The sequence below is a fragment of the Winogradskyella sp. 266wxhm genome, from assembly GCF_058964685.1.
In genome coordinates, this window is sequence record NZ_CM179559.1 from 541,545 (window position 1) to 599,215 (window position 57,671).

A 57,671-nucleotide genomic window follows, 5' to 3' on the forward strand; every position below is an offset into this window, starting at 1 on the left:
TCTTCACCTCCATTAGCCACAACTACTCTAGTATCATTAGAATGAAAGCCCAAACCAGACTTTAAGTACAGTTGTAAATTATCTTTAGCATTTAGGTAAAAGTTAAGCTTTGGACTTAAAATAGTCTTGGTCTCCGATTGTGTTTCGTAAGCAGTTTGTAATTGATCGTTGTACATAAACTTGAAATAATCTAATCGTAACGCTGGAGCGATTTTAAATTTTCCAAATTCAAACTCTGCTTTGGCAAAAGCATCAATATTTGTTTGATTGATATCGCCAAGTTGAATGTATTCTAAAGTTTCTGTTCTATTTAAAGTATGAGAAAGTTCTATGTCATTTACAATGTCATGTCTAAATCCTAAACCTGTAGTTAGATTGAATTCGGTATCACCTAAAAATGTTGCGTATTTCAATGTTGAATTTGCACCGAAAATATTACGATCTTCTTTCTGTTTTATCTGATCTCCATTAACAGGATCTTCTAAGAAAAATGTGAAATTAGAATACAATTCAAAGGCATAACGCGAATAAAACGCATCAGTACTTATTGAAGTATTATCATTAATATACTTATCGAACGTTACATTGAAATTGGTACGTTCGGTCTCACCTCCTTCGGTATCATCTATAGCTCCAAAACGTGAAATATTTCTATTATCAACTTCACGTTGCGGAATTTGACCTGAGGCATCCCAACGACTAGTAAAATGAGAAGCCGTTAAAGTTAGTTTGTCATTTTCAGGAGAAAACATAACGTATTTTCCAAACATGTTTAAGCGGTTGAAATTTTGAGGAGACTCAAAAGGACCGTCCGTTGCCAAATATTCAATTGCCATATATGCATTTTGATTTTTTGTATTTTCCATAAGGTCGAACAATCCAACTGTTCTAAGCGTATTGAATTGTCCTGCTGAGAATGAAATACTACTATTTTCTAGATAATCTCTGGTACTAAAATCTACATAACCTGCAGTGTTAAAATCGTCTTCCTGTGCATAATAACCACCTTTACCAAAATCGATTTTATTTACCGTTTCTGGAATTAAAAAGTGTAAATCGCTATAACCTTGTCCATGTGCATGGGACACCATATTGACTGGCATACCATCTACTGAGATAGAAACATCAGTTCCATGATCGATGTCAAATCCTCTGAGGAAAATCTGTTCAGCCTTACCTCCACCTGCATGTTGGCCAATAAATAAACCTGGTACTTTTCTTAAAACTTCCTGTGAAGAATTTACAGGTGTTACTTTAAGATCTAATCGGGAAATTGTGCTTACCGTATTCAATTCTTCTTCAATAACCATTTCATCTAACTGAAAGGCTTTTTCTTCTAAAATGATATTTTGAAACTCCGTAGTCTCTAATATAATCGTCTTTGTTTTATAGCCGAGTAAACCTATTTTTAAAGAATCACCAACTTTTGTATCCGTTATAACGAACATACCATTTTCTGAAGTGTGTGCATGAGATTCTGAGTTCAAATTATAAACATAGGCAGCTTCTAAAGGTTGATTGAGCTCATTAGCCACAAGTCCTTTTATGTTTTGAGCTGTTACAGTAAAAGCAAAGCTCAAAAACAATACTACTAAAATTAAATTTTTCATGATTACAGTTGTTTAATTTTAGCCTCCATTGTTGGCCCTAGCTCATATAAGCTTGCCAATAATTCTTCTTTAATAGGCATAACTTGTTCCTCTTTACCAGCAGCTTTATATATTTCAGCAATGTGGTATAAAACCTCTGGTTCAAAGGTTTGACCTTCTATATGTTTAACAACAATTGCATATGCCTTCTCTATATCTCCTTGCTTAAAATAACTCCAAGCCAATAAATCGTAAGATTCTGGTGTTGGTCTATTTTCTACCTCCTCTAATGCTATCGCAATAGCTTCTTCACGACGCTTTAAATCTTCAATTAAAAGCAATACATTATATTTATTATACATATCACCATAAAGCTTGTTTGCTACTGATTTTTGATAATCTTTTAAAGCATTTTCTTTTAGTTTATCATCACTTTTGAATTCTGCGATTTCAGCTTTTAACAAATTATAATCTGGCGCTTCATAATAGGATGTTACATGGTTTAGAATTCTTAAAGCTTCTTCAGGGTTTTTCTCATAAGAATAGGCTATCCAAGCAATACCACGTTTGGCATGCGCATCATTAGTGTCCAATTCTAAAGCTTTTAAATAGTATTGGTAAGATTTCTCTATCTCTCCAGCATGTCCATAAAAGTCGGCCAAATTGGTATAAGACCATTGCTTGTTACTTTTTAGATTAGAAGATTCTGCAATCTTTGCCGCAGCTTCCATATTTTCTATCGCTTTTTCTAGATTACCATTATGATCTTGCCATTTTGCTAAGCGAATGAGATAATCAAAATCTGATGTATTTTTAATCTGGAATAAATAGCTTTCTGCTTTAAGGTAATCACCAAGTTCTAAATACACATCAAAAAGCATCTTTTTGGTTCCTGTTAAGTTTTCACCATTTTCTTCTGCTTTTTTCAGCAATTCCAATGCTTCTTTAAAGCGATGTTGAGAAATATAATTAGAAGCTAATATCTTAAGATAAGACGCTTGTTTGCCTCCAGTCATTTCTATAGCTTTAACTAAATCCTCTTCTGCTTTTATTAAGTAAGAAATATTGCCTGTAGTATTAAATATTTGTGTGTACGCACTAGCGCGTTTTGCTAAATAAGGGAATTGATTTGGCCCATTTTGTAGTTTATCTGTCCAAAATTGAGCACTTTGCATTAGTTCTGTGCTATCAATTTTAGTATCTAAGTAGGTGTTATAGTCTTCTGATTTGGTGATTTTTTTATCACAACTATACATTACTACTAATACAATGAGGGGAAGGTATCTTCTTAGTATCATGATTATTTGTTTTTATGAGTTTTTTGTTTTTAAAATAATTCTGAAGCGAAACAAATGTCCCAAATGCTCCACTTCAGAATTGAGATCTAGCAACCTACCATGGCGAAGCTAGATAAGGGAAAGCGGTTGTAAATGCTTTATCGTTGGCATCTACGTTATCATTGGATAAACCTGGGTTTTCGCTAAAATCTTCACCGCCAAAGATTAAAAGCAATTCTACTGTGATGACATCATCAGCTAAAGCTCTACCAGTAAGTACATTTGTACCATCGTAAAATGTTGTTGTTCCGTCTAAAGAAACATTAAGTACATCTGTTGCTAAAAGTCCTGTGAAAGTTGCAGAGTCTAATCCTAAGGCATTTGTATCACCTGGATTTGCATACGCTGGACTCAATGCCTCAAGATTTGTTTGAAACATAGATTGAAAAGCTGCATTCTGTTGTGAAGGTACTGTTGTATTAAAAGCATCTTTCATTCCTGAGGACACAAATACTGTATTCACAGCTGGTCGTCCCATTTGATCTTCTTGTGCATAAGTCCCTGAAAAATCAGGTCCTGTTGGAGCTACATAGCCTCCTTCGTCGTCATTACTACAATTGTAAGCTGTCATTGACACTACAACTGCGATTGCAAAAAGTTTTATAGTATTAAATTTCATGTGTTCTAATTTTTAAGTTCTTATTGTTTTCTTTTAGATTCTACCCAAGTGTTTATCGTACCTGATCCACCAATCATAGATTTTGGTACTTCAACAACTACAGACATCACATTACTTCCTGCAAATGTGTCCATACCCGGATCGTTAAAACTTGTGGCATTACCACCTATAATTTGTCCATACTGTGCAAAATCCATAAAGAAAGGATCATCTCTTGGTCCTGCAAAGGCCATAATTCCACCTGAAGATTCAACAATTGCTGATTGTCCGTAAGGAGTAATATCTACCACGACTTGATTTGAAGAAGTTGAAGCAATTGTGCTATTTAATCCTGTTTGTGAAGGAGCTGTTGGTCCGAAAACATACATTTTCCCATCTCTTGGAGTGGCTTGAATCACTAAGTCTTCAACATTGTCACCATTGGTGTCAATATTAAACTCTATTAATACATTTTCATCAAAAGCTGCATTTTGGGTGTCACTACCAGGACCTAAAAGTCCTTGTACATTAGCTACAAAAGCAATGTTTGAAGTGTTTTCGCCTTGAAAAGCGTAGAAATCTGTAATGTCACTCGTTCCGTTTGTGACTGCAGGAGCATCGATATGATCTGCTGCAATGGCAACAAAAGTAGCTACCACCACGATTGCTGTTGCGAATAATAGTTTTGTTTTTTTCATAATTTTGAGATTTGTTAATTATTTGTGTCTCTGCATTACCTACGCAATTATCATCATAGCAGTTTTGTTAAAATTTTGTTAATGAAATAAATTGATGCTAAATCCACATAAAAAATTAATTTTGCATCATCAAATTGAAAATGGTTTATGAACCCGTCAACAAGCGGTTGGATAGTTAATTTTTGTTCTCAGATTTCTAAGAACCCATTGCCCTATGAAACTTATGAAGACCTCTACGAAGGTTTAAAACAGAATGGTTTTATCTATGGTGTTAATGTTGGTATAACACATGCTATTAAAAAAATTCATAAATATTCTGAAGACGAACTTGCCAAAGTAAATTTAATTACGGCTTTCTATCATGTATACAGGTATCATAACCCTTATTTTACTACTGAGGAATTTATCTCCAAGCTCTTAAAATTCTACACACAACTTGAAGTTTCGGATTTAAACCTTTGGGATAAATTAGTGATAGGAAAGAGTGAAACGTCGATGTTAGAACGACTTATTCACGACCGTATTCAGATTGATGACAACCTATTAACTAGAAATTTTAATAAGTCTATTACCAACTCACTACTCTTTGTAGATGTTCTTACTTTTGAAACACACCTGAGACGTGAGTTTGACATAAAATCTTATGCAGCTAACTTAGAGAGTATCATTATTGGTACACTATACCAATCCTTGAATTCAAAAAGTAAAATTACCGATTACGATAAGGAGATTATTGAAATTATAGAAACCTCAACCTCTTTTGTAGATGATGAAGAGCTCGATGTAGAAGATTTAATCTATGATATTGATTACAACATTAATTATCATGAGAAAAAATATCTTCTGGACTTAATGTGTCTTTCCATTTGGGATGATGAAATACTTGAAAAATCGGAATTTAGATTCCTAAAAAGCTTAGAAAAACGATTAGATTTAGAAGAGCACGAAATTTATAAATCCATTATAGACGTTAATAATTTTCATAAAGAACACCGAAAGGAAATTATGCTTTTTCAGCAATCTAATCCTATCAGTAACTTTTATGAAAACTCATCTCAGCTGGTTAACAAACTCATCCGAAGAAACAGTAAACGCTTAGTAAAAGAGTTGAGACAAAGTAAAGAGTTACTCTCTCTAATTTCGAAATCAACACATTCAGATTTAACCAAAGAAGAGCAAAAACAACTACAAGAACAATTATTGGATATTTTAAAAACCGTACCAAGTTTGGCTATTTTTATGCTACCTGGTGGAGCCATTTTATTACCAATTTTTGCGAAACTTATCCCTAATATGTTACCATCGGCTTTTGATGATAATAGAGTTGAAGATTAAATCTATTCTAACCAGTTTTTAAAATCTTTCACACGCTCGCGTGATACAATAACCTCCTGCTCACTGAAGTGATTCAGTTTTATTTGAAGTCTAGAATTGGTATAACTGATAATATCTTTGATAGCGTTGATGTTAACATAGAATTTACGACTAATCCTGAAAAATACATCTGGTTCTAATTCATCTTCAAGTTGATCTAAGGTGACATCTAGAAGATAATCTCTACCTTCAGAAGTATGTGCATATGTTCCTTTGTTTTCGCTATAAATACATTCTATATCTTCAATATTTATAAGCTTAATATGTTGACCAACTTTTACAGAGAAACGTTTTTTATATTCTCGTTCTATAGGATTGACCAAAAGTTTTTTGATATCGTTAAAATCTAAACTTACCGATTGTTTTTGAGGTGTACGACCTTTAAATTTTTCTACAGCTGTTTTAAGATCATCCTCATCAATTGGTTTTAGTAAATAATCTATACTGTTGAGTTTAAAAGCTTGTAGCGCATACTCATCATAAGCCGTTGTAAAGATTACCGCAGAATTGATTTTTATAGCTTCAAAAATTTCAAACGATAAGCCGTCACTCAACTGTATGTCTAAAAATATTAAATCGGGATGCTCATTCTCCTGAAACCAAGCTATGGATTCTTCCACAGAATGCAACATGGTTTCCGCCTCAATATCCAAAGCTTTTAGCATACGTTGCAATCGTCTTGCTGATGGTTTTTCGTCTTCTATAATGATTACGTTCATTGGTCAGTTATTCTTTTTAATGTATTTAATTTATTCCCAAAAGGTCTGTTCTTCTTGGTGCTTATCCTTTAAATATTCTTCTATCTTTTTCTCTTCCCAGTCTTTATTAAAAATTGGTTTTTTTCTAAAAACTACGATAGCATTTACAATAATGGCAATACTCCACAGCACAATTATTGACACATTTAAACCTGTTATTGGCTTTACATAAGGCCCTTCTTCCATAACGTAAAAGTTCAGTAGAATTAGTGCCATTACAATAAGATATAAGGCTAAATGCCAATAAAATATCTTAATCTGCCTTACTCTTTTCTGAGCTTTTAGAAATAACTCTTTTTCGTCTTGTTTTGGTTGCATATCACTTCTGATTTATTCCCAGCGTTTACGTTCCTTTTCCATGTATTCTTCAATCTTTTTGTTTTCCCAATTACTACCGAAGAAAAAGTTAGGACCAAAAACTCCTAAGAAGTGAAATATTAAACCAATACCCCAAAATGTCGCTGTGGCATAAGGTCCAAAACCTGAAAATCCACTTTCAGAATTTAAGGCAATTAATAAAATTAAAAAGATGTTTACCACAACATAGACTGCCAAATGCCAATAAAACCCAATAATGGCATCTACTTTTTTCTTGGCTCTTAAGTAAGCTTCCTCTTCTCTATAATCTCTGTTAGAATCACTTGATTCTTTATACGGTTCTAAACTATATTTTTCCATTGTGTAATGCTTTAATCTTTATTTAATTCTTCTTTCATATGCTTTTGTATCATACGCTCTTCCCAATCGTCACCTACCAATTTTGGTAAAATAAACACTGAAAACGCATGCAATGCCAAAGCAATGCCCCAAGCCATCCATGTTAGTAATGTAGAAAAACTAAAAATGGCTTCACTAATAGTTTGTCCTGCTTTTACTCCATACATCACTTTTACAATTGTAATAACCGTATTAATGGCAATAAAAACAGCTAAGTGCGAATAAAAGCGTTTTAGTTTTTCAACCTTACGTTGTGCTTTTTGATATTTTAAATCTTTCTCTAAACTTTTCATAACTCCAGTATTAATTCCAACGACTTCTTTCATCCTCTTTGCGCATATATTCTTCAATTTTGCGCTTTTCCCATCCAGCTCCAAAGGCACCATTATCTACAAAAACTCTGTAGGCTTGAAATACTAGACTCAATCCCCAACCAAAGGCCGGAAACCAAAACCATTGTATGGTATGGCTAGAATAGTTGTACCATATAAATACCAAAAATGGTATGACAAACACATAGGATATTAAGCTGTAATAGAAACCTTTTAATTCTTCTACGCGTTTGCGAGCTCTTACATAATCGTCGTTAAGACGTTCTCTTGATTTTTGTGCTGTTCTCATAACTGACACTTGTTTTGTGAGCATCGGAATCGCAACTGCAAAATCCTTCTCTCGTTGATTGATAATAACTTTTCTGTTGGATAATAGGCTATAACGTTGTTTAATGTTTTCTAGACCTACTCCACTACTTTTCTTTACAATTTGTTTTAGTTGAAGATTGTTCATCACTACAAGGTAATTTCCATCTTCATATATTTTAATGTGCAACGGTTTGCTTGAGGTTACCATATTATGTTTCACTGCATTTTCCAACAACAATTGAAGCGACAATGGCACGACTTTACAATCTGGATTTGAAGCTTTTTCAGGCATTTCAAAAATGATACTATCCTCAAAACGCATTTTTAAAAGCGACATATAAGTCTTAGCAAAACTCAGTTCCTCATCAACCGTTACTAATTCTTTATTCTTCTGTTCTAAAACATAACGATATACTTTAGAAAGCGACGTTGTAAACTTTTGTGCTGCATTAGGATTTTCCTCAATTAAGCTCGTTAATACATTAAGACTATTGAACAAAAAATGCGGATCTAACTGATTTTTTAAGGCATCAAACCTAGCACTTGCTGCGCCTGCAATAACTTTTTGTTCTTTTATTTTATTCTTCTGGTAACGATTGTAAAAGTAAATGACATAAAAGATAGAAACGATAGTCAAAGTAATCCAAAGACCGAATGAATAGCCGCTCCAAGTTTCATTAGCGAGGAAGACTTCAAACGCTTGTCCAAAAATGATGACTTCTACAAAAACCCGTAATAAAAATATGGTAACTAAAGTTATTACTGTGCTTCCTAAAATGCCATAAACAATACGTTTTAAAATTTCATAATCTCTAATTTTTCGCTTTTCCAAGAAATCGAAAAACAACGTATTTACATAGTTTAGAACAAAAGTATAGAGTTGATATATGGCAAAGTAAATTAAAAACTCATTGGTACTCTCGTAATGAAATCCACCAGAAAGCAGTGTTCCAATAACAAATACAATACAGCCTAAAAAAAAGGTGATAATGATATTTTTAACTTTCTTGTTCATAATCATTTTTATAATTTATTCTTTACAAGATTTTGTAACTTCTTCAGCACGTTCTCTTCCCCAGTTTGGATGAAAAGCACTCTCTGGCTTAAAGGTATCAAAAAGTTCTAATGATGCTTCTATTTCATCACAATAAGGTGTGGTATCCTTCCCGAAATATTTAGCACTTCCCATCTCCCAGTCAGCTTTACAAAATACGGCTCTTGGGTTTTCTGGCTCTAGCTCTAATGCTTTTTTGTACAGTTCATTTACTTTTCCGCTATACTTCATGCCGTAGGTCATGCCATCAAACACAATCCAGTTGGTATAGATTTGCGCTTGCATAATGATTAACTCTACATTCTCTTCAGAAGACTTTGTTTTTGCGATATCTAAATGTTCTTGCGCTTTACCTAATTGTGCTTTTATTACCGTAGCATCTTTTTCATTCCAACTTTTTAAGCTATTCATTTGTGCTACATAATAATTAGGTAACCATTGGTCTTGTTCTGCTTTGGCAATACGTTCAAACATATTTTCGGCTTCGTCCCATTTACCTTCTTCCCAAAGTTCAAAGGCTTTGGTCATTCCTTTTTCAAAATTGGTCTGCGCTTTTGCTTGATTATTGGTTAACGCTAAAACCAATATAACTGCGATTTTTACTAGTGTGTTCATGATGTCTTGATTGATATTTTATGATTACGGTACAAATATCTTTCACAACTCTAGCTTTTTAAAATAGGAATTACCGAACTGTATGTTTTTAATGACGAATTGTAATTTTTTAAAAATTACTTCTAAATAACAGTAACTTAGAACATCTTTTTACGACTGATGAGACAGTTAGTAATTATGAAACCGTCATTTCGAGTGTTAATACGTCTGTCGTTTTAATGTATGGAGAACTGCTTTTATTACTCTCCATATAATTTTTCATCTTTTCATCTTGAAAAACCACTCGAACTGACGATTTTCAACCAAAAACCAAAAAAACCAACCATAAAAACAATAAAACATAACACTCTAAAAACAAAGCTGGCAACTATAAACAATACTAAAATTATAATTATCTTACTTGTTTGAATGTAAGGTGGGTATAACCGATTTGATGTTTTATTGTTATCTCACCATTAAACTTAAAATGTAATTATGACTGATAACGAAATTTTAAACGAATTAAATAATCCTGAGTTTAGAATAAATATAACTAGACTTATTTGGCGTTCTCATCAATTTAATAGGCTAAACTCTGAGTATTTAAAAGAAATATTGAAACAACAACTTGAATTAAAAGAATTACTCAAAGGGAACAAAGAACATAAAATCGAAAATAATTTGGAATCAAAATTCTCTGAAATAGATTCAAAGATTCGGGCTTATGTCAATAAAGATTTAATTGATGACATGAATTACATTCAAGAATAATTTTAGGTTTCTTAAATATCATTTTCAGCACTAGGAATTATACCAAAACGAAACAAGAATATTTTTGAGTATAAACTACCTTTTGAAACAAAAAGACTCGTAATAAGTTTATTGAAAAATTTTAAAACAAAGTTAATGTCAAAAAAAAATAACCAATTTACTGGACCTAAAAAATACTTAGAAAAAAGTTTCTTAGAGGAGTTGAATTATAAAATATGGTCAACCAAAGCTGCTAGATTTCACGCCGACAAAAGATTAAAAATTAAAGCTAAATTGTCAAATATCAGCTTAGCATTTCTTTCAGCTTACTTGATAATTGCAAGTTTGATCTCTGTTTACAACATTAATACTGGCAATAATGAAGATATAATAAATTACATTATTACTGCATTATCAATTTTAGTTTTAGTTGTCAGCCAATTTGAGAATGCACAAGATTATAAACTAAATGCAAAAATATTTCATGATTGTGGACTTGAATTATCTGTCCTTTATAATGATTTACGTGTATTTAAAACCTTAAAGAAAAAGCCATCGGAATACGAACAATACACTTTCGGAAAGAATCTCTCTGAAAAATATCAAAATGTTTTGAGGAATTACCAAAACCATTCACCAATAGATTATGATATGTTCCAAATTAGCAATATAGATTATTTCGAGAAAATTGCACCTAAAAAAGTAACCCCTAAAAACATAAAAAAAGTTAAACGTAAATATATTTGGCAAGTTTATGGTTGGTATTCAATTATGATTATTACTCCTCCTATATTTATAGCTGGTATAATAATAATTACAAAATAAAATCATGTTTTGTAAAGTAATAATTATTTACTTTCTATTCTAGCCTTATAAAATCACTCTAGAACTTTACCTGAAAAATTAGAAAAGTTTTAGTTTTTTAAAGCAAAAAAACAGCCAAATGAACAAAACACTCAGAATCTTAAAAAAGATAATTTTATATACATTTTCCATTCTTTTATTGCTCTCAGTGGTAGGTTATATTTACCTCTATGTGCTACCAAAAGGCCCTGAAATTACTGCAACCAATAAAATTAATGTAGGTACAGACACTTTTGTTATGCATGCTTATAAAGATAGTGAGCGAAAATCAATCAAAGTGTGGACATACAAACCTAAAAGTTGGAACGACAAAGACAAAATAGTTTTTGTAATGCATGGTGGCGGACGAAATGCAGATGATTATCTAAACGCATGGATTGAATTAGCTGATAAAAATAACCTACTCATTATAGCACCTGAATTCGAGAATAAGTTTTCAAAATATACAACAAACGACTATCAAGAAGGGAATTTATTTACCTTCTTCGGAACTAAAAACCCGAAAAGCGAATGGGCTTACACAGTCATTGAAAACATTTTCGACCACATTAAATCAGTTAATAATATCACCAACGAGCAGTACGATATTTTTGGTCATTCCGCTGGCGGACAATTTGTACATAGAATGGTTATGCTAATGCCAGAGTCTAGAATCGGAACAGCTATTGCCGCAAATTCTGGATTTTACACTTTGCCAAACGAGAATCTTGAATTTCCCTATGGAGTGAAAAACACAGAGACAAATGTACAAAAAGCTTATAAAAAAAGATTGGTTATTCTATTAGGAGAATTAGATAATGATCCAAGTTTAGGAACTTTTAGAACAACAGATTTAGCAATGGAACAAGGAGCTCATAGGTTGGAACGTGGAACAACATTTTTTAATGTGAATAAAGAATTGAAGAACAAAAATAATTGGACATTTAATTGGGAAATAGACACTGTAAAAAACACAGGTCACAACTATAAAAAAATGTCTAAAAGTGCCATTGAGTGGATAAGGACTAGTCCTTATAATGAGTATGAGTAATTACTTGTTATCAGCTAGTTATGAAAGTCTTTTAGCATTTTTATCAAGAAATATAAGAAAATCATAGAAATCAAAATTATTACACATCATAACACATACAATGATACTTAACAAAACAATTTCAATTAATTGATGATTACCTTTGAAAACTATACCATAAGACCTCTAAAGATTGATGACCTTAACCCCTACTTTGATCTTGTAGAAAGAAATCGAAAAAGGTTAGAAGATTTTTTTACAGGAACAGTTTCTAAAACAAGAGATTTAGAAGCTACTAAAAACTTTTTGGTTGAAATCGATAAGAAAAGGAATAAAAAAGAATATTACCCATATTTAGTAGTTGATAATATAACAAACAATTTTGTTGCATTTATAGACCTTAAAAATATAGATTGGTCAATTCCTAAGACAGAAATCGGGTGTTATACAGATGAAAAGCATGCAGGAAAAGGAATAACTACAAAGGCACTTAACTTATTTATAGATTTTTGTTTCGATAATTTCAACTTTAAAAAAATCTATCTTAGAACACACAAATCAAATAAAGCTGCTCAAAATGTAGCTAAAAAATGTGGCTTTGACCTAGAGGGAACTATTAGAATGGATTATATAACAACTGCAGGGGATATAGTTGACTTAATGTACTTTGGTCGTTTGAATTGAAAAAAGCACTTGAGTTTATTAAACAGAAAGTAAGAAAATATCCATTTCACCATAATCATATAATCAATTGATTATATGATATTTAATTAATTTAAAAATTAGAAATTCTATTGAAGGAAGAAAAATAATACGATAAGCTTTAAATAGAAAAGAACTTGTTAAACTATCTATTCACAATAGAAATAAAGCTGCTATTAGTCTTATTGCTTTAATAGATGAATACTTATAGATGGAACTATCTCAAAAAAAAAGACCATCCTAACAGATGGTCTTTTCATATCTAAAATAAATATTTTTTTTAGAACATCTCTCTACCAGAGAAGTGGAAAGCACCTTCAATAGCAGCATTTTCATCACTATCACTTCCGTGTACTGCGTTTTCACCTATTGAAGCAGCATATAACTTACGGATAGTACCTTCAGCAGCATCTGCAGGGTTTGTAGCACCAATTAAAGTTCTAAAGTCTTCAACAGCATTATCTTTCTCTAAGATTGCAGCTACGATTGGTCCACGAGTCATATACTCTACTAACTCGCCAAAAAATGGACGTTCTTTGTGGATACCGTAAAATTCTTCAGCATCTGCAGTTGTCATCTGAGTTAATTTCATTGCTACGATTCTAAAACCTGAAGCTGTAATTTTTTCTAGTATTGCGCCAATGTGTCCTTTTTCAACAGCATCTGGCTTTAACATTGTAAATGTTCTGTTAGTTGCCATGTGTAATTTTTTAATTGGGTGCAAAAGTAATGTATTTCTTTTATTTATCAAGTTCAGGTTTATTAAATTAATGTTACTACACGCTGCCAAACTGAGTACAGGAGAAATGCAACTGAAACAAATAACTCATTAGGCTTCAACTGCACTCAGCCTGACACATAACAATAGAAAAAGAACGATTCTTAATTTCATATTAAAACCATAATTCAGAAAAAGTAAAAATTGTATATTCGTCCACTATGATTACAGCACAAATTCCTGAAATAAAAACACTCTTAAGCACACCAAAAAACTGTGTTATTGTACCTCATAAAAATCCTGATGGTGATGCTATGGGTTCTACTTTAGCGCTATATCATTATCTGAAAATTTATAATCACAACGCTGTTGTTATTGCCCCTAATGATTATCCAGATTTTTTAAAATGGTTACCAGATAATGATTCCGTTTTAATTTTCGATACTAATCAGGAAGCTTGTCAAGCCTTTATTGAAGATGCCGATTTACTTTTCACTTTAGATTTCAATGCTTTTCATAGAGCTGGTGATGGCTTAGGCAATGCTATGGAAACTTCAAAAGGCATTAAACTAATGATAGATCATCACCAACAACCCGATGATTATGCTACATATATGTATTCTGATGTAAGCATGTCATCAACTTGTGAAATGGTTTACAATTTTATAGAAATGCTTGGCGATTTAGATAAAATTGATGCTGAGATTGCAACATGTCTCTACGTTGGAATAATGACAGATACAGGATCTTTTAGATTTCCAGCTACAACGAGTAGAACTCATCAGGTCATTGGTGACCTAATTGAAAAAGGAGCAAACAATTCAGAAATTCACAATAATATATACGATACCAATAGCTATAGTCGTTTACAGTTGCTAGGCAAAGCCATGCAAAACTTAAAAGTAATTCCTGAATTAAAAACAGCTTACATCACTTTATCTCAAGATGAATTGGATGAATACCATTTTAAAAAAGGAGATACAGAAGGTTTTGTTAACTATGCACTGTCTTTAAAAGGCATTGTTTTTGCTGCTATATTTATTGAAAATAAACAAGAAGACATTATTAAAGTCTCATTGCGTAGCAAAGGTGACTTTTCAGTTAATGAATTTTCTCGTGCTCATTTTAATGGTGGTGGACATACCAATGCTGCTGGTGGACGTAGTGAAAGTGATTTAAAAACAACGATTGACAAATTTATTAGTATATTACCGCAGTATAAACAACAATTGTCCCAATAACCCTCAATTGGGTAAATAAAATAGAATAATATGAAACACCTACTCTTTATCATATTTATTGTGGCACTTTGTGTAAGCTGTAAATCTCCTGAGGCGAGAATGCCAGAGATTGTACAATCTGGTTCATTTTTAAAAGAATCTGCTGAGCGTAACAAAAAACTCAACGAGCTAGAGTACAAACAAATTGAAGCTATAATCGAAGATAATCCTGATATAGAATACCTCACTTCTGAAAGTGGCTTTTGGTATTTCTATGAAAATAGGATTGAAGAAGATACTATACAACCTCAATTCGGTGATCTTGTTGATTTTCATTATAACGTCTCCAATATCCAAGGTTCTGAAATTTATACCACGCAAAACAAAACCTATATTATGGACAAAGAAGAACTGTTCACAGGTTTACGCGAGGGTTTAAAATTAATGAAACCAACAGAGAGTGTAACTTTTATTTTTCCATCACAAAAAGCTTTTGGCTACTATGGTGATGATAATAAAATAGGAACGAACATTCCACTAATTTGCGAAGTAACTTTAAACACAATAACCCAAAACAATGATTAAAAAAACTCTTACAGCAATAGTTGTATTATTAGTCTTGGTAAACATTTCTTGCCAAGAGAATCATCCTGATTTAGAAGATGGACTTTATGCCGAAATAGTAACAACCAAAGGTACTATGGTAGCTAAACTCTTTTATGATAAAGTACCTGTAACTGTCGCTAATTTTGTAGCACTTGCTGAAGGCAACCACCCTATGGTTGAAGAAAAATATAAAGATAAACCATTCTATGATGGTCTAACTTTCCACAGAGTAATGGACAACTTTATGATCCAAGGTGGAGATCCTTTAGGAAACGGATCTGGAACACCTGGTTATAGGTTTGCTGCAGATTTTAGCCCTGAACTTAAGCATGATAAGCCAGGCATTTTATCAATGGCAAATGCTGGTGGAATAAATACTAACGGAAGCCAGTTTTTTATTACTGAAGTTCCTTACCCAAGAGGAAATTTCTACGACGAAAACGGAGCTTTAAAACCATGTGACCAACCTGGAGTTAGCTGTCACTCGGTATTTGGTGAACTAGTTAAAGGGCTTGAAATACAAGATTCTATTTCTAATGTAAAAGTGATAAACCCAAGAGCAAGAAATAATAAGCCTGTTGAGGATGTTGTTATCACTAAAGTAAATATTATCAGAAAAGGAAAAGAGGCTAAATTCTTTGATGCACCAAAAGTGTTTTCTGAAGAAATGCCAAAAGTTGAGGATAATTTTAGATCAATTAGAGAAGAAGCTAAAGAAGCTGCTAAAGCTAAAGCCAAAGAAGCTAGAGATGAATGGCTTAAAAAGAATGACTCTTTAGAAGGTCGTAAATTAGAATCTCCAACAGGAATGGCTATGATTTTCACCAAAGAAAGTAATAGTGTAAAACCTAAACCAACAGACCAAGTAAACATTGATTGTGCTGGGTATTTTGAAGATGGTACATTATTTTGGACTACTTGGAAAGAAGTTGCTGAGAAAAATGGCAAATACGATGAACGACAAGATAAAGCTGGGCAATACGCTCCCTTCTCTAAACCTTATAATGAAAGTGCTGGCTTGATAGCTGGTTTTAGAGAAGCGATGTTAAACATGAAAGTGGGTGATAAAGCCAGAGTGTTTATACCTTATTATTTAGGTTATGGAGAAAATGGCAACGGACCAATACCTCCAAAAACCAACTTGGTGTTTGATATTCAACTTACAAGTATTGCTAATTAAGCAAACCAAAATAAAAGATAAAAAGCAGCTATTCATTCTGAGTAGCTGCTTTTTTTTAATCTTATTGTCATGCTGAACTTGTTTCAGCATCTAAAACATTAATCTTTCTTCGGGATGTTTTTCAAAATCTCTAAAACAAAATCCCAATACTTTTGAGCTGAAGAAATCTGAGCACGCTCATCAGGTGAATGTGCTCCTTTAATATTTGGCCCAAAACTAATCATGTCCATTTCTGGATAATTCTGTCCTAAAATCCCACATTCTAAACCTGCATGGCAAGCCGCTACATGAGGCTTTTCGCCATTATTTAAACGCTCGTAAATTGGCACCATTACTTTTAAGATAGCAGAATCCATATTTGGCGCCCAACCAGGATAACTACCCGAAAATTCTACTTCGCAACCTGTTAATTCAAAAGTAGCACGTAATGTATTGGCTAAATCCCATTTAGAACTTTCCACAGAACTACGTGTTAGACAACCTATTTTAATAGCTCCATCTTTTACGATTACTCGTGCAATATTATTAGAGGTTTCAACCAAATCCTTAATATCAGGACTCATTCTATACACACCATTTAAAGCAGCATATAAGGCTCTTGTTAATCCTTCTTGTACTCCTAAGTCCATGATTTTTTCTGGTGTTTCAGATTTAGAAATCTTAATTTCTAAGTCAGGTTCCATAGTTTTAAACTCATGCTTTATTGTATCTGCTAAAGCCTTCATTTCAGTTTCAAAAGCCGCTTCATTAACGGCATCTATAGCGACTATAGCTTTACTTTCTCTTGGAATAGCATTTCGCAAACTACCACCATCAATTTCAGAAATACGTAAACCATAATTTTCAAAACCATCAAATAATAAACGGTTCATTAGTTTATTTGCATTTCCTAATCCTTCATGAATTTGCATACCAGAATGTCCTCCTTGCAAACCTTTAACTTCAATTGTATAACCAATTTTAAACTCAGGAGTTTCCTCTTCGTTATAAGTACGTGTAGCAGTAACATCTACTCCACCAGCGCAACCTACTCCGATTTCATCATCCTCTTCAGTATCTAAATTTAGTAGAATATCACCTTTTAGCAAACCACCTTTTAATCCCATAGCACCTGTCATACCAGTTTCTTCATCTATAGTAAAAAGTGCTTCTAATGCTGGGTGAGCAATACTATCACTTTCTAAAATAGCCATTATGGTTGCTACTCCCAATCCATTATCTGCGCCAAGTGTTGTCCCTTTTGCTTTTACCCAATCCCCTTCAATGAACATATCGATGCCTTGTGTATCAAAATCGAATTGGGTATCGTTATTTTTTTGGTGTACCATATCTAAATGCGATTGCATAACGATTGGCTTTCGGTCTTCCATACCTGCTGTTGCTGGCTTTCGAATGATAACGTTTCCTACCTCATCTACAATAGTTTCTAAACCTAGATTTTCTCCAAAGTCCTTCATAAACTTTATAACGCGCTCCTCTTTTTTTGAAGGTCGAGGTACAGCATTAAGATCTGCAAATTTGTTCCAAAGTACTTTAGGCTCTAAGGCTCTTATTTCTGTGTTCATGTTTGTTTATTTTAGTATTGCAAAATTACAAAATGACTTGCTGAATGACGTATCATTTGCTAGTTGATTCTTTTCTTAATCAAGAATTAAAATTTTCATAAATGGATTCTTACAAAATAAAGTAATGACAAGTTTTTTCTATTTTTGAGACTATGCGAAAAAACATAAAATTCGGCCATACTATTTTTTTAGTTGTTCAGATTGTAATTATTTTAATTCTGAAAAAATCACCTGAGTTTATTGAGCAATTTTATAGTAATGGCTTATATGTTTTTATCTCTAAACTAATGCATTATAGTTTTGGCTGGATTCCTTTTTCTGTCGGAGATATACTGTACACCTTAGCAGGAATATATCTTCTAAGATGGTTATTTCTTAACAGGAAACGCATCTACAAAGACACGATCAAATGGTTACTCGATGTTGGAGCTACATTATCTTTAGCTTACTTTGCATTTCACCTCCTTTGGGCTTACAATTATTATAGACAGCCGTTGTACAAATCCTTAGATATTGAAGCTGACTACACAACCGAACAACTCGTTTCGTTTACAAAACGACTTATCGCAAAATCAAATACTATTTATTTAGAATTATCTCAAAATGATAGTTTAAAAATAGATTTGCCTTACTCTAAAGCTGAAATATTCAATAAAGTAAAAGATGGCTATGATGAACTGTCAAAAGAGTATCCACATTTGAAATATAATCCAAAAAGCATAAAACAATCACTTTATAGTTTACCATTAACGTATATGGGATTTTCGGGATATCTAAATCCTTTCACTAACGAAGCTCAGGTAAATGGCCTTATTCCTATTTATAAATTTCCAACTACAGCTTGTCATGAAGCGGCTCACCAACTTGGTTATGCCGCCGAAAATGAAGCTAATTTTATTGGCAGTTTGGCTGCTATTCATAATGAAGATCTATACTTTAAATATTCTGGCTATACGTTTGCACTACGCTATTGTATAGTTGAAATTTACAGAAGAGACCCTGAGCTTTATGAAAATATGTTAACCACAATCAACAAAGGTATCCTTAAAAATTATCAGGAAGTGCAAGACTTTTGGTTATCTCACGAAAACCCAATCGAACCTTTTTTTCAAAAAACATTTGATAACTTTTTGAAAGCCAACAACCAATCCGACGGTATGAAGAGTTACAGTTATGTTGTGGCACTTTTGGTTAACTATTATGAGAACCAACCACTCTAAAAGTTAAAAAAAGAGATATTCGCTGTACCTTGAAATGATAATTCTTATATTTAGAATTCTAATTTAACTAACCACATATGATTAAACTACATCTACGGCTGCTCATGCTTATGTGCAGTTTTTCGTTGTTTGCCCAAGATTACTTCCCAAGTAATTCTGGTGTAAAATCTAAAAACACGAATTACACAGCATTTACAAATGCTAAAATTCACGTTTCACCTACAAAAGTTATAGACAATGCCACACTGCTTATCAAAGATGGTAAAGTTATAAGTGTTGGCACATCGGTTAAAATCCCAAAGAATACAACGGTCAATGATTTATCTGGTAAAAGTATCTACCCATCTTTTATTGATATGTACACCACTTTTGGAGTCAAAAAACCTGAACGTGGAGGTAATGGTCCACAGTATGGACCAAGTAGAAGTGGTTATTATTGGAATGATCATATTATGCCTGAGCAAGATGTAATGAACAGTTTTACTTATAATGACAAGGAAGCTACAGAATTACACGAACTAGGTTTTGGTGTTGTAAATACCTATATGCCTGATGGTGTTGCAAGAGGAACAAGTGCTTTAATTGCTTTAAACTCTGATGCCGACAATTCTATGAGAATTGTTGATGCCGAAAGTGCTCAGCATTTCTCATTTTCACCTAGCGTTAAATCTCGTCAAACCTATCCTTCTTCAATTATGGGAAGTATGGCGTTGTTAAGACAAATGTACAATGATGCACAATGGTATGCCGCAGGAAATATTGACACCAGAGATTTATCGCTCGAAGCTTTAAACGGCAATAAAAACCTACCACAAATTTTTGAAGCAGGCAGTAGAGCTAATCTTTTGCGAGCCGATAAAGTTGGTGATGCTTTTAATATTCAATATACTATTGTTGGTGGTGGTGATGAATATGAAAGATTAGATGAAGTTAAAGCAAGTAATGCTACAATAATTCTTCCTATAGATTTTAGAATAGCTTATGATGTTGAAGATCCGTTTTTGGCTTCAACGCTTTCACTGAGTGATATGCGCGCTTGGACACAAGAGCCTCATAATCCAAGATTATTAGCTGAAAATGGTATTGTTTTCACTTTAACAACACACGGACTAAAATCTAAAAAATCTTTTCAATCTAACTTATTAAAAGCTATTGAAAGCGGGCTTTCTAAAGAAAAAGCCTTAGAAGCTTTAACAACGATACCTGCTAAACTTTTAGGAAAGTCTAATGTTTTAGGCACCTTAGCAGAAGGCAGCTATGCGAACTTTTTAATTACTTCTGGTGATGTTTTTGATAAAGACACTAAACTTTTTGAAAACTGGGTACAAGGGTCGCAACATATCATTTCTGATATGAATGTGAAAGATATTGATGGTGATTACACTTTTGAATTGAGCGGTAATGACTATAAATTAAATATCTCGAACAGCATAACTAAACCTAAAGCAAAATTAGAATCTGACTCTATAAATTACGACACCAAACTTTCTTACGAAGATGATTGGGTAAAACTAACTTTTAAAACCACAGACTCTACAAAAAAAGAATATGTAAGAATTGTTGTAAATACTACAAATAACAATAGCTTAAATGGTAAAGCTATTTTACCAAACGGAAATGAAGTTTCTATTTTTGCACTGCAAGCAAAACAAGATGACAACGAAAAAGATAAAAAGGACAAGAAAGATGCTGATGACGAAAGTGATACGCCTTTTATGAGTCCTATTTCCTATCCAAATGTTGGTTTTGGGTTTAAAGAAAGTCCAAAATCTGAAACGTTATTATTCAAAAACGCCACTGTTTGGACTAATGAAAATGAAGGTGTCCTTGAAAATACCGATGTTTTAATCAAAGATGGAAAAATTGCCAAAATAGGCAAAAACCTATCGGATGGTAAAGCAAAAGTTATTGATGCTACAGGTAAACATATAACCGCAGGGATTATAGATGAACATTCTCATATTGCTACAGCTTCCGTTAATGAATTTGGTCAGAATTCTTCTGCTGAAGTTACTATAGAAGATGTGATTGATGATGAAGATATTGATATCTATCGCAACTTGGCTGGTGGTGTAACCTCTATTCAGATATTACATGGTTCGGCTAATCCTATTGGTGGTCGTTCAGCTATTATCAAGCTAAAATGGGGAGAAGCGGCAGAAGATTTAGTGTATAACAATTCACCTAAGTTTATAAAATTTGCTTTAGGTGAAAATGTAAAACAAACACGATTGAGCCGTAATGAGCGTTTCCCTCAATCTCGTATGGGAGTTGAGCAGGTTTTTGTAGATTACTTTTCTCGTGCAAAAGCTTATGATGAACTCAAGAAAAGCGGTAAACCCTACCGAAAAGATATTGAAATGGAAGTTTTAGCTGAGATTATTAATAAAGAACGTTTCATCACCTGTCACTCTTATGTGCAAAGTGAAATCAATATGTTAATGAAAGTTGCTGAGCAATTCGACTTCAATATTAATACTTTCACTCACATTTTAGAAGGTTATAAAGTTGCTGACAAAATGAAAGCTCATGGTGTTGGTGGTTCAACATTTAGTGATTGGTGGGCCTACAAATACGAGGTTAATGATGCTATTCCTTACAATGCGGCTATTATGCATAACGCAGGTGTTACGGTTGCTATAAATAGTGATGATGCCGAAATGTCTAGACGCTTAAATCAAGAAGCTGCTAAATCCGTAAAATATGGTGGCGTTAGCGAAGAAGACGCTTTAAAATTTGTGACTTTAAATCCTGCAAAATTATTACATCTAGAAGATAGAGTTGGTAGTCTTAAAGTTGGAAAAGATGCCGATGTTGTATTGTGGTCTGATCATCCTTTATCAATTTATGCTAAAGCTGAAAAAACCATTATCGAAGGAGTTACCTATTTTGATCTTGAACGCGACCAACAAATGCGAGATGCTATAAAAAAAGAAAAAAGCGAGTTAATTAATAAGATGCTTCAAGAGAAAAACAAAGGTTTAAAAACACAACCAATAGAGAGAAAAGAAAAGAAATTATTGCATTGCGATTCGATAGATGCTCAACAATAAAACAAAGAAATATGAAGACTTTAAATAAAATAAATATCGTATTGATTCTGTTGTGCACTATCTTAGGCTTTGCACAACAAACGCCAGCACCTAAGCAAACTAAAGATTTTGCTATTGTTGGTGCTACTGCTCATATTGGTAATGGCGAGGTTGTAGAGAACAGCATCATTGTAGTTAGCAATGGAAAAATTACCACTATAGGACCAGAAGCTACTACTCCACTTACCAGACAAGCTATGGATATCATTGACGCGAAAGGCAAACACGTCTACCCAGGATTTATTGTTTCTAACGGAACGCTTGGCTTAGTTGAAGTAGATGCTGTGAAGGCTTCCGATGATTTATCTGAACTCGGCACTTTTAATCCACATATAAGAAGTATAATTGCCTACAATGCTGAATCTAAAGTTGTAGAATCTATGCGACCAAACGGAGTGCTTTTAGGGCAAGTGGTTCCTAGAGGTGGTCGAATTTCAGGAACTTCTTCTGTAGTACAATACGATGCGTGGAATTGGGAAGATGCTGCTATAAAAACAGATAACGGCATTCACCTCAACTGGCCAAATAGCTTCAGTCGTGGTCGTTGGTGGCTTGGTGAAGATCCAGGTCTAAAACCAAACAAAAACTACAACAAACAAGTTACCGAAGTAGAAAACTACTTTAACGAAGCTAAAAGCTACAGTAAGGGCTCAAAAGATAATCGTCATTTACCTTATGAAGCAACAATTGGGTTATTTGATGGCACTAAACGTCTGTTTATAAATGCTGATGATGAAAAAGGCATTACTGATGCCGTTAATTTTGCAAAAGCTCAAGGAGTAAAACACATTACTATTGTTAGTGGTTACCAAGCTGGTAATGTTGCTGACTTTTTAAAACAAAATGATGTTTCTGTACAACTGCGACGTATACATTCTAGACCAGAATTGGAAGATGATGATTATGACCAATCCTATAAGCTAGCAAAAAAGCTTGTTGACACAGGTGTTTTAGTAGCTTTAGAGCCTAGTGGTGATATGGAACGCATGAACTCTAGAAACCTTCCTTTTTATGCAGGTACTACTGTAACATATGGCTTAACAAAAGAACAAGCGCTACAACTTATAACTCTAAATGCTGCAAAAATATTAGGGATTGATGATTCCTATGGATCGTTAGAAGTAGGAAAAAGTGCAACATTATTTATTAGTGAAGGTGATGCTTTAGACATGCGCACCAATCAACTTACTCATGCTTTTATTGATGGCAGGAATATTAGTTTAGAAACACACCAAACTGAATTATGGAAACGTTATTCTGAAAAGTACAAAAATGAACAATAAAAAAAGCGAGCTGTTTAGCTCGCTTTTTTTGTTTTACGTCTAATATTTATTGAGTTAAGGTAAATTAAATTTATTTTGATTCAAAACTATTTATTTTGAACGTTATAATTCGAACAGTAAAAAAAATTCACAGAGATGGATTCTCAAGGACATTTAGAGCTATGTATTCTCATCTTTACGATTTATATTTTGACTGGAAAAACAGTACCGATACTGTTTCTTGGATTTCTCACGAAGAATTAATTAGAGAAAATGATATTGCAAAGTATTCTGTCCACTATCAAGGGTGTAATGCATATCTTGTTAAATCAATTTTGAAGAAACTGAAATTACCTAAAAATCAAACCTTCATAGATATGGGTTGTGGAAAAGGAAAAATTCTACTACTTGCAAACAGCTATGGGTTTAAACAAGTAAAAGGCATAGAACTTTCAAAAAAACTTTGTGGTATAGCAAAAAGAAACATTTTATCTTTCGAATCCAAAACAAATTCAAAATCGAACATTTCTGTTGAAATAGAGATGCTACAACCTATGAATTTCAGCCTGAAGATAGTATCTTATTTATGTATAACCCTTTTAATGGAATAATTTTTGAAAAGGTTATTAATAACCTAAAAAAATCTTTGGATAATTCTCCTCGTAAAATGACTATTATTTATATGCATCCTACAGAAAGAAAGTTTTTGGAATCTACATTCAATTTTTCTTCAATACAGCATCATACCTGGAATGAAGATTATATTATATATACTATAAATTAAAAACATTAAGTCTATTTTATCCTAAGACTGTGTTACAACTATCTTTTTTTCTTCAGAAGAATATAACGGAGAAACATTAAAGTGTTTTGATTTTTTTGACTGGTAATATTTTCTATTTCTTAACTGTTTACGCACAAATTTTGATTTATCATACACTTCATAAACAAATAACTTATTATTTTTTCCGTCTTCGGTTTTAAGCTCTAATTCAATTTTGGAAATCATCTTTTCTATTTCTTCAACGCTTTTTAAGCCCATAGTTTTTCCAGACGAAAACTGAGAATTACTTTCATAAACTACCCAGTACATCATATCTTTATTAAACAATGTTTCTTCTGAGCTTTCTTTGGAAATGGTTATTCTTTCAATTTCATCAGAAACATCAATGATTTTATTTTCTAAAACAGCTTCTTTTTTCTCTAAGTACATAACAACCCAATGTCGGTCAATTTTAGCCTGTACAACATAATTACCTATAGGAAGATTTCCTAGCCCTACTTTACCACTTGTGTCATAAACGTCGATGGTTTCTAAATAATCATCATTAAGAATATCAATTTGACGAATTGGTTGATTCTCCGTTTCTAAAATTAGACTGTCACCAGTGGTTTTGAGTTCTTGAATAAATTTTAATTTTCGAGCTGCGTAACTTACGTTCTTTTGGAATGTGAGTTCATAACCAGAAGTGTCTCGTACTGTAATTTTATCTGTAGCATTGTTTTGTCCATAAGAGAATATGGTAATCAACATAACTACTATTACAGTACACTTTTTAATCATGGTTTTATTGAACTTTTTATAAAACAAAGATACAAGTACAAGTAAGTTTACTTAAACTCAATCCGATTAAACCTTAACTCTTATCAAAACGTATTCTTCTTATTCTTAAGACTTTTAAGGCTATATCACTCTATCAATCTGCCTTCCTCAGGTTTTAAAAACATTTGTTTATTTGATACTTCTTCAGAAATAGATACATTTACAAACTCAATAGTATTTCGCTTTTCAGTAGGCTGATTATTTTCGTATTTATACCAATCCATACTTTTAGGCAGCTTTAACCCACTTAGAGTTTGCCAATTATTGTATCTTATAAAATGAAAATCTTTACTTTTTTCACCTTCACCAAAAGTAACCGTGTAACCTAGCCAAGCCATCTCTCCTGTCAATTTATCATAATAAAGCTTGTATTGATCATCTGGTGATTCACCAATACCAGATTCATAGGAAATTAAAATCCCAGGATAAGTTTTACCGTCATAAGTCAATGGTTCTATTTCTTTATAAGAAATACCGTTATCTCCAAGTACAAAAGGCATGGCGTAAAAATAAAACATGAGTCCTTTATAGAATTTTGCATTTCCAGCAAAAGGCTTGTTGTTCTTTTCTAAAACCCATTGCGACTTTCCATCATAACCCATTGTATAGTCTGGCGTATCAATCAATTCAGCTCTCGTTTTAAGATTTATTGTCGTTACTTCTTTACCATCTGGTTTCTCCATAGTAAAGGATAGCATTCTCATTTTATTCCAGTTGTCTATGCCTCCATGAGCATCAAAAACTTTAGTTATAGTTTCCGGGTAAATACTAGTAGTAATCTGTTCTTTTTCGATTTCTTTAGTAATAGTTGGGATTTCTGATTTTACTTCATTTTTACAAGCTGAAGCAATAATTGTAAATAATAAAAGATAGACTGTTTTCTTCATGTTTTGGTTATTAGTTGTGATATTGGACGAAAACAGAAACAATACTTTACAAAAAAAGCCTCAGAGTTTTTCTGAGACTTTAAAATGTATCTATTCGAATAAGTACTTATTGAATTACCAGTTTTTCTGTAACCGATATTTCATCATTAGAAAGTTTGACAAAATAAATTCCTGATTCAAAATTTGAAACATCTAATTCAGTGATATTAGAACTTAAAGTCTTACTTAATCCTATTTGTTTGCCTTGAACATCATAAATTGACACTTCTACATTTGAATAAATATTATCCATTTGGATGTATAAAGTCGCTTTTGCTGGATTTGGGTAGATCTTGAAAGCTTCTACATTAAAATTATTGACATTAAGTGCTACCGCAGCCTCTAAATAATCTGGAATCATATTAGAGTTGGTATCATCGTCCGTTGGATCTCCATTGTTATTATAATCTTCGTCTATGGTTAAAACACCATCGCCATCATCGTCATTATCTAAATAGTTTTCAATAGAATCGTTATCTGTATCTATAAATTGGTGTAAAACTGTTGAACTATTTCGTCCCGAAACCTCTCCGACTTCAACTTCTGTTGGTATATTATCACCATCATCGTCACTATCTAGATAGTTAGGTATACCATCATTGTCTGTATCATCATCATCTAAATTGCCATTACCGTTAATATCTTCATCACTATCAATAACTCCATCAGAGTCTGAGTCAGTGCAGTCTACCTCTTCAATATTTATTTCTGTTGAAGTTATCCCACAACCAAATACAGAAGTAGCACTAACAGAATAAACTCCCGGTTGAGTAACTGTTAAAGTCGCTTGAGTTTCTCCTGTAATATTTGCGCCTTCATAATACCATGAAAAATAATAATTATTACTATCCAAACCTGTATCAATTACAACAGACTCCCCTTGGCAATAGGCTATATCACTAATAGAAAAATAAGGTAAAGGATTTACTAATAAGGTAGCTTCTGTTGTATCGTAACAAACTGAGTTGTTATTTTCCAATCTAGCATATATAATTTGTGGATTACTTATGTTCTGATATAATACTGGTAAAGGATTTATACCCATGTCAGCATCTATTAATGTTGCAAAATAACTTACTGTAAATTCTGATGGATCTTGACCACCAATGACCTGTGCATCCATATTTGATAAATCAAACTGAACACTATCATTGCTTATATCTCCATCTGTTTCTATATTATCATCACATTGTTCGTAAATAATTGGTGACATACTAGGATTTGCTTGTACTCCTTCGTTAACAATCAAATCAAAACTTTGTATAGCCGATGTACAACCTGAACTATAATTTGTAATTGTAAAATATATTGTTTCTGGATTTGAAGTATTAATCCAAGGACTTAATAGAGCATTACTTTGTGTTTGTGCATCTACTATAGTTGCATAGTATGTAACATAAAAATTAACTGGATCTAAACCATCAAGAACTTCTTCATCTTTATATGTTAAATCGAAATTAGCAATACCTTCAGAGTTTATTTGGCATACAACAAAATCTGTCACAGCTACAACTTCTGGCAGTGAATTGACCCATATATCAAAACTAGTAAGTGTATAACACCCTGTGACATCATTTTCTACCCTAACATAAATTTCTTGAGGATTACTAGTGTTTACATAATTTTCAGGGTTACTAATAGCATTAGTTCCAGAATCAGCATCAACTAAAGACACATAATAATTCATTAAAAAACCTTCACCAGAAGGGTCTAAGAAACTTTCATTAGTAGTTAAATCAAATATGGAAAATCCACTCCCATCATCACAAATTTCAATATCATCTGGGTTTTCTAATAAATCAGGACTAGGCAGAACTCTAATGGTCAAATTTCCAGAAGTATAAAAGTAACTACAACCATTAGTAAGATCCGTTAGTCTTAGAAATAAAGTTTGAGGGTTTGTAAGGTTTGTATAAGATGTAGGATTAGATATAGGATTGGTTTGATTTTCAGCATCTGAAATTGTTTCATAATATGTCACTGACACATTAGTATTTGCGCCAATAATTTCGGCATTTTTAACTGTTAAATCAAATTCAGCAAAACCATCATTTGTATCATCACATAAATCTAAAGATGATGGTTGAGTAGGAATAGGTGAAAAATTTACGATTAAATCTAATGTTGTGGTATCAAAATTTCCTGAACTGATTTCTTCCAAACGCACATATATAGTTTGTAATAATGGAACTACATTTCCATAGGGAGATTGTAATGCGTTGACACCATTTTCTGCATCACTTTGTGTTTCGTGATAGGTCACTATAAAATCTGCTGGATTTTGTCCTCCTAAAACTTCTGCATCTGCAAATGTTAAGTTAAAAAAAAGGAAAAAACCATCATTATCATCATCACAAACCATTAAGTCTGAAGGTTGATTTGCTACCTGAGCAAAAGAAAAAGATGAGACAAATAAGATTAAAAATAGGTTAAGTAGTTTTTGTTTCATAATAGCTTAATTTTGTTGTTGCCAAATATATAGAAATTAAAATGGTTAAAAACATTTCAAGCCCACAAAACCCTCTTATTAAACAACTTGTGCAACTAAAAGAAAAATCTAGGCAACGCAAAAAAACTGGTCAGTTCTTAATAGAAGGTAAACGTGAATTATCACTAGCTATAAAAGGCGGCTACAAAGTAGACACGCTTTTGTTTTTTCCTGATTTGTTTTCTGAAACTGAAGCCAGAGCTATGTCTCAATACGGTATTGAAATTATTGAAATTTCAAAAGAAGTTTTTCAAAAATTGGCACATCGTGATACTACTGAAGGTGTTATTGCTGTCGTAAAGAGTAGAGCACACCAACTTGAAGATTTAAAACTCTCTAATAAAAATCCTTTAATTCTAGTTACTGAAGCACCCGAAAAACCAGGTAACGTTGGCGCTTTATTGCGAACTGCGGATGCTGCCAATGTAGACGCTGTGATTATTGCCAATCCAAAGTCAGATTTATACAACCCTAACATTATTCGCTCTAGTGTTGGTTGTGTGTTTACGACTGAAATTGCCACGGCGAGTACTACTGAAGCTATTGATTTTTTAAGGCGTTATAATTTCAATATTTTTTCTGCTATTCTGCAAGAATCACAACCGTATCACACACAAGATTACACCTTACCTACTGCTATCGTCGTTGGTACAGAAGCTACTGGCTTAACCCAAGAATGGCGAGATGCTGCAATGCAAAATATCAGTATTCCTATGCAAGGCGTTATCGATTCTATGAATGTTTCTGTTGCTGCTGGAATTCTTATTTTTGAAGCCAAAAGACAACGAGACTTTAAATAATTATGTCATTGCGAGGAATGAGACACGAATGACGTCGCAATTTCTTAAGTTTTAAGATTGCCACGCTACGCTCGCAATGACAAAATAAAAACACACAATGACCGCACAAACCCTATTTTATATCATCATAGCTATCATAATCATCGATTTTGTTATTGATAAAATTCTAGATGCGTTAAATGCCAAACATTTTAACGATGCTGTTCCTGCTGAAATAAATGACGTTTACGATGAAGGTGAATACAAAAAGTCGCAAGCTTACAAGACAATCAATTATAAATTTGGCATTTGGTCCTCATTGTTTTCTTTAGTACTAACTTTAGGCTTTTTGCTTTTAGACGGCTTTGAATTTGTCGATAATATAGCCAGAAACTACTCAGAGAACCCAATTATTATTGGCTTAATTTTCTTTGGCATTATTATGATTGCCAGCGATATCATTACCACACCATTTGGTTATTACAAAACCTTTGTCATTGAAGAAAAATTCGGATTCAACAAAACCACAAAAAAGACTTTTATTTTAGATAAAATCAAAGGCTTGTTAATGACTGTTATAATTGGTGGAGGCATCATAGCTTTGATTATTTGGTTTTATCAAATTACAGAAAATCAATTCTGGCTATACACCTGGGGAATTGTAACGGTATTCACTGTATTTATGAATATGTTTTATTCCAAACTTATCGTACCACTATTCAATAAGCAGACTCCTTTAGAAGATGGTGATTTACGCCAAAAAATATCCGACTATGCTGCTTCTGTTGGTTTTAGCCTGAACAAAATATTCATCATTGACGGTTCTAAACGTAGCACTAAAGCCAATGCGTATTTTTCGGGTTTTGGAAGTGAAAAACGTGTTACACTTTACGATACTTTGGTCAATGATTTAGACGATGAAGAAATTGTTGCGGTTTTAGCACACGAAGTTGGGCACTATAAGCGCAATCATATTATTTTCAATTTGATTGCTTCTGTTTTACTTACCGGATTGACATTATATATTTTATCGATTTTTATTTCAAATCCATTATTGTCTAATGCCATAGGTGTAGAACAACCTAGCTTTCACGTTGGGTTAATTGCTTTTGGATTACTCTACTCACCTATTTCAGAAATTACAGGTTTGATTATGAATTACGTTTCAAGAGTTTTTGAATATCAAGCAGATGATTATGCCAAAAACACTTACAAAGCAGAACCTTTAATTACGTCTTTAAAAAAGCTGTCTAAAAACAGTTTAAGCAATTTAACTCCTCACAAAGCCTATGTATTTATGCATTATTCACATCCAACTTTGTTAGAAAGAGTTAGAAATTTAAAGAAATAATAGCATCACTCTTGCTATCTTTTTTCAGATAACTTCGGTATTTTTGTAATCTCTATTCAAAACTTTTTCTTTACGCATAAAATCACTGAAAATTACTTCTTGGGTAAGAATTTGATGCCTTTTTGAAAATGAAGCAAAGTATACATAAAGAGCTTAAACAATTAGTTACCCTAAAGGACTCTAATAGAAAATGGCAAATGGCTTTACTAATTGCCATTTCATTGGGAGTACCTCTATTTTTAGGGATTTACTTTGGTAACGTCAGTGCTGGATTAACAGCATGTTTAAGTGGATTGGTAATACTTTACTTGCCCAGTACTGGTAGTTTAACAAATAAAATATCAACACTGCTTATAAGTGCATTTGGTTTCATTTTATCGTTTTCTATCGGACAATTTTTCAGTTTCAATCATATCGTTTCCGTCATTGTCTTTGGAATTTTCTCAATGGTAACCCATTGGATAATGTTATATTATAAAACAGCTCCACCTAGAAGTTTTTTCTTTATTTTTTTAGTATCTATATCTATTTGTCAGCCATTTAACCTTAACACCATACCTTTTAAAGTCGGACTTATTAGCCTTGGTTTAATGTTTGCTAGTTTTTTAGCTCTAGCCTATTTAGTCATAGAATCCCTAAAGACTAACCAAAACACACAGCCAAAACCTTCACCTATACTTCAAAAAAACAACTATGCCGATTATTGGGAGGCGATTATCATGGGAGTGTTTATGGCCTTATCCTTAATGTGCGGTTATTTATTAAAAATGAATAATGCGTATTGGATTCCTGTATCGTGTGCAGCAGTTATGCAAGGTGCATCACGTTATCATATATGGCAACGCACGTTTCAAAGAATTCTCGGCACACTTCTAGGTTTAGGACTGTGCTGGTTATTACTCAGTATTACCAAATCTATAATTATACTTTGTGTTTTTATAATCGTACTACAACTTATTGTAGAAATACTCATTACAAGGAATTATGCGCTGGCAGTAATTTTTATAACACCTTTGGCTATCTTTCTCTCTGAAGCTGCCAACCCAATTATAACCACACCAAACGAACTGATTGTTTTACGTTTTCAAGAAATTATAATTGGAAGTTTTATTGGTGCCATTGGTGGATGGTTGCTACATAAAGAAAAAGTTAGATACGCTACCATTAAAGGCTTAGCAAAAATCACTAATGGTTTTGAAAATAAAAATTACTAAAAAACTACATACTTAAAATCCCAAACTTGATTTTATAACAGAAAAAGCCGAACTTGGTTAACTTATAATTAAGCATTAATCAACAATCTGAGGCTAAAAATGATAAAAGAAAATCATATTTCGAGAATAATACTAACTGTTTTAATTACGCTTTTCAACTTGAGTTTAATCAATATTTATGCTCAAGTTGCTAAAAACCCTGTTATTTGGGCAGATGTTCCAGATGTTAGCACTATCAGAGTTGGTGATACTTATTATATGAGTAGCACCACAATGCACATGAGTCCAGGATTACCAATTATGAAATCCAAAGATTTAGTTAACTGGGAAATCGCTGGTTATGCTTACGACCGTTTGGTAGAGAATGATAAAATGAATCTTGAAAATGGTCAAGAAGCCTATGGAAAAGGGTCTTGGGCTAGTAGTCTTCGTTATCACAATGGCATATTCTATGTGTCCACTTTTTCTGCCACATCAGGTAAAACGCATGTTTACAAAACAAAAAATATTGAAACAGAGCCTTGGGAAGCATTTTCTTTTGAGCCTGTTCTTCATGACAACTCACTCTTTTTTGATGATGATGGTAAGGTATATATGCTTTACGGAGGAGGAACTATAAAACTTGTTGAATTACTTCCAGATGCATCAGGAATAAAACCAAACGGTATAGAAAAAGTAATTATAGACAATGTCAACTTAGTTTTTGGTAAAGATGAAGTTGGAGGTTTACCTGGTGAAGGCTGCCAAATACGCAAAATAAACGGAAAATATTACCTTTTCAATATTGCCTCGCCTAAAAGTCATTGGGCACGTACAGTAATTGTGCATAGAGCTGATAAAATTACTGGTCCTTATGAAGGTCGTGTTGTACTTCAAGACCAACATATTGCACAAGGTGGGTTAATTGACACGCCAGACGGAAATTGGTATGCCATGCTTTTTGGAGACCGAGGAAGTGTTGGTAGAATTCCCTACTTAGTCCCTGTTAAATGGGAAAATGATTGGCCTATTTTGGGAACTAACGGTAAAGTACCTGAAACTCTAGATTTACCAGATAATTCAAATGGTATTTTTGGCATTGTAGCTTCTGATGAATTTGAACGAAAAGAAAATGATCCAAAACTTCCGCTAGCATGGCAATGGAATCATAACCCTGATAACAAAAACTGGGCTATTCTTGAAAATCCGGGTCGATTACGTATTACAACAGGTCGTGTTGATAAAAGTATTTTATTCGCAAAAAACACGCTTACCCAACGTACGTTTGGTCCTAAATCTTCAGCCACAACTCTAGTGAATGTTAGTGAAATGAAAAATGGTGATGTTGCAGGTCTCATTGCCTTTCAAAACAAATTCGGTTACGTCGGTGTAAAGAAAGAAAATGATAAAATGTTCATTGTAATGACACAATCTAGATTAGGTTTTGAAGATGAAGACCAAAAACAAGGCATTAAAATGATAAACAAATTAAGTGAGTCATTCAAAGAGATAGAACAAATCCCTCTTCATCAAGAAAACGTATATTTTAAAATAGATTGTGATTTTGAAACTGATGAAGCCTATTTTTATTATAGTCTCGATGGTGAAAAGTGGCAAAAAATAGGCAACACTTTAAATATGGTATATACCTTTACCAAGCACTTTATGGGTTATCGCTTTGGGTTATTTAATTTCGCCACAGAAGAGGCTGGTGGTTATGTTGACTTTGATTATTATCGTGTAAATAAGATTGATTAAAAAGTAAAAACCTGAATTAGAAAAAAGTTCATGCTAACATACCTAAAACAAGTTTATTCAATAATATCAACTGTTCTACTTTTAATTTGAAAAAACACAGAAATGAAAAAAATATCACTCATTAAACTAGCTGGAATATTGCTCCTTACGTTCGGGATTACGGATTTGGATTTCGATAATCTTTTGATAAGTACAAACTATAAAGCATATATCTCAATGATTATTGGACTCATCATAGTCATAATATCATTCTTTATGCCTCAAAAATTGAAAGACTGATTAAACTTACTTCACTATTATCTTGATTTCAGAATTCAATAACTAAAATATAACCAATCAAAATTTCCTCATCAAACTCCATTGCCAGTTAAAAGAACTTTTACTACATTAGTTCTATGACAGAGGAAGCTATAGAAAAAGAAAATAAAGCCATTGCCAAAGCTTACAAAGAATTACTAAAAGTAAGCTATCAAACCTTAACGGATGATGATAAAAAATTAATTCGTCATGCCTTTGATGTGGCTGTAGATGCACATAAAGATCAGCGTCGCAAATCTGGCGAAGCCTATATCTTTCATCCAATTGCTGTGGCTAAAATTGTAGCTCAAGAAATTGGTCTCGATGCAACTTCTATTGCAGCAGCTTTACTTCATGATGTCGTAGAAGACAATCCAGATTACACCATTGCAGATATGGAACGTCTTTTTGGTGAAACCGTAGCGCGCATTGTCGATGGACTTACAAAAATATCATCCTTAAAAAAGGATATGGATGTCTCGCTTCAGGCTGAGAATTTTCGTAAAATGCTTTTAACCCTTAATGAAGATGTTAGGGTTATCATTATAAAAATTGCCGACCGTTTGCACAACATGCAAACTATGGAGTCAATGAGGGATGACAAACAAATTAAAATTGCTTCGGAAACCCTTTATATATATGCACCTTTAGCACATAGAATTGGACTCTACAATATTAAAACCGAACTTGAAGATCTTGGCTTAAAATACACCGAACCTGAAGTGTACAATGACATTGCCGAGAAAATGCAAGAGAGCAAAGAAGAACAAGATGCTTACATTAAAGCGTTCTCCAAAGTCATTGAAAATTCTTTAAATAAAGAAGGTCTTAATTATGAAATAAAAGGGAGACCAAAATCTATTTTCAGTATTCGTCGAAAAATGGTCAAGCAAGGCGTAAGCTTTGATGAAGTCTATGACAAATTTGCCATTAGAATTATTTACAGATCCGATTTGGAAAACGAAAAGTTTTTGGCTTGGAAAATCTATTCCATAGTTACCGATCACTTTACACCAAACCCTATTCGTCTTCGTGACTGGATTTCGTCACCTAAATCTACAGGTTACGAAGCACTTCACATTACCGTTGTTGGCCCAAAAAGTCGTTGGGTAGAAGTACAAATACGTAGCGAACGCATGAACGAAATTGCTGAAAAGGGTTATGCTGCGCACTACAAATACAAAAATGCCAACGAAAAAGAAGACAGTTTAGATCTTTGGATTAATAGACTACAAGAAGCTTTAGAAAACAATGAAGCCAATGCTGTAGATTTTGTTGAGCAGTTTAAGCTTAACCTCTACTCTAAAGAAATCTTTGTGTTTTCACCTAAAGGTGATTTAAAATCCCTTCCAAAAGGTGCTACTCCACTAGATTTTGCATTCAGTATTCATACTGAAGTTGGCATGAAAACACGTGGAGCAAAGGTGAACGGAAAATTAGTCCCTCTGAGTTATGAACTAGAAAGTGGTGATCGTGTTGAAATATTAACTTCAGATAATGCCAAACCTAATAGCAACTGGTTAGATTATGCTACTACAGCTAGAGCTCGCAGTAAAATTAAATCGGCCTTAAATGCCGATACTAAAGAGATTGCAGAAGAAGGCAAGGAAATATTAAGACGAAAGTTAAAGCAACTCAAAATAACACTCAACGAGAAATCGGTTAATGAGTTAGTAAACTATTTTAAGTTAAGCACCTCATTAGATTTATTCTACAGAGTTGGTATTGGCACTATAGACAACACCAAGCTAAAAGCATTTGCATCTTCGCGAAGCAATGCTTTTGTGAGTTATATTAAAAATAAAATCTATAAACCAGAAGCGCCAAAAGACATTCATAAAGAAGAAATTACTTCTAAATATGATATGTTAGTTTTTGGTAAGGAAGAAGAAAAACTCAACTATACCTTAGCCAATTGTTGTAACCCTATTCCTGGAGATAAAGTATTTGGTTTTTTAACTATAAATGATGGTATAAAAGTCCACAAAAAGAATTGTCCGAATGCCGTAAGTCTTCAATCTAATTACGCGTATAGAATTATGTCTGCCAAATGGATTGATTCTTCGCAAGAAGTTTATACTTCTCATATAGAATTGTCTGGTATTGATAATTTAGGATTAGTAAATGACATTACAAGTCTCATCTCGCAAAACATGCACGTTAATATGAAAAGCATTAGTTTTTCTAGTGATGATGGCGTCTTTACAGGTAGAATAACCGTACAGGTAAAAAACCAAGCGATGTTAAAAAAATTAATGGACAATCTTAAAAAAATTAATGGTATCGATAAGGTTTCTAGAGTTTAAAAATTGTGTAAATTTGCACCTTAATTATGAATGCAACTACAGAAGAAAGTAATCAGGAAATTGTAAAACGCGTATTTACACAATTCCTTGAAGAAAAAGGACATAGAAAAACGCCTGAGCGCTATGCTATACTTCAAGAAATCTATGATAGTGAAGAGCATTTTGATATAGAATCACTTTATATCAAAATGAAAAACAAAAACTATCGTGTAAGTAGAGCTACGCTTTACAACACTATCGAATTGTTGTTAGAATGTGCTTTGGTACGTAAGCATCAGTTTGGACAAAGTCAGGCACATTACGAGAAATCCTATTTCGATAAAAATCATGATCATGTTATTTTAACTGATACTGGTGAGGTTATTGAATTCTGTGATCCTCGCATTCAATCCATAAAAAAAACCATTGAAGAGGTTTTTGATATTCAGATAACTAATCATTCATTATATTTTTACGGTAACCGTAAAAAGGACGACTAACTAATTTTTTACAATGGCAGTAGATTTACTACTAGGTTTACAATGGGGCGACGAAGGCAAAGGAAAAATTGTCGATGTATTCACCTCTAAATACGATATTATTGCACGCTTTCAAGGTGGCCCAAATGCTGGACATACTTTGGTTTTTAATGGCAAAAAGCATGTTTTACACACTATTCCTTCTGGGATATTTCATGATAACACAGTAAACCTTGTGGGTAACGGTGTGGTAATAGATCCTGTTATTTTCAAAAAGGAATTAGATAAATTAGATGAGCAAAATGTTGATTATAAAAAATCCCTTTGCATCTCAAGAAAAGCACATATCATTTTACCTACGCATCGCTTATTGGATGCTGCGAGTGAAGCTTCAAAAGGCAAGGCGAAAATTGGATCTACCTTAAAAGGTATTGGTCCAACATACATGGACAAAACTGGTAGAAATGGCATCAGAGTTGGTGATATTGAATTAGCCGATTGGAAAGAGAAATATAGAGCTTTAGCTGATAAGCATGAAGCAATGATTGAATTCTACAATGTAGATATTCAATATGATTTAAAAGAACTTGAAGCTGATTTCTTTGAAGCTATTGAGACTTTAAAATCCTTAAAATTTATCGATTCAGAAGAATTCATCCACCAAGCACAAGCTTCTGGAAAATCAATTCTAGCTGAAGGCGCTCAAGGCTCTTTGTTAGATATTGATTTCGGAACCTATCCTTTTGTTACCTCATCAAACACAACTGCCGCTGGTGCTTGTACTGGTTTAGGTGTTGCACCAAACCAAATTGGTGAAGTTTTCGGAATCTTCAAAGCTTACACTACACGTGTTGGTTCTGGACCTTTCCCAACAGAACTTTTTGATGAAGATGGAGAAACTATGGCTAGAGTTGGTAACGAGTTTGGTGCTACAACTGGTCGTCCAAGACGTTGCGGATGGTTAGATTTAGTGGCATTACGTTATGCTTGCCAAGTTAATGGTGTTACACAGTTAATTATGATGAAAGGTGATGTTTTATCTGGCTTTGAAACCTTAAAAGTTTGTACCGCTTACAAATATAAAGGTGAAACTATCACACACTTACCATATAACATAGAAGAGGAAAATGTAACTCCTATTTACACAGAAGTAAAAGGTTGGGCTGCAGACTTAACAGGAATGACAGAAGCTTCGCAATTACCTAAAGAGCTTAACGACTATGTTGAGTTTTTAGAAAAAGAGCTTAATATTCCTATTACTATTGTTTCTGTAGGACCAGATCGTAAGCAAACTATTGTTAGGAAGACAGTTTAGATTTTCAATTAAGATTCTGTTAAAAAAACTGTTAACTCATACTAAAGCAAATCTATAAGTGTTACTTTACAAAAAACATATTGCTTTGAATAGTTTTAAGAATCTTCTTTTTCTACTTGGTTTCATCATAGCTTTTTCTGTTTCTGCTCAAGAAAAACAACGTATTACAGTTGAGTATGCTGGAACGTTTTATTCTGATCCGGAAATAGAAGATGGCGCTAAGGTTTTTCTTAGAGATAAATCTCAACAAGTTCACTTTGTTCACAAAGGAGCCGATGTATTTTGTGATAAAGCAATTTATTACGAAGATCAGGATTACCTAGAAGCTTTTAGTAATGTAAGTATGAAACAAGGCGACTCTATTAATATGGTCGCCAAATATGTAGAATATAGTGGAAAAACGCAACTCGCCTTCGCAAGAGGTGATGTTGTTTTAACGGAACCTCAATCGGTTTTAACGACTGACAAACTCTATTACGATAGAAATCGTCAACTTGCGTACTACGACACTAAAGGTAAAGTAGTTAGAGACTCATCTGGCACAATAACGAGTCAGATTGGTCGCTACTACATGAATGCCCAAAAGTATCAGTTTACTCAAGATGTAGTTCTTGTAAATCCTGAATATACTTTAAACACGGACCGTTTAGACTTTTTTACAGAAAACGGACACGCTTACCTTTTTGGACCTTCAACAATTGTGGGCGAAACTAGTAAAGTCTACTGTGAACGTGGTTTTTACGATACTAATAATGATACAGGTCATTTTCAAAGAAATGCCAAAATAGACTACGATAATAGAACTGTTGAAGGTGATAGCCTATATTTTGATAGAAACAAAAGTTTTGCTTCGGCAACAAATAACATAACGGTTACAGATACTATTAACAATAGTATTGTCCGTGGGCATTATGCCGAAGTTTGGCGTGAAAGAGATTCTGTTTTTATAACCAAGCGTGCTTTAGCGATTACAGTACAAGAAAATGATTCTGTTTACATGCATGCGGACACTTTAATGGTTACTGGAAAAGCTGAAAACCGTATTACACGTGGCTATTATAATGCTAGAATATACAAAAGTGATTTAGCCGGAAAAGCCGATTCCATTCATGTTGATCATAAATCTGGACTAACACAAATGCTGAATCTCGCACGTTTTAGTTCTTCCGATGCTTTTGCTCTAGCAAGAAAACCAGTGCTTTGGAATTTAGGCAATCAAATGACAGGTGATACCATTCATCTACTCTCAAATACAGAAACCGAAAAACTAGACTCCTTAAAGGTATTTAACAATGCGTTTTTAGTGAGTAAAGATACCTTGAGCGAAGATGGTTATGATCAAATCAAAGGACAACGACTGATTGGTTTGTTTAGAGATAATGAACTCTACAATGTTGATATTATCAAAAATGCGGAAACGATTCGTTATTTAAGAAATGATAAAAATGAGCTTATAGGAATCCAAAAATCAAAATCAGGAAGTATTAATATTCAAATTGTTGAAAGTGCCATCGAAGAAGTTCGTTTTATAAATCAAATTGATGGCTATATTTATCCTGAAGAAGATTTTCCAAAAAGCGGAAGACGACTTAGAGGTTTTAACTGGCGTGGAGACGAACGACTACTGTCTATTGAAGATTTATTTAAAGACGATCCTCCTTTAGATCTTCCAAAAATTCAAGGTTTGGAAGACTATGTTCCTCCTGAAGAATTTATTGACGATGCCGTTACCGAACGTATTGAAGAGGCTGGAAAAGAAACACCAAACAAACCTAACAAAGCGGCTAGGAATTTACCAGAAAAGGAAAAAACTAAACCGTTACAACCTAGCGTAAAAAAGCCTCAAAAAGCTTTTCAAACAAAGACTTTAAAAGTAGATAGTAGCTCCGTAAAAAAAGAAGAGTAGCGTAAAAATGTTAAGTGACTTTTTTAAATACCAAGCACAGACTTCTCCTCATCCTTTAGCTATGGAAGTCAGCCATTCCAAAGGAAGCTATATCTATGATAAAAACGGTAAAGGTTATCTTGATTTTGTTGCAGGTGTTTCTGCGTGCAGTTTGGGACACTGTCATCCTAAAGTTATTGAAGCCGTTAAATCTCAACTAGACAAGTATCTACATGTTATGGTTTATGGCGAATATGCTCAAGAACCAGCTGTTGAGCTTTCAAAGTTTATTGCAGAACATTTACCTAAACCTTTAGACACCACATATTTAGTCAATTCCGGAACTGAAGCTATTGAAGGTAGTTTAAAATTAGCACGACGCTATACAGGAAGAACCGAAATTATTGCCGCTAAAAATTGCTATCATGGCAATACAATGGGATCACTGAGTTTAATGGATTATGAAGAACGCAAAAAACCTTTCCTCCCATTAATCCCTGATGTAAAACATATTCAATTTAATGATGAAGCTGATCTTTCTCAAATTACGGAAAATACAGCTGCTGTGATATTAGAAACTATTCAAGGAGGCGCAGGCTTTATTCAACCCACAAATGATTACTTGCAAAAAGTCCAAAAGCGCTGTAATGAAGTTGGTGCTGTTTTTATCTTGGATGAAATTCAACCTGGTATAGGAAGAACTGGTAAACTCTTTGGTTTTGAAAATTATAACTGCCAACCAGATATTGTTGTCACAGGAAAAGGTCTTGGAGGTGGTTTGCCTATCGGAGCATTTACAGCTTCAAAAGAGATGATGTACACATTAAGTGACAATCCTAAAATGGGACACATTACAACATTTGGTGGAAATCCTGTTATAGCTGCTGCTGCTTTAGCGACATTAAAGGAAATAACATCCTCTAACCTAATGACTGAAGCTTTAGAAAAAGAAAAATTGGTAAGACAACATCTTCAGCATAAACACATTAAAGACATACGAGGCAAAGGATTAATGTTGGCTGCAATAACTGAACATGCTGACATAACAAACCAAGCTATATTAAAAAGTCAAGAAGAAGGTTTAATTCTTTTTTGGCTACTTTTTGAACCAAAAGCTATCAGAATTACCCCTCCTTTAACAATTTCTAATGAAGAACTTATTAAAGGTTGTAAGATAATCACTTCTATTTTAGATTCTATTTAATTCACCTAAACACATTTCAAATCACTGAATATCAGCTTAAAATTAATTTCAATTGAAGTTTTATTTCAATGTTAATTAATTTGTTAAAAACATTCAAGCAAAAATCTACAATGAACAATTGATAACAGTAAATTTATTCATGTGAATCATTAATCCGCTTATGCAATATAGTCACGACGACGAAAATTTATCTCTCACAAGGTTTGAATCGATGTTAAAAACAAACGATATTTTGTTCTTCGATTCTGACGAATTTGAAAACATCATCCATCACTATCTTGAAAATGGAAAAATGGCTTTAGCTAAAAGAGCTATCAAATTAGGTTTAGAACAACATCCTACTTCCATTAACCTAAGACTATTCAAAGTAGAGATTTTGGTGATTGAGAATAAATTTGCACAAGCCAATGAAATTTTAGAAATGCTTCACACATTAGAACCTAACAATGAAGAAATCTTCATTCAGAAAGCTAATGTTTTATCTAAACAAGATCATCACCAAGAAGCTATACAAACACTACTTATTGCTATTGGTATGTCTGGTACTCCAGAAGACGATGCCGATTTGTATGCTTTGGTCGGAATGGAATATTTGTTTTTAGATGAATTTGAAAATGCACTCATCTACTTTAAAAAATGTTTAGAAACTGATACTTCAGACTATTCTGCACTTCATAATATTGTGTATTGTTATGATTTCTTAAACAAAAATGATGAAGCTATCAGCTATCTCAATGAGTTTTTAGATTCTAACCCTTATTGCGAAGTCGCTTGGCATCAATTAGGCCGTCAATATTTTACTTTAAAAGAATACGCTAAAGCCAATGCTGCTTTTGAATTTGCTATTATATCAGACGATACTTTTGTAGGAGCATATATTGAAAAAGGTAAAGTTTTAGAAAAGCTGAAGCACTATGAAGATGCTATAGAAAACTATAAAATTACGCTTGCTTTAGAAGATCCAACCTCTTTTGCGCTTTTACGTATCGGTCATTGTTATGATAAGCTTGGACTTGAAGAGTTGGCTATTCAGTTCTTTAGAAAAACAGTTGATGAAGATCCTCTTTTAGACAAAGGGTGGATTGCGATAACTAAGTTTTACATGAAGCGCTTAAACTACCAAAAAGCACTTTATTATATCAATAAAGCTGTAAATATTGATGGTGAAAATGTGTTATACTGGAAACTCTATGCAACAATCAATAAGCGATTAAATTTTCTAGAAGAAGCCGAACGTGGTTATAAACGTTCTTTGGAATTGGGTAACTATGAATTAGAAACTTGGATTAACAGATCTGATATCTTAACTAGTTTAGGAGAATACCAAGGAGCTATTTTTAATTTAATTCAAGCAGCTGAGTTTTATCCTGAAAATGCTGAAATAGAATACCGTTTGGCAGGTCTATATTTTACAACTCACCAACAAGAGGAAGGCCGTTTTCATCTTAAAAATGCTACAAAACTGAATATTGATTACAGTTTTATAATTTCTGAGTTGTTCCCGAACCTAAATAACAAGCCTATGGTTAAGGCTATTATTTCTGAATCCAAAAGAACTTCCAACTAAAAAATCCATACCTTAGCAGTTCATTTTTTAGAACGAATGCAAAGACGATTTTTTGACTATTTAATCATAAGCCTTAAAGGTATTGCCATGGGCGCAGCCGATGTTGTACCTGGTGTTTCTGGTGGAACTATTGCTTTTATTTCTGGTATTTACGAAGAACTTATTGAGAGTATTGATAAAATTAGCCTAGAGGTTTTTAAAGTTTGGAAAACAGAAGGTTTTAAATCTGCTTGGAAATCTATAAACGGTAATTTTTTACTCGCGCTGTTTTCAGGTATTGCTATTAGTATTTTATCCTTAGCAAAGTTAATTAAATGGCTTCTTCATAACGAACCTATCTTACTTTGGTCATTTTTCTTCGGATTGGTTTTAGCTAGTATTTTATACATCGCAAAGCAAATTGAAGGCTGGTCTATAAAAATAATTTTAGCCATTGTTGCCACATCTATACTTTCATATTACATCACTTTAGCAGAACCTTTTGCCTCACCAGAAAGCCCTTTTTATTTATTGTTTTGTGGATTTATAGCCATTATAGCAATGATACTACCTGGTGTTTCTGGAGCTTTTATTTTATTGATACTTGGAGCTTATCAAACAGCTATTGATACTGTTAACGATTTAAGGGATGGCTTACTTCAAGGTAATATGGAACTTTTTAAGAATGCTCTTTTAAAGTTCTTTCTATTAGCTATTGGTGCTGTTGTTGGGATTAAAGTATTCTCAAAAGCTTTGAACTGGATGTTCAAACATCAAAAAAACTTGACTTTAGCTATTCTAACTGGTTTTATGATTGGCTCATTAAATAAAATATGGCCATGGAAAGAAGTGCTTAAAACCCGCATAAATTCTGAAGGAGAAGAAGTCACACTTCTCGATAAAAGCATACTTCCATCTTCATATGATGGAGACAACCAACTTATAATGGCTATTATTTTTATTGTCATCGGTTTTGCTGCAATTCTGATTTTAGAAAGCTTAGGAAAAAACAAAACTAAAGCCTAATGCAAAGTACCAGAACCCTTAAAGATCGTATTTTCTTGGTCATTAAAGGTCTGGCTATGGGAGCTGCTAACAAAGTTCCTGGTGTTTCTGGTGGTGTTGTAGCTTTTGTTGCTGGTTTTTACGAAGAGTTTATTTATTCTTTACAACGCGTAAACAACAAGGCTTTTAAACTGTTTTTCAATGGCAGGTTTAAAAGTTTCTACCGCTATATTAATGGTAAATTCCTAAGCCTTTTATTTCTAGGCATGATAGTGAGTTATTTTAGTATTTCAAAAGTACTAGACTATCTCATTGTTAACTATCAACTCTATGTTTGGAGTACTTTCTTTGGTATGATCTTAGGATCTATCTACTACATCAATAAAGATTTTAAACAATGGAACCAAAAAACAATAACAGCCTTAATTTTAGGAGCAGCTGTTGGTATAAGCATTAGCTTTTTGGATCCTGCAACCGAAAATGACAACCTCTTCTTTGTTTTTTTCTGCGGCATTATAAGTGTTTCTGGCATGACGCTTCCTGGTTTTTCAGGATCTTTCATTCTTATTTTATTGGGCAACTACGTCTTACTTTTGGTAGATTCTGTAAATGCACTTTATGATACCTTATTCGATATTATTAGTGGAGATTTTAGCTTTTGGCAAGACCAAGCCAGAATGCGAATGCTAAAAGTACTTGGTGTATTTACATTAGGTTCCGTTACTGGCTTGGTGACCTTCTCACATATTCTAAATTACATTCTACATCACTACAAAAATATAACCTTAGCAACCATTGTTGGCTTTATTATCGGTTCGCTTGGAGTAGTATGGCCTTGGAAGGAAACTATATACAAAACAAATTCTGAAGGTGCTTTTATTTTGGATTCCACTGGAGAACAAGTTATTGCAAATTACCAACGATTTTTACCCGAACTTAATACCCAAACATACATTGCAATTGCTTATATTGTCCTTGGAATCTTTATAATTTTAGGACTAGAATGGTATGGGCAAAGGACTAGACAAGTTAAAAACAAGTAAGTACGGATTAGTTGGTAGAAATATCTCTTACTCTTTTTCTAGAGCCTATTTTGCAGAAAAATTCAAGTCAGAAAATTTGCCTCATAGTTATGTTAACTTTGATTTAAAATCGATACATGAACTAGATGACATCATAAAAAACAATCCAGATCTAAAAGGCCTTAACGTTACTATTCCTTACAAAGAAGATGTTATTCCTTTATTAGACGATCTTAATAAACGTGCCAGAAAAATTGGTGCCGTTAATACAATTAAAATTACACGCTTTCAAAAACTCATCGGTTATAACACCGATTATTATGGTTTTAAAAACTCACTAAAACCTCATTTAAAAAAGCATCATAAAAGTGCATTAATTCTAGGAACTGGTGGAGCTTCAAAAGCTATAGCTCATGCTTTAAAAAAACTAAAAATAGATTTTGATTATGTTTCTAGAACCGAAAAAAAAGACGCCAAATTTTTATATACAGACCTTACACAAGAAATTATTGCCTCCTATTCCATTATAATTAACTGCACTCCAATTGGCACATTCCCTAAAGTAAATGAATGCCCTGACATTCCTTATGATGGTATTTCGGACAAACATATTCTTTATGATCTTATTTATAATCCTGAGCAAACCAAGTTTTTAAGCTGTGGAGATCTCAAAGGAGCTGTTACAATAAACGGATTGGAAATGCTAAAGCTTCAGGCTGAAAAATCCTGGGAAATCTGGAATAAGTAAGCCATTCCTTACATATTTGCCAAATTATCAAAATGCTTTGTATTTCAAACGCTTGTTAGTATCTTTAACTTCTAATAAATACATTGACATATGTCTGAGCACGATAACCTGCAAGATGCAGATGGAAAAAAAGAAGTAGAATCTACAGAAGCTACTCCAATACAAGAACCAACATCTAAAGTTGAAGAAAACACAGAGACAACTTCTAACGAAACCAAAGAAGTTGAAACTCCTGATGCACAAGAAGCAACACCGAAAAATGAAAATCATGTGGATGAGATTGATGCTTCAAATGCTGAGGATGCAGAAGATGAATCTAATAGTGAACGTCACCAATTAGAGGATAAAGATTACCATGCCATGACGATGAATCAGCTGGTAACTGAACTCAATAATCTACTAAGACGTCATAAAATTCAGACCATTTCAAAACATGTCAATGAAATAAAAGCTGAGTTTAACGCTAAATTTGGTGAACTTTTAGAGCAGAAAAAAGAAGAATTTATTGAGGATGGTGGTAATGAAATAGACTTCTATTACACCAATGATGAAAAAAAACTTTTCAATTCGCTTTACAAAGAATACAAACAATCTATAAGCGCTTACTATAAAGACCGTGAGCAATCGCTCAAACAAAATCTAGAAAACAGATTAGCTATTATAGAAGAAATAAAAGGCTTGCTTAATGTTGAAGAAAACATGGGTACCACTTACAAAACCTTTAAAGAGCTTCAAGAAAAATGGAGAAATGCTGGTCCTATTCCTAGAGACAAATACAATAATGCTTGGAACTCTTACCACCATCATGTAGAAAATTTCTATGATTTCTTACATCTTAATAATGATTTAAGAGATATGGACTTTAAGCACAACTATGAGCAAAAGTTAAAAATCATAGAACGTGCTGAGGAATTAGCTGCTGATGATAATGTAAATCGTGCCTTTAGAGAACTTCAAGTTCTTCACAAAATGTGGAAAGAAGAACTTGGGCCTGTTGGTAAAGAACATAGAGAAGAAATTTGGGAGCGTTTTAGCAATGCTACAAAAACTATCCATGATAAGCGACAAGCTTACTATGCTGACTTAGATAAAGCTTACGAGAAAAATCTAGAAAGAAAAGAGGAGATTATTGCCAATATCCTAGCAGTAGGCGAAGAGCAAATTAATTCTCATGGTGCTTGGCAAAAGAAAATTAAAGAAGTTGAAGCATTAAGAGAAGCTTTTTTCAACGCAGGAAAAGTGCCAATCAAAGTCAATGAAGCAACTTGGGCAAAGTTTAAGGATGCCGTTCGAAGCTTTAACCGTGGAAAAAATAAATTCTATAAAGACTTAAAGAAAGAACAATACGAAAATCTTCAGAAAAAGAGAGATTTAATAAAAATTGCTGAAGACAATATGGAAAGTGACGATTTTGAAACCATCACTCCATTGATGAAGAAAATTCAGAGTGATTGGAAAAAAATTGGTCATGTACCAAGACGTGATAGCGATAAAATCTGGAAGCAATTTAAGAAAGCTTGTAATCATTATTTTGATAGAATGCATGCACAGCGTAAAGCTGAAAACCAACATTTATACGATGCTTTTGACAAAAAAGTAAAACTTCTTGATGAACTTAAGGAGTTAAAACTATCAGACGATACCAAAACCAATGTAGAAACCCTAAAAGCAAAAATTGCTGAATGGAAAGAAATTGGTTATGTACCTCAAAATAAACGTTACATAGACGGAAAGTTTTATAAAGCTATTGATGACGCCTTCGATAAATTAAAGATGGACAAGTCTAAATTAGAGATGGTGAAATTTGAAAGTAAAATTGAAAACTTCTCTAGCGATGACAACGACACTAGACTACTAGATAACGAACAAAACTTCATCAGAAAACGTATTAGTGAGATAAAGGCTGAAATTAACCAACTTGAAAACAATTTACAGTTTTTCTCTAATGTAGATTCTGACAATCCTTTGGTAAAAGACGTTCATAAAAACATTGACAAGCATAAAAAAGAGCTTGATACCTGGAAGAAAAAATTATCTAAGGTTAGGGATATGTATGATGAGTAGATGGTTTTTTCAATTGAAAATTGGACATTACCCTTATTTTTTTAGGTAATTAAAAATGAATATAGAGGAGTTAAAATCTAATATTAAATGGTGGGAATCCAAAAGATGGGTCTTCAATGTTTTAGTTGGATTATCTGGGTTATTTGCCATCTTTAATTTTCTTGCTGAAAGCCAGTATAAATGGACTTTTGAAGACACAATTGGTGTATTAATTTGGGGAATTGGTGCCAACATTTTTTATTCCTTAGGTACACTATTAGAACTATTTGACTGGTATTATCTTGATAGCAAAATAGGAATAAAAAGTTTTAGATTATTTTTCTTTATTTCTGGTACATTTCTGAGTTGCATTTACACCTTTTGGTGCGTTTTGGTTTACTTCTTGGGTACTGCTTTTTGAAAAACATTATCATCAGAAAAAAGAGCTAAGCTTATGAAATCACTTAAAAAGTTATTAAATGGTTTCTATATTTTTTACTAATTCCGATTTCATATTTAATCTTTTCAATGATCTTATCTGTAATAACTATAGATAGAGAAAATTCAGATTTGGTTTCCAATAAATCCATTTATTTGAGTACTAACGGAGTTCATTTAGACATTGTAATACCTACTTATAACATTGATAAATCATTACTTTCGGGAATAAAGCATAGCGCATCTGACAACTATTTATCTTTTGGTTGGGAGACGAAAACTTTTATATCAATACACCTACTTGGGGAGATTTAACGTTTAACAATGCATTCAAAGGTATGTTCTTAAAAAGTTCAACATTGATGCATGTTACACAATATAAATCAAAACGATCTCATTGGATTGAAATAAAAATAAACGAGATAGAACTTCATAAACTGAACAACTATTTATATAACACATTTTTAAAAGATGACAACGGAATGAAGATTATTCTTGAAAACCAAGGCTATACTTCTATCGATAATTTTTATAAAGCAAAAGGGAGTTATTCTTGTTTTAAAACTTGCAATAGTTGGGTTAATTCAGGCTTTAAAGAAAGTGGGCTAAAGTCCTGTTTATGGACTCCATTTGATTTTAGTTTAATGAATAAATACAACTAAAACTTTAAAAAATCAAAACCCACCTGTTATCCACAGATGGGTTATGCCCTAACTAAACTAAATTAACCTTAATTACAACCGCTTAAATAATAATTAAGATTCCTACTAAGAATACAAAAGCTTTAAACTTTTATATACTCTATTTACGTAGGTAAATTCTGTTTGGATGTTTTGGATTTCGTTTTATGATTTTTTTAACATTTTGAACTTTAGAAACAAGTTCTAAATATCAAAAATATAGTATTAAAGTGACTTAGCTTCTTCCCAAAATGTATCCATTTCAGCAAGCGACATATCTTTTAAAGATTTCCCTAAATCCTTAGCTTTTCCTTCTAAATATTGAAAGCGCTTTATGAATTTTTTATTGGTACGCTCTAGAGCGTTTTCAGGGTTTACTTTCAAAAAACGTGCGTAGTTAATCATTGAAAAAAGTACATCACCAAATTCACTTTCAATAGTATCTTGGTTACCGTTTGCTATTTCTGCTTTTAATTCAGCTAGCTCCTCTTCTACTTTTTCAAAAACTTGTTCTGGCTGTTCCCAATCAAAACCAACACCTGCAACTTTATCTTGTATACGGTTAGCTTTTACCATTGCTGGCAGACTTTTAGGCACGCCTTCTAGCACACTCTTTTTACCCTCCTTAAGTTTAAGCTGTTCCCAATTGCGTTTTACATCTTCTTCATTTTCTACCTTTACATCTCCATAAATATGAGGATGGCGCTCTACAAGTTTATCACAAATGCTATTACAGACATCAGCAATATCGAAGTCTTTGGTTTCGCTTCCAATTTTAGAATAGAATACAATATGCAATAAAACATCACCCAACTCTTTTTTAACCTCATCAAGGTCATTATCCAAAATAGCATCGCCAAGTTCGTAAACTTCTTCAATGGTAAGATGACGTAACGATTCCATAGTCTGTTTTTTATCCCAAGGACATTGCTCTCGCAACTCGTCCATGATAATTAACAAACGCTCAAAGGCTTTTAGTTGGGTGGCTTTGTCAAGCATGCTATTCTTCTTCGTCAGAAGTTTTAGTAGTTTCTTCTTCAGCTTCTAATGAAGCTAAAAGATCATTTTTTTGAAGAATATTATACCACTGAATAACTTTCTTTATATCCGAAGCATAAACTCTATCTTCGTCATACTCTGGTAAAACTTCAAAGAAAAATTCTTCAAGTTTTATTTTACTGTCTTTATGACTTATAGATGTTTGCGCGCCATTTTCTTTCTCTTTAATACTTTTAAGAACTTCTCTTAAAGGCACTTCCTCAGTTAAAGTGTAAATAGCAATTTCGCTAAGTATACTAATGTTGCTATGCGCACCAACAGTGATACGTTTTTTATCTATTAAAGATTCTACAACAGCACCTGTTCTGGTCTGCGTTACGATTTGGTATAATCCTGGTTTTCCAGAAATTGATAAAATTTTATCTAAACTCATAAATTCTTTATTAGCGTTTTTTGCTCATGGCAGGAAAACGCATTTTATAGTCAATTCTTATTTTTCCTTTTGAAATATTGGTTAGTTTACCTTTAATCAATCGCTTTTTAAAAGACGATAATTTATCCGTAAACAGTATACCTTCAATATGATCGTACTCATGTTGAATAACTCTAGCGATTAAACCGTCATACTCTTCAACATAGGTATCAAAATTTTCATCTTGGTATTGAATTTTAATTTTTGGCTTTCTAAAAACATCTTCCCTAACATCAGGTATGCTTAAACAACCTTCGTTAAAAGCCCACTCATCACCTTCTTCCTCTAAAATCTGAGCGTTGATAAAGGTTTTTTTGAAATCTTTCATCTGCTTTCTTTCTTTTTCAGAAAGATCCTCATCTTCAGCAAATGGAGACGTATCTACCATAAACATACGAATTGGCAAACCTACCTGTGGTGCAGCCAAACCTACACCGAATGCTCCATACATGGTTTCGTACATGTTTTCAATAAGTTCGTTAAGCTTAGGGTAATCTTTATCAATATCCTTAGCTTGTTTCTTTAAAACAGCATCGCCATAGGCAACGATTGGTAAAATCATAATTCGTTAATTTTCGGGTGCAAAAGTACAATTCTTATTTAAGATTGAGAAGCCAAATAACTCTGTAAAATCAAAGTGGCACTAATTTCGTCTACCAATGCTTTATTCTGTCTTTGTTTTTTCTTCAATCCACTATCAATCATGGTCTGAAATGCCATTTTTGAAGTAAAACGTTCATCAACACGTTCTACCGGAATCGATGGTATTTCCTTATTCAATTTTTCTAAAAACTTTTGAATAAATACTTCACTTTCAGAAACAGTGTTATCCATTTGCTTAGGTTCACCTACAACAAATTTTTCAACGTTCTCTGTTGAAATATAATTTTTTAAAAATGGTAAAAGTTCATTGGTGTTTACTGTTGTTAGTCCTGAAGCAATTATCTGCATTTCGTCCGTAACAGCAATTCCTGTTCGTTTTGTACCGTAATCAATGGCTAAAATTCTTCCCATAGGCTACAAAGATACGTTGAAGTTATGTAATGAAAAAAACGCTTCTCAATGACAAGAAGCGTTTTTCTGAAATTAGCTATTAATTAAGTTCTGAATTTATTACCCTCTAACTTAATAAAATCAGTTATTAATCTATTTTAAGACACCTTATAATCTCTAAGGTCACATTTTCTTTTAAGAAAACTCCTCAAAAAATGGGGTGAGGAGTTTTCGGAATTAGCTATTAATTAAATTCTCGGACGTATTTATTTAGATAAATCATCCTTCTTTTAATTATAGTTTAGACACTACTATTTTTAATTGGTCACATTTTTTTTGAAAAGAATTTTAGCTTCAGTTATTATAGAGGTATCTTTGGCATTTAAATGCAATTAACAGATGGAACAAGTAAAAACAATTATAGAAAGTGCTTGGGAAGACCGTTCTCAACTAAAAAATAAAGTTACCATTGATGCTATAAGAAGCGTCATAGAGCTTATTGATGCAGGAACACTTAGAGTTGCCGAACCAACAGAAAATGGTTGGCAAGTTAATGAGTGGGTAAAAAAAGCTGTGGTACTTTATTTCCCTATTCAGCAAATGGAAACTATGGAAGTTGGTATTTTTGAATACCATGATAAAATTCCACTTAAACGCAATTATGCCGAAAAAGGAATTAGAGTTGTTCCGCATGCTGTAGCTAGACATGGAGCTTATATTTCTTCTGGTACTATTCTTATGCCAAGTTACGTAAATATTGGTGCTTATGTTGATGAAGGTACGATGGTAGATACTTGGGCAACAGTTGGTAGTTGTGCACAGATTGGTAAGAATGTTCACCTTTCTGGAGGTGTTGGTATTGGAGGAGTTTTAGAGCCTTTACAAGCTGCACCTGTAATTATAGAAGATGGTGCTTTTATTGGTAGTCGTTGTATTGTTGTTGAAGGTGTACGTGTAGAAAAAGAAGCTGTATTAGGCGCAAATGTAGTACTAACTATGAGTACAAAAATAATTGATGTTACAGGAGATGAACCTGTTGAAACAAAAGGAGTTGTTCCTGCACGTTCGGTTGTAATTCCTGGAAGTTACACTAAGAAATTTGCTGCTGGAGAATACCAAGTCCCTTGTGCTTTGATTATTGGAAAACGTAAAGAAAGTACAGATAAAAAAACATCGCTTAATGATGCTTTACGTGAATATGATGTAGCGGTTTAATCTAAATGCTATAAAAACATATATAAAACCAAATTCCTTATTTGAATACTTCTTTTTTGGAATTTGGTTTTTATTATTTGTAATTTGAATTTTCAAGATGAAAATTTTAATCATACAACAAAAAATGATTGGTGATGTTTTAGCTACAAGCATTTTGTTTGAAGCTATAAAAAACATCTATCCAAATTCGGAATTACACTATGTAATTAATTCGCACACATACCCTGTTGTAGAAAACAATCCTTTTATTGATAAGTTTCATTTTTTTACTCCTGAACATGAAAAAAGTAAAAGGAAACTTTTCAAATTGGCTAAACAACTTCGTAAAGAAAAATTTAATGCTGTAATTGATGTTTACTCTAAGTTTTCGAGTAATTTTATTTCACTAATTTCGGGAGCAAACACAAGGATTTCTAAGCATAAGTCTTACACTTCTTTTGTTTATACGGATACGTTTAAAGATAAAGCTACACCGAAATCTAACGCTGGTCTGGCTATAGAGAATAGATTACAACTCTTAGAACCATTAGGCATTAATCCTTCAAATATTGTAAGACCGAAAATTTATCTTTCAGATTCAGAGAAAAATGATGCTAAAAGTTTTCTAGAAAACCATAATATAGATTTAAACAAACCTCTTTATATGATAGGCGTTTTGGGTAGCGGAGCTAGTAAAACCTATCCATTTGAATATATGGCTAAGGTAATCGACTCAATAATTGACGAGCAACCTGAAAGTCAAATATTATTCAACTACATTCCAAAACAAGAAGCTGATGCCAAAGCTATTCTTGAGTTATGTTCACCTAAAACCAAAGCACAAATTCATTTTGAAGTTTTTGGAAAAAGTCTCAGAGATTTTATGGCTATTACCTCGCATTGTAATGCTTTGATCGGTAATGAAGGTGGTGCAATAAATATGGCTAAAGCTTTAAGTATTTCAACATTCACCATTTTTTCGCCTTGGATAAAAAAAGAAGCTTGGAATATGTTTGATGATGGTGAAAAGCATGTTTCCGTTCACCTCAAAGATTATGAGAGCCAGCAGTATTCAGAAATCAATCATCCTAAAGAATTAAAATCGGAAGCTTCGGAACTGTATTTAAAATTTAAACCTTCTTATTTTGAAGAAGAATTAGTTCACTTTTTAAATCGAGTCTAGAAATTAACCTTTCTTAATACCGTATTCGGTCCACTTTAAATTTTCTTTCTTCACCTTCGCTCTAATAGCTAGGTTACGATCTAAGGATTCTTGTGTTTTATAACCACGTGCATGATCTAGATGTAGACAAATAGCTTTGTATCTTATTTGTTTGGTTTTAATACCACTGTTTACCAAACGCTCACCCAATTCTCTGTCTGGCCCACCATATTGCATACGTTCGTCATAACCGTTTATGGCAATTAAATCAGACTTCCAAGCAGAAGAATTACAATTATTAAATGTAGCTCCTGTTGGTGTTAATACATTTAAGAAGTTTGCCAATCCATTTTTAGCCGAAAGTTTTAGTTTGTTTTTTCCACTAAGATTACCTTGTTCTTCAAGCCATTTAACTTCAAAACATCGTTTAGATTTTATATCATCTTCTGCAATTGTTTCACTAATATCCATTGGCAATTTACAGTAACCACCAGATAAAAAGAAACCTTTTTCGGCATTCTTAGCATGAGTTTCTACAAAATCTTCACGAGGAATACAATCTCCATCAGTGAATAAAATGTATTCATTTTTAGCCATAACAATAGCTTCATTTAATATTTTTTGACGTCTATATCCTTCGTCTTCGTGCCATGCATGTGTGATTTCTACAGGATAATTTTCCTTAAACTTATCTATGAGTTCTTTGGTTTCGTTTGTAGAACCATCATCAGCAATTATGATATCAAAATCTTTATAGGTTTGAACACTATAACCATACAATACCTTTTCTAACCAATCGGTTTTATTATATGTGGCAATTATTACGGTAATTTTTGGAAATACCATAGTTTATTTCTAAATATTAATTTATTGACATAATAGTCCATTCAAATACCATCCATTTACTAATTTATTATACTCAAGACTACTAATTTTACAAATGTATGAAAATAGCGTGTTCATTTTATAAATAAAAGTAATTACACCTTATTTGAATTTAATAAGAAAAATAATATATGTAAATTAATTACTTTTGATTTTTGTTTTCTAAAACTCATACTCAATATGCAAAAACTGACTGCATTAATTCCTACAGGCAATGAAATCCATAATATAGAAGATGTTATTAAATCTGTCAATTTTGCCGATGAAATTTTAATTGTAGACAGCTTTAGCACTGATGGCACTTATGAGAAATCACTAGATTTAGCGACTAATGTAATACAAAGAAATTACGAATATTCTGCTTCACAAAAAAATTGGGCAATCCCACAAGCCAAGCACGAGTGGATATTACTAGTAGATGCTGATGAGCGTGTAACAAGTGAGCTAAAACAAGAGATTATCTCATTACTAAAAGAGCCCAAAAAAGATGTTGTCGCCTATTGGATAGGTCGCGAAAATCATTTTATGGGACAAAAAGTAAAATATAGTGGATGGAGAAATGATAAGGTTATTCGTTTATTTAAGAGAGATTATTGTTCTTACGAAGATAAACGAGTACATTCTGAAATTATAGCTAATGGTAAAGTTCAATTTCTTCAGAATAAGCTATACCATAATACTTATGTAACTTTTGATAAGTATATTGAAAAAATGAACAGATATGCTGATTGGCAAGCTAGAGATTACGATAAACGTACAGGCAAATTAACACCTTATCATTTCATAATTAAACCTTTTTGGGGATTTTTTAAACATTATATTTTACAAAGTGGTTTTAGAGATGGTGTCATCGGATTAACAATAGGATACATACAAGGATATGTAGTTTTTATAAGATATGTAAAGCTATGGTTATTAAGGAGAAATTTGAAGTAATTAATTTTTAGAGAAGCATTTTCAATTAAAAAATATAAAAGATTATTTTGCCTTCTTTCTCCAAAAAAAATATTTCTTTTTAAAAGCTTCCTTCTTTTTAAATCCAGATGAGAATTTTTCTGAAAAATAAAACATTCGTTCTCGTACTTCTACATGAGGTTTATTGATGAGCTTAGCATATTCATCACTAATGATATCTAACATATAATCTTTTGGTGATAATCGTGCAAAATTTGCTAATCGTTCATCAAGAGATAAGTTTTTAAATTCCATTCGGTTAAGGTCTACTAAGTAAAATTCGTAACCTGTAGCTGTTTTTCTTATAAGTGTATTACCTGGTGAGTGATCTAAAAAATGGATACCTTTTTCATGAAGTTCAAACGTAAACCTTGTAAACTCTCTCAAAATACTTTCATAATTCTCACACTTTGGTTCTCTTATAAGTTTTCGAATTGTAAAATCGTATTCCAGCTGTTTACTTATATAATAACTTTTCCCGAAAGTTAGTGGTGAGGTATATTCTACGTAAGCTTCTGGCGAAGGTGTTAGAATTCCCGAATCTAGTAAACGCTGGCCATAAAGAAATGATCGTTCTGCCTTACTTTTTCTAAAAAAACGATAGACAATTTTATTAACTAGATTAGGAATCTTAAATTCCTTGATATTATACCGTTGTCCATCAATCGTTAGAATTTTAATGACGTTACGGTAACCATTACCTATCATTTCTCCTTCATGGTCAAAATTCTCAATAGCTTTCATTAAGCTATCTTTTGACAAGGCTGAGTCTTTATGTATTTTAATGGTTACTGACATAGGTTAAAACATATCTAACAATGATTTGCAAAAGTAGGTATTTATAGCGTGCCTTTCAAATTAGCAAACTAAGGATGTAGAAATATTATTTCTTTAAATTTGTCTATCAAATAACAGCAAGAAGATGTTTAAACACTATCTCATTACACGTTTTAATCTCAAAAATAAAAATTGGGAGGTAACTAAAAATAACGAAACGCTTTTAACACGTGAATGGATGACACATCGCATTGGCTTGTTTAGCAATTTCTGTCTACCTTCTGTTGCTAGCCAAAGCAACACTAAGTTTGAATGGCTATTGTTTTTTGACACAAGTACAGATTCTGATTTTAAGGATGAAATAAAAACTTTACTAAAACCTTTTTCGCATTTTAAATCCTTTTATATTGATGGCATGGACGCTTTTCACTCTTCCATCAAACAGTATATTGAAGAAGATAGCAAAGGTTGTCAATACATCATCACCTCTCGTATAGATAATGATGACTGTATTCATAAAGATTATATCGGCACAATTCAAGAGCAATTTAAGTCACAAAATTTTATGGCTATTGATGTTTTAAAAGGCTATTCGCTTCAAATTTCACCTGAAATAATGCTAGGTAAAAAAGAGCATATTTTTAACCCTTTTATAAGTCTTATCGAAATAAATGAAGCTCCAAAAACAGTTTGGTTTAGCGATCATAATATGTGGAAAAAAGAATCGAGACGTGTTGAAATTTCAAACAAACGTCTTTGGATGTCTATAATACACGAAAAAAATAAAGTCAATGAATTTGATGGTTATGACAATGTAGATTGGGACGATATAAAAACTCAGTTCATGGTATCTGAAACTATTGAAGAAAAAATATTTAACGAGATTATTCCGCATAAAAAATGGCGAAAATTAAGCCTAAAGAATAAGCTCTACGTTAATTATGTTCTTGCCAGTAAAAAGTTTAAAAAAGCCTTAGGTCTCTATAAAATAAAGTAACTTGAAAGCCTTACTTTTGCTTTGCTAAAAACAATTTAAATGCGGTTAATACAATTTACAGCCTCTAATGGTTGGCGTGGTCACGAACAAAAAATCATTTATTTATATGAAGCTTTTAAAGCAGAAGGCTATGTGGAAGACCAATGGATTGTTTGCCCTACAGGTTCTGAAGTAGAGCGTATTGCAACAGAAAAAGGAATGCAAGTAATTCCGTTTGAATACAAATCTGAATACAGTTTATCTTACGCAAAAGAATTTAAAAAGTTAGCCGAAGAAAAACAAGCTTCGGTAATTTTCATTCATAGCAGTAAAGCGCATACTATAGCAGTTTTAGCACATTTTTTATTCGGTATGAAAGTACCTCTAGTACTTTGTAGAACACTAATAAAACGTGTAGACACCAATTTTTTCAGAAAGTGGAAATACAATTACAAAGGCATTAAAAAAATTATTTGTGTCTCTCAACCTGTTGTAGAGTCTTTAAAATTTGCAGTTAAATACCATAGTAAATTAACCGTAATTGGCAGTGTTACTGATGTAAATAAATTTAAAAAGCAAGAAGGTACCGGAATTTTACATGAAGAATTCAATATTCCAAAAGACTATAAAATAATTGGGAATATTGCCGAATTTACAGGTTTCAAA

General features: G+C 32.9%; 55 protein-coding genes (2 of these 55 cut by a window edge). 34 read left to right on the forward strand and 21 right to left on the reverse strand.

All coding sequences use genetic code 11. From position 1 onward, the window contains the following. The 4 genes from AC2H4K_RS02560 to AC2H4K_RS02575 all read right to left on the reverse strand — a co-directional run. Positions 1 to 1,610, reverse strand: partial view of a TonB-dependent receptor gene (locus tag AC2H4K_RS02560; RefSeq protein WP_281138112.1) — the 5' portion only. Its footprint begins 610 nt before the window's first position; the window shows 1,610 of its 2,220 coding nt (coding positions 1-1,610); its start codon is at positions 1,608 to 1,610; the stop codon falls past the left edge of the window. 2 nt (positions 1,611 to 1,612) lie between these two features. Further along, on the reverse strand, positions 1,613 to 2,887 hold the full coding sequence (locus AC2H4K_RS02565; protein WP_281138114.1) for a tetratricopeptide repeat protein: 1,275 nt from the start codon (positions 2,885 to 2,887) through the stop codon (positions 1,613 to 1,615). A gap of 94 nt (positions 2,888 to 2,981) precedes the next feature. Further along, complete coding sequence (locus AC2H4K_RS02570; protein ID WP_281138116.1) at positions 2,982 to 3,545, reverse strand: DUF4331 family protein; 564 nt, start codon at positions 3,543 to 3,545, stop codon at positions 2,982 to 2,984. A gap of 20 nt (positions 3,546 to 3,565) precedes the next feature. Then, positions 3,566 to 4,222 (reverse strand): DUF4331 family protein, encoded by a 657-nt coding sequence (locus tag AC2H4K_RS02575; protein WP_281138118.1) that lies wholly within the window; start codon positions 4,220 to 4,222, stop codon positions 3,566 to 3,568. 147 nt (positions 4,223 to 4,369) lie between these two features. On the opposite strand from AC2H4K_RS02575, the gene AC2H4K_RS02580 reads away from it, so the two are divergent. Next, positions 4,370 to 5,557 (forward strand): LETM1-related biofilm-associated protein, encoded by a 1,188-nt coding sequence (locus tag AC2H4K_RS02580; protein WP_281138120.1) that lies wholly within the window; start codon positions 4,370 to 4,372, stop codon positions 5,555 to 5,557. 2 nt (positions 5,558 to 5,559) lie between these two features. Here the strand turns inward: AC2H4K_RS02580 and AC2H4K_RS02585 are convergent, their stop codons facing one another. The 6 genes from AC2H4K_RS02585 to AC2H4K_RS02610 are packed head-to-tail and all read right to left on the reverse strand — an operon-like array spanning position 5,560 to position 9,381. Then, a complete protein-coding gene (locus AC2H4K_RS02585) occupies positions 5,560 to 6,315 on the reverse strand; it encodes a LytR/AlgR family response regulator transcription factor (RefSeq protein ID WP_281138121.1) in 756 nt (251 codons plus the stop codon). A 30-nt stretch (positions 6,316 to 6,345) separates the two neighbouring features. Beyond that, entirely contained in the window at positions 6,346 to 6,672 is a 327-nt protein-coding gene (locus tag AC2H4K_RS02590; protein WP_281138122.1) for a 2TM domain-containing protein, read from the reverse strand. 12 nt (positions 6,673 to 6,684) lie between these two features. Beyond that, entirely contained in the window at positions 6,685 to 7,032 is a 348-nt protein-coding gene (locus AC2H4K_RS02595) for a 2TM domain-containing protein (protein ID WP_281138124.1), read from the reverse strand. Positions 7,033 to 7,043: 11 nt separating this feature from the next. Continuing rightward, positions 7,044 to 7,397: a 2TM domain-containing protein gene (locus AC2H4K_RS02600; RefSeq protein WP_281138126.1), complete on the reverse strand. Its 354-nt coding sequence runs from the start codon at positions 7,395 to 7,397 to the stop codon at positions 7,044 to 7,046. Continuing rightward, on the reverse strand, positions 7,375 to 8,727 hold the full coding sequence (locus AC2H4K_RS02605; RefSeq protein WP_281138128.1) for a histidine kinase: 1,353 nt from the start codon (positions 8,725 to 8,727) through the stop codon (positions 7,375 to 7,377). The genes AC2H4K_RS02600 and AC2H4K_RS02605 overlap by 23 nt, the downstream gene beginning before the upstream one ends. A gap of 15 nt (positions 8,728 to 8,742) precedes the next feature. Continuing rightward, positions 8,743 to 9,381: a hypothetical protein gene (locus AC2H4K_RS02610; RefSeq protein ID WP_281138130.1), complete on the reverse strand. Its 639-nt coding sequence runs from the start codon at positions 9,379 to 9,381 to the stop codon at positions 8,743 to 8,745. A 474-nt stretch (positions 9,382 to 9,855) separates the two neighbouring features. Between AC2H4K_RS02610 and AC2H4K_RS02615 the strand changes: the two genes are divergently transcribed. The 4 genes from AC2H4K_RS02615 (at position 9,856) to AC2H4K_RS02630 (ending at position 12,667) form a co-directional block, all read left to right on the forward strand. Further along, on the forward strand, positions 9,856 to 10,131 hold the full coding sequence (locus AC2H4K_RS02615; protein ID WP_281138132.1) for a hypothetical protein: 276 nt from the start codon (positions 9,856 to 9,858) through the stop codon (positions 10,129 to 10,131). Between the two features lie 135 nt (positions 10,132 to 10,266). Then, a complete protein-coding gene (locus tag AC2H4K_RS02620; RefSeq protein WP_281138134.1) occupies positions 10,267 to 10,935 on the forward strand; it encodes an SLATT domain-containing protein in 669 nt (222 codons plus the stop codon). Positions 10,936 to 11,053: 118 nt separating this feature from the next. Next, positions 11,054 to 12,004, forward strand: a complete 951-nt coding sequence (locus tag AC2H4K_RS02625) for an alpha/beta hydrolase family protein (protein WP_281138136.1) — start codon at positions 11,054 to 11,056, stop codon at positions 12,002 to 12,004. Positions 12,005 to 12,136: 132 nt separating this feature from the next. Next, the gene (locus tag AC2H4K_RS02630) at positions 12,137 to 12,667 is read left to right on the forward strand and encodes a GNAT family N-acetyltransferase (RefSeq protein WP_281138138.1); all 531 of its coding nucleotides are present in this window, start codon (positions 12,137 to 12,139) and stop codon (positions 12,665 to 12,667) included. Between the two features lie 298 nt (positions 12,668 to 12,965). Here the strand turns inward: AC2H4K_RS02630 and AC2H4K_RS02635 are convergent, their stop codons facing one another. Next, positions 12,966 to 13,385 (reverse strand): nucleoside-diphosphate kinase, encoded by a 420-nt coding sequence (locus AC2H4K_RS02635; protein ID WP_155089679.1) that lies wholly within the window; start codon positions 13,383 to 13,385, stop codon positions 12,966 to 12,968. A gap of 239 nt (positions 13,386 to 13,624) precedes the next feature. Here AC2H4K_RS02635 and AC2H4K_RS02640 point away from each other — a divergent pair, with 239 nt between their 5' ends. From AC2H4K_RS02640 to AC2H4K_RS02650, 3 genes are read left to right on the forward strand one after another with little or no spacing between them, the layout of a single operon-like run. Next, a complete protein-coding gene (locus tag AC2H4K_RS02640; RefSeq protein WP_281138144.1) occupies positions 13,625 to 14,644 on the forward strand; it encodes a DHH family phosphoesterase in 1,020 nt (339 codons plus the stop codon). Positions 14,645 to 14,674: 30 nt separating this feature from the next. Further along, positions 14,675 to 15,208: a gliding motility-associated peptidyl-prolyl isomerase GldI gene (gene gldI / locus AC2H4K_RS02645; RefSeq protein ID WP_281138145.1), complete on the forward strand. Its 534-nt coding sequence runs from the start codon at positions 14,675 to 14,677 to the stop codon at positions 15,206 to 15,208. After that, positions 15,201 to 16,409: a peptidylprolyl isomerase gene (locus tag AC2H4K_RS02650; protein ID WP_281138146.1), complete on the forward strand. Its 1,209-nt coding sequence runs from the start codon at positions 15,201 to 15,203 to the stop codon at positions 16,407 to 16,409. Before gldI ends, AC2H4K_RS02650 begins: the two co-directional genes overlap by 8 nt. 98 nt (positions 16,410 to 16,507) lie before the next feature. Here AC2H4K_RS02650 and AC2H4K_RS02655 read toward each other — a convergent pair whose 3' ends face one another. Next, a complete protein-coding gene (locus AC2H4K_RS02655) occupies positions 16,508 to 17,974 on the reverse strand; it encodes an aminoacyl-histidine dipeptidase (protein WP_281138148.1) in 1,467 nt (488 codons plus the stop codon). Positions 17,975 to 18,126: 152 nt separating this feature from the next. Between AC2H4K_RS02655 and AC2H4K_RS02660 the strand changes: the two genes are divergently transcribed. The 4 genes from AC2H4K_RS02660 to AC2H4K_RS02675 all read left to right on the forward strand — a co-directional run bounded on the left by AC2H4K_RS02660 (position 18,127) and on the right by AC2H4K_RS02675 (position 24,159). Continuing rightward, complete coding sequence (locus AC2H4K_RS02660) at positions 18,127 to 19,194, forward strand: DUF3810 domain-containing protein (protein ID WP_281138149.1); 1,068 nt, start codon at positions 18,127 to 18,129, stop codon at positions 19,192 to 19,194. Between the two features lie 77 nt (positions 19,195 to 19,271). Continuing rightward, the gene (locus AC2H4K_RS02665; RefSeq protein WP_281138150.1) at positions 19,272 to 22,247 is read left to right on the forward strand and encodes an amidohydrolase family protein; all 2,976 of its coding nucleotides are present in this window, start codon (positions 19,272 to 19,274) and stop codon (positions 22,245 to 22,247) included. A gap of 11 nt (positions 22,248 to 22,258) precedes the next feature. Then, entirely contained in the window at positions 22,259 to 23,569 is a 1,311-nt protein-coding gene (locus tag AC2H4K_RS02670; protein WP_281138151.1) for an amidohydrolase family protein, read from the forward strand. A gap of 95 nt (positions 23,570 to 23,664) precedes the next feature. Next, positions 23,665 to 24,159 (forward strand): class I SAM-dependent methyltransferase, encoded by a 495-nt coding sequence (locus AC2H4K_RS02675; protein ID WP_281138153.1) that lies wholly within the window; start codon positions 23,665 to 23,667, stop codon positions 24,157 to 24,159. 194 nt (positions 24,160 to 24,353) lie between these two features. Here AC2H4K_RS02675 and AC2H4K_RS02680 read toward each other — a convergent pair whose 3' ends face one another. The 3 genes from AC2H4K_RS02680 to AC2H4K_RS02690 form a co-directional block, all read right to left on the reverse strand. Next, the gene (locus AC2H4K_RS02680) at positions 24,354 to 25,112 is read right to left on the reverse strand and encodes a hypothetical protein (RefSeq protein ID WP_281138154.1); all 759 of its coding nucleotides are present in this window, start codon (positions 25,110 to 25,112) and stop codon (positions 24,354 to 24,356) included. 125 nt (positions 25,113 to 25,237) lie between these two features. Next, on the reverse strand, positions 25,238 to 26,038 hold the full coding sequence (locus tag AC2H4K_RS02685) for a DUF6503 family protein (protein WP_281138155.1): 801 nt from the start codon (positions 26,036 to 26,038) through the stop codon (positions 25,238 to 25,240). A gap of 106 nt (positions 26,039 to 26,144) precedes the next feature. Further along, positions 26,145 to 28,526 carry a T9SS type A sorting domain-containing protein gene (locus AC2H4K_RS02690; RefSeq protein WP_493742799.1) on the reverse strand — a complete coding sequence of 794 codons (2,382 nt, stop codon included), beginning with the start codon at positions 28,524 to 28,526 and terminating at the stop codon, positions 26,145 to 26,147. 41 nt (positions 28,527 to 28,567) lie between these two features. Here AC2H4K_RS02690 and AC2H4K_RS02695 point away from each other — a divergent pair, with 41 nt between their 5' ends. The 17 genes from AC2H4K_RS02695 to AC2H4K_RS02775 all read left to right on the forward strand — a co-directional run bounded on the left by AC2H4K_RS02695 (position 28,568) and on the right by AC2H4K_RS02775 (position 48,575). Further along, positions 28,568 to 29,365, forward strand: coding sequence for a TrmH family RNA methyltransferase (locus tag AC2H4K_RS02695; RefSeq protein ID WP_281138157.1), 798 nt, complete (start codon positions 28,568 to 28,570; stop codon positions 29,363 to 29,365). Between the two features lie 97 nt (positions 29,366 to 29,462). Next, the gene (locus AC2H4K_RS02700) at positions 29,463 to 30,695 is read left to right on the forward strand and encodes a M48 family metallopeptidase (RefSeq protein ID WP_281138158.1); all 1,233 of its coding nucleotides are present in this window, start codon (positions 29,463 to 29,465) and stop codon (positions 30,693 to 30,695) included. Between the two features lie 128 nt (positions 30,696 to 30,823). Continuing rightward, positions 30,824 to 31,909 carry an FUSC family protein gene (locus tag AC2H4K_RS02705; protein WP_281138159.1) on the forward strand — a complete coding sequence of 362 codons (1,086 nt, stop codon included), beginning with the start codon at positions 30,824 to 30,826 and terminating at the stop codon, positions 31,907 to 31,909. A gap of 99 nt (positions 31,910 to 32,008) precedes the next feature. Beyond that, a complete protein-coding gene (locus tag AC2H4K_RS02710; RefSeq protein ID WP_281138160.1) occupies positions 32,009 to 33,646 on the forward strand; it encodes a glycoside hydrolase family 43 protein in 1,638 nt (545 codons plus the stop codon). A gap of 102 nt (positions 33,647 to 33,748) precedes the next feature. Continuing rightward, entirely contained in the window at positions 33,749 to 33,925 is a 177-nt protein-coding gene (locus AC2H4K_RS02715; protein ID WP_281138161.1) for a hypothetical protein, read from the forward strand. A gap of 116 nt (positions 33,926 to 34,041) precedes the next feature. Then, positions 34,042 to 36,249: a RelA/SpoT family protein gene (locus tag AC2H4K_RS02720; RefSeq protein WP_281138162.1), complete on the forward strand. Its 2,208-nt coding sequence runs from the start codon at positions 34,042 to 34,044 to the stop codon at positions 36,247 to 36,249. A gap of 26 nt (positions 36,250 to 36,275) precedes the next feature. Beyond that, a complete protein-coding gene (locus AC2H4K_RS02725) occupies positions 36,276 to 36,728 on the forward strand; it encodes a Fur family transcriptional regulator (protein WP_281138163.1) in 453 nt (150 codons plus the stop codon). A gap of 13 nt (positions 36,729 to 36,741) precedes the next feature. Continuing rightward, positions 36,742 to 38,022, forward strand: coding sequence for an adenylosuccinate synthase (locus AC2H4K_RS02730; RefSeq protein ID WP_281138164.1), 1,281 nt, complete (start codon positions 36,742 to 36,744; stop codon positions 38,020 to 38,022). An 85-nt stretch (positions 38,023 to 38,107) separates the two neighbouring features. Further along, the gene (locus tag AC2H4K_RS02735) at positions 38,108 to 39,928 is read left to right on the forward strand and encodes an OstA-like protein (RefSeq protein WP_281138165.1); all 1,821 of its coding nucleotides are present in this window, start codon (positions 38,108 to 38,110) and stop codon (positions 39,926 to 39,928) included. A gap of 7 nt (positions 39,929 to 39,935) precedes the next feature. After that, positions 39,936 to 41,111, forward strand: coding sequence for an aspartate aminotransferase family protein (locus tag AC2H4K_RS02740; protein WP_281138166.1), 1,176 nt, complete (start codon positions 39,936 to 39,938; stop codon positions 41,109 to 41,111). A 160-nt stretch (positions 41,112 to 41,271) separates the two neighbouring features. Then, positions 41,272 to 42,678: a tetratricopeptide repeat protein gene (locus tag AC2H4K_RS02745; protein WP_281138167.1), complete on the forward strand. Its 1,407-nt coding sequence runs from the start codon at positions 41,272 to 41,274 to the stop codon at positions 42,676 to 42,678. A gap of 36 nt (positions 42,679 to 42,714) precedes the next feature. Beyond that, positions 42,715 to 43,683: a DUF368 domain-containing protein gene (locus AC2H4K_RS02750; RefSeq protein WP_281138168.1), complete on the forward strand. Its 969-nt coding sequence runs from the start codon at positions 42,715 to 42,717 to the stop codon at positions 43,681 to 43,683. Continuing rightward, the gene (locus AC2H4K_RS02755; protein WP_281138169.1) at positions 43,683 to 44,705 is read left to right on the forward strand and encodes a DUF368 domain-containing protein; all 1,023 of its coding nucleotides are present in this window, start codon (positions 43,683 to 43,685) and stop codon (positions 44,703 to 44,705) included. The genes AC2H4K_RS02750 and AC2H4K_RS02755 overlap by 1 nt, the downstream gene beginning before the upstream one ends. After that, on the forward strand, positions 44,671 to 45,432 hold the full coding sequence (locus AC2H4K_RS02760; RefSeq protein ID WP_281138170.1) for a shikimate dehydrogenase family protein: 762 nt from the start codon (positions 44,671 to 44,673) through the stop codon (positions 45,430 to 45,432). Before AC2H4K_RS02755 ends, AC2H4K_RS02760 begins: the two co-directional genes overlap by 35 nt. Before the next feature lie 90 nt (positions 45,433 to 45,522). Next, positions 45,523 to 47,496, forward strand: a complete 1,974-nt coding sequence (locus AC2H4K_RS02765; RefSeq protein ID WP_281138171.1) for a DUF349 domain-containing protein — start codon at positions 45,523 to 45,525, stop codon at positions 47,494 to 47,496. Between the two features lie 55 nt (positions 47,497 to 47,551). Beyond that, positions 47,552 to 47,896, forward strand: coding sequence for a hypothetical protein (locus tag AC2H4K_RS02770; protein WP_281138172.1), 345 nt, complete (start codon positions 47,552 to 47,554; stop codon positions 47,894 to 47,896). 283 nt (positions 47,897 to 48,179) lie between these two features. Beyond that, positions 48,180 to 48,575: a DUF2459 domain-containing protein gene (locus AC2H4K_RS02775; protein WP_281138173.1), complete on the forward strand. Its 396-nt coding sequence runs from the start codon at positions 48,180 to 48,182 to the stop codon at positions 48,573 to 48,575. A 243-nt stretch (positions 48,576 to 48,818) separates the two neighbouring features. On the opposite strand, the gene mazG is transcribed toward AC2H4K_RS02775, so the two are convergent. The 4 genes from mazG to ruvX are packed head-to-tail and all read right to left on the reverse strand — an operon-like array spanning position 48,819 to position 51,078. Beyond that, positions 48,819 to 49,592 (reverse strand): nucleoside triphosphate pyrophosphohydrolase, encoded by a 774-nt coding sequence (gene mazG / locus AC2H4K_RS02780; RefSeq protein ID WP_281138174.1) that lies wholly within the window; start codon positions 49,590 to 49,592, stop codon positions 48,819 to 48,821. A 1-nt stretch (position 49,593) separates the two neighbouring features. Then, positions 49,594 to 50,025: a DUF5606 family protein gene (locus AC2H4K_RS02785; RefSeq protein ID WP_281138176.1), complete on the reverse strand. Its 432-nt coding sequence runs from the start codon at positions 50,023 to 50,025 to the stop codon at positions 49,594 to 49,596. Between the two features lie 10 nt (positions 50,026 to 50,035). Then, positions 50,036 to 50,626 carry a peptide deformylase gene (gene def, locus AC2H4K_RS02790; protein WP_281138177.1) on the reverse strand — a complete coding sequence of 197 codons (591 nt, stop codon included), beginning with the start codon at positions 50,624 to 50,626 and terminating at the stop codon, positions 50,036 to 50,038. A 38-nt stretch (positions 50,627 to 50,664) separates the two neighbouring features. After that, positions 50,665 to 51,078 (reverse strand): Holliday junction resolvase RuvX, encoded by a 414-nt coding sequence (ruvX, locus tag AC2H4K_RS02795; RefSeq protein WP_281138179.1) that lies wholly within the window; start codon positions 51,076 to 51,078, stop codon positions 50,665 to 50,667. Between the two features lie 378 nt (positions 51,079 to 51,456). On the opposite strand from ruvX, the gene AC2H4K_RS02800 reads away from it, so the two are divergent. Together AC2H4K_RS02800 and AC2H4K_RS02805 are read left to right on the forward strand one after the other, a co-directional pair. Continuing rightward, complete coding sequence (locus AC2H4K_RS02800; protein ID WP_281138182.1) at positions 51,457 to 52,272, forward strand: 2,3,4,5-tetrahydropyridine-2,6-dicarboxylate N-succinyltransferase; 816 nt, start codon at positions 51,457 to 51,459, stop codon at positions 52,270 to 52,272. A gap of 97 nt (positions 52,273 to 52,369) precedes the next feature. Next, positions 52,370 to 53,434 (forward strand): glycosyltransferase family 9 protein, encoded by a 1,065-nt coding sequence (locus AC2H4K_RS02805; protein ID WP_281138183.1) that lies wholly within the window; start codon positions 52,370 to 52,372, stop codon positions 53,432 to 53,434. A gap of 3 nt (positions 53,435 to 53,437) precedes the next feature. On the opposite strand, the gene AC2H4K_RS02810 is transcribed toward AC2H4K_RS02805, so the two are convergent. After that, positions 53,438 to 54,259: a glycosyltransferase family 2 protein gene (locus tag AC2H4K_RS02810; RefSeq protein WP_281138184.1), complete on the reverse strand. Its 822-nt coding sequence runs from the start codon at positions 54,257 to 54,259 to the stop codon at positions 53,438 to 53,440. 219 nt (positions 54,260 to 54,478) lie between these two features. On the opposite strand from AC2H4K_RS02810, the gene AC2H4K_RS02815 reads away from it, so the two are divergent. Continuing rightward, the gene (locus AC2H4K_RS02815) at positions 54,479 to 55,234 is read left to right on the forward strand and encodes a glycosyltransferase family 2 protein (RefSeq protein ID WP_281138185.1); all 756 of its coding nucleotides are present in this window, start codon (positions 54,479 to 54,481) and stop codon (positions 55,232 to 55,234) included. Positions 55,235 to 55,276: 42 nt separating this feature from the next. Here the strand turns inward: AC2H4K_RS02815 and AC2H4K_RS02820 are convergent, their stop codons facing one another. Then, entirely contained in the window at positions 55,277 to 56,050 is a 774-nt protein-coding gene (locus tag AC2H4K_RS02820) for a Kdo domain containing protein (protein ID WP_281138186.1), read from the reverse strand. 124 nt (positions 56,051 to 56,174) lie between these two features. Between AC2H4K_RS02820 and AC2H4K_RS02825 the strand changes: the two genes are divergently transcribed. Together AC2H4K_RS02825 and AC2H4K_RS02830 are read left to right on the forward strand one after the other, a co-directional pair. Then, a complete protein-coding gene (locus AC2H4K_RS02825; RefSeq protein WP_493742800.1) occupies positions 56,175 to 57,026 on the forward strand; it encodes a glycosyltransferase in 852 nt (283 codons plus the stop codon). A gap of 39 nt (positions 57,027 to 57,065) precedes the next feature. Further along, positions 57,066 to 57,671, forward strand: the 5' portion of a protein-coding gene (locus tag AC2H4K_RS02830) for a glycosyltransferase family 4 protein (protein WP_493742801.1). The gene runs 501 nt beyond the window's last position; only the first 606 of its 1,107 coding nucleotides appear in the window; its start codon is at positions 57,066 to 57,068; its stop codon lies off the right edge, out of view.

Excerpts from the sequence above, each read along its gene's own strand:
- AC2H4K_RS02825 (WP_493742800.1), top strand. The coding sequence starts at position 56,175 with ATGTTTAAACACTATCTCATTACACGTTTTAATCTCAAAAATAAAAAT.
- AC2H4K_RS02625 (WP_281138136.1), top strand. The coding sequence starts at position 11,054 with ATGAACAAAACACTCAGAATCTTAAAAAAGATAATTTTATATACATTT.
- AC2H4K_RS02615 (WP_281138132.1), top strand. The coding sequence starts at position 9,856 with ATGACTGATAACGAAATTTTAAACGAATTAAATAATCCTGAGTTTAGA.
- AC2H4K_RS02740 (WP_281138166.1), top strand. The coding sequence starts at position 39,936 with ATGTTAAGTGACTTTTTTAAATACCAAGCACAGACTTCTCCTCATCCT.
- AC2H4K_RS02640 (WP_281138144.1), top strand. The coding sequence starts at position 13,625 with ATGATTACAGCACAAATTCCTGAAATAAAAACACTCTTAAGCACACCA.
- AC2H4K_RS02715 (WP_281138161.1), top strand. The coding sequence starts at position 33,749 with ATGAAAAAAATATCACTCATTAAACTAGCTGGAATATTGCTCCTTACG.
- AC2H4K_RS02765 (WP_281138171.1), top strand. The coding sequence starts at position 45,523 with ATGTCTGAGCACGATAACCTGCAAGATGCAGATGGAAAAAAAGAAGTA.
- AC2H4K_RS02595 (WP_281138124.1), bottom strand. The coding sequence starts at position 7,032 with ATGGAAAAATATAGTTTAGAACCGTATAAAGAATCAAGTGATTCTAAC.
- AC2H4K_RS02700 (WP_281138158.1), top strand. The coding sequence starts at position 29,463 with ATGACCGCACAAACCCTATTTTATATCATCATAGCTATCATAATCATC.
- AC2H4K_RS02685 (WP_281138155.1), bottom strand. The coding sequence starts at position 26,038 with ATGAAGAAAACAGTCTATCTTTTATTATTTACAATTATTGCTTCAGCT.
- AC2H4K_RS02605 (WP_281138128.1), bottom strand. The coding sequence starts at position 8,727 with ATGAACAAGAAAGTTAAAAATATCATTATCACCTTTTTTTTAGGCTGT.
- AC2H4K_RS02785 (WP_281138176.1), bottom strand. The coding sequence starts at position 50,025 with ATGAGTTTAGATAAAATTTTATCAATTTCTGGAAAACCAGGATTATAC.
- AC2H4K_RS02755 (WP_281138169.1), top strand. The coding sequence starts at position 43,683 with ATGCAAAGTACCAGAACCCTTAAAGATCGTATTTTCTTGGTCATTAAA.
- AC2H4K_RS02705 (WP_281138159.1), top strand. The coding sequence starts at position 30,824 with ATGAAGCAAAGTATACATAAAGAGCTTAAACAATTAGTTACCCTAAAG.
- AC2H4K_RS02635 (WP_155089679.1), bottom strand. The coding sequence starts at position 13,385 with ATGGCAACTAACAGAACATTTACAATGTTAAAGCCAGATGCTGTTGAA.
- AC2H4K_RS02815 (WP_281138185.1), top strand. The coding sequence starts at position 54,479 with ATGCAAAAACTGACTGCATTAATTCCTACAGGCAATGAAATCCATAAT.
- AC2H4K_RS02670 (WP_281138151.1), top strand. The coding sequence starts at position 22,259 with ATGAAGACTTTAAATAAAATAAATATCGTATTGATTCTGTTGTGCACT.
- AC2H4K_RS02805 (WP_281138183.1), top strand. The coding sequence starts at position 52,370 with ATGAAAATTTTAATCATACAACAAAAAATGATTGGTGATGTTTTAGCT.
- AC2H4K_RS02660 (WP_281138149.1), top strand. The coding sequence starts at position 18,127 with ATGCGAAAAAACATAAAATTCGGCCATACTATTTTTTTAGTTGTTCAG.
- AC2H4K_RS02760 (WP_281138170.1), top strand. The coding sequence starts at position 44,671 with ATGGGCAAAGGACTAGACAAGTTAAAAACAAGTAAGTACGGATTAGTT.
- AC2H4K_RS02585 (WP_281138121.1), bottom strand. The coding sequence starts at position 6,315 with ATGAACGTAATCATTATAGAAGACGAAAAACCATCAGCAAGACGATTG.
- AC2H4K_RS02570 (WP_281138116.1), bottom strand. The coding sequence starts at position 3,545 with ATGAAATTTAATACTATAAAACTTTTTGCAATCGCAGTTGTAGTGTCA.
- mazG (WP_281138174.1), bottom strand. The coding sequence starts at position 49,592 with ATGCTTGACAAAGCCACCCAACTAAAAGCCTTTGAGCGTTTGTTAATT.
- AC2H4K_RS02800 (WP_281138182.1), top strand. The coding sequence starts at position 51,457 with ATGGAACAAGTAAAAACAATTATAGAAAGTGCTTGGGAAGACCGTTCT.
- AC2H4K_RS02820 (WP_281138186.1), bottom strand. The coding sequence starts at position 56,050 with ATGTCAGTAACCATTAAAATACATAAAGACTCAGCCTTGTCAAAAGAT.
- AC2H4K_RS02690 (WP_493742799.1), bottom strand. The coding sequence starts at position 28,526 with ATGAAACAAAAACTACTTAACCTATTTTTAATCTTATTTGTCTCATCT.
- AC2H4K_RS02610 (WP_281138130.1), bottom strand. The coding sequence starts at position 9,381 with ATGAACACACTAGTAAAAATCGCAGTTATATTGGTTTTAGCGTTAACC.
- AC2H4K_RS02630 (WP_281138138.1), top strand. The coding sequence starts at position 12,137 with ATGATTACCTTTGAAAACTATACCATAAGACCTCTAAAGATTGATGAC.
- AC2H4K_RS02730 (WP_281138164.1), top strand. The coding sequence starts at position 36,742 with ATGGCAGTAGATTTACTACTAGGTTTACAATGGGGCGACGAAGGCAAA.
- AC2H4K_RS02720 (WP_281138162.1), top strand. The coding sequence starts at position 34,042 with ATGACAGAGGAAGCTATAGAAAAAGAAAATAAAGCCATTGCCAAAGCT.
- AC2H4K_RS02810 (WP_281138184.1), bottom strand. The coding sequence starts at position 54,259 with ATGGTATTTCCAAAAATTACCGTAATAATTGCCACATATAATAAAACC.
- AC2H4K_RS02725 (WP_281138163.1), top strand. The coding sequence starts at position 36,276 with ATGAATGCAACTACAGAAGAAAGTAATCAGGAAATTGTAAAACGCGTA.
- AC2H4K_RS02650 (WP_281138146.1), top strand. The coding sequence starts at position 15,201 with ATGATTAAAAAAACTCTTACAGCAATAGTTGTATTATTAGTCTTGGTA.
- ruvX (WP_281138179.1), bottom strand. The coding sequence starts at position 51,078 with ATGGGAAGAATTTTAGCCATTGATTACGGTACAAAACGAACAGGAATT.
- AC2H4K_RS02710 (WP_281138160.1), top strand. The coding sequence starts at position 32,009 with ATGATAAAAGAAAATCATATTTCGAGAATAATACTAACTGTTTTAATT.
- gldI (WP_281138145.1), top strand. The coding sequence starts at position 14,675 with ATGAAACACCTACTCTTTATCATATTTATTGTGGCACTTTGTGTAAGC.
- AC2H4K_RS02665 (WP_281138150.1), top strand. The coding sequence starts at position 19,272 with ATGATTAAACTACATCTACGGCTGCTCATGCTTATGTGCAGTTTTTCG.
- AC2H4K_RS02655 (WP_281138148.1), bottom strand. The coding sequence starts at position 17,974 with ATGAACACAGAAATAAGAGCCTTAGAGCCTAAAGTACTTTGGAACAAA.
- AC2H4K_RS02600 (WP_281138126.1), bottom strand. The coding sequence starts at position 7,397 with ATGAAAGAAGTCGTTGGAATTAATACTGGAGTTATGAAAAGTTTAGAG.
- def (WP_281138177.1), bottom strand. The coding sequence starts at position 50,626 with ATGATTTTACCAATCGTTGCCTATGGCGATGCTGTTTTAAAGAAACAA.
- AC2H4K_RS02620 (WP_281138134.1), top strand. The coding sequence starts at position 10,267 with ATGTCAAAAAAAAATAACCAATTTACTGGACCTAAAAAATACTTAGAA.
- AC2H4K_RS02770 (WP_281138172.1), top strand. The coding sequence starts at position 47,552 with ATGAATATAGAGGAGTTAAAATCTAATATTAAATGGTGGGAATCCAAA.
- AC2H4K_RS02695 (WP_281138157.1), top strand. The coding sequence starts at position 28,568 with ATGGTTAAAAACATTTCAAGCCCACAAAACCCTCTTATTAAACAACTT.
- AC2H4K_RS02580 (WP_281138120.1), top strand. The coding sequence starts at position 4,370 with ATGAACCCGTCAACAAGCGGTTGGATAGTTAATTTTTGTTCTCAGATT.
- AC2H4K_RS02565 (WP_281138114.1), bottom strand. The coding sequence starts at position 2,887 with ATGATACTAAGAAGATACCTTCCCCTCATTGTATTAGTAGTAATGTAT.
- AC2H4K_RS02745 (WP_281138167.1), top strand. The coding sequence starts at position 41,272 with ATGCAATATAGTCACGACGACGAAAATTTATCTCTCACAAGGTTTGAA.
- AC2H4K_RS02590 (WP_281138122.1), bottom strand. The coding sequence starts at position 6,672 with ATGCAACCAAAACAAGACGAAAAAGAGTTATTTCTAAAAGCTCAGAAA.
- AC2H4K_RS02575 (WP_281138118.1), bottom strand. The coding sequence starts at position 4,222 with ATGAAAAAAACAAAACTATTATTCGCAACAGCAATCGTGGTGGTAGCT.
- AC2H4K_RS02680 (WP_281138154.1), bottom strand. The coding sequence starts at position 25,112 with ATGATTAAAAAGTGTACTGTAATAGTAGTTATGTTGATTACCATATTC.
- AC2H4K_RS02750 (WP_281138168.1), top strand. The coding sequence starts at position 42,715 with ATGCAAAGACGATTTTTTGACTATTTAATCATAAGCCTTAAAGGTATT.